At 69.9% G+C, this 57671-nt stretch carries 46 protein-coding genes and 2 pseudogenes (2 of these 48 running past the window's edge); 38 read left to right on the plus strand and 10 right to left on the minus strand.

Annotated elements, in window-relative coordinates; all coding sequences use genetic code 11:
- From asd to BN940_RS09405, 15 genes are all read left to right on the plus strand, one after another.
- Window positions 1-655, plus strand: the 3' portion of a protein-coding gene (gene asd / locus BN940_RS09330; protein ID WP_043682418.1) for an aspartate-semialdehyde dehydrogenase. 476 nt of this gene lie to the left of the window's left edge; only the last 655 of its 1131 coding nucleotides appear in the window; the start codon falls outside the window, past its left edge; the stop codon is at window positions 653-655.
- 161 nt (window positions 656-816) lie between these two features.
- On the plus strand, window positions 817-2925 hold the full coding sequence (locus tag BN940_RS20090; RefSeq protein ID WP_052355755.1) for a FimV/HubP family polar landmark protein: 2109 nt from the start codon (window positions 817-819) through the stop codon (window positions 2923-2925).
- A 76-nt stretch (window positions 2926-3001) separates the two neighbouring features.
- Entirely contained in the window at window positions 3002-3835 is an 834-nt protein-coding gene (truA, locus tag BN940_RS09345) for a tRNA pseudouridine(38-40) synthase TruA (RefSeq protein WP_043682420.1), read from the plus strand.
- A 148-nt stretch (window positions 3836-3983) separates the two neighbouring features.
- Complete coding sequence (locus BN940_RS09350; RefSeq protein ID WP_043682423.1) at window positions 3984-4598, plus strand: TRAP transporter small permease subunit; 615 nt, start codon at window positions 3984-3986, stop codon at window positions 4596-4598.
- Window positions 4599-4600: 2 nt separating this feature from the next.
- Window positions 4601-6268 (plus strand): TRAP transporter large permease, encoded by a 1668-nt coding sequence (locus BN940_RS09355; RefSeq protein WP_043682426.1) that lies wholly within the window; start codon window positions 4601-4603, stop codon window positions 6266-6268.
- A complete protein-coding gene (locus BN940_RS09360) occupies window positions 6265-6999 on the plus strand; it encodes a phosphoribosylanthranilate isomerase (protein WP_084330611.1) in 735 nt (244 codons plus the stop codon). Before BN940_RS09355 ends, BN940_RS09360 begins: the two co-directional genes overlap by 4 nt.
- 392 nt (window positions 7000-7391) lie before the next feature.
- Window positions 7392-8360, plus strand: a complete 969-nt coding sequence (locus BN940_RS09365) for an ABC transporter substrate binding protein (RefSeq protein WP_043682429.1) — start codon at window positions 7392-7394, stop codon at window positions 8358-8360.
- Window positions 8361-8451: 91 nt separating this feature from the next.
- The gene (locus BN940_RS09370) at window positions 8452-9339 is read left to right on the plus strand and encodes an ABC transporter permease (protein WP_043682432.1); all 888 of its coding nucleotides are present in this window, start codon (window positions 8452-8454) and stop codon (window positions 9337-9339) included.
- Window positions 9340-9366: 27 nt separating this feature from the next.
- Window positions 9367-10161, plus strand: a complete 795-nt coding sequence (locus BN940_RS09375) for an ABC transporter ATP-binding protein (protein ID WP_043682435.1) — start codon at window positions 9367-9369, stop codon at window positions 10159-10161.
- 123 nt (window positions 10162-10284) lie between these two features.
- Complete coding sequence (locus BN940_RS20095; RefSeq protein WP_043682437.1) at window positions 10285-10833, plus strand: TetR/AcrR family transcriptional regulator; 549 nt, start codon at window positions 10285-10287, stop codon at window positions 10831-10833.
- A 176-nt stretch (window positions 10834-11009) separates the two neighbouring features.
- Window positions 11010-12326, plus strand: a complete 1317-nt coding sequence (locus BN940_RS09385) for an efflux RND transporter periplasmic adaptor subunit (protein ID WP_043682439.1) — start codon at window positions 11010-11012, stop codon at window positions 12324-12326.
- Between the two features lie 50 nt (window positions 12327-12376).
- On the plus strand, window positions 12377-15544 hold the full coding sequence (locus BN940_RS09390) for an efflux RND transporter permease subunit (RefSeq protein ID WP_052355756.1): 3168 nt from the start codon (window positions 12377-12379) through the stop codon (window positions 15542-15544).
- The gene (locus BN940_RS09395; RefSeq protein ID WP_084330612.1) at window positions 15541-17007 is read left to right on the plus strand and encodes an efflux transporter outer membrane subunit; all 1467 of its coding nucleotides are present in this window, start codon (window positions 15541-15543) and stop codon (window positions 17005-17007) included. The genes BN940_RS09390 and BN940_RS09395 overlap by 4 nt, the downstream gene beginning before the upstream one ends.
- On the plus strand, window positions 17004-17732 hold the full coding sequence (gene pdxJ, locus BN940_RS09400) for a pyridoxine 5'-phosphate synthase (protein WP_043682442.1): 729 nt from the start codon (window positions 17004-17006) through the stop codon (window positions 17730-17732). The genes BN940_RS09395 and pdxJ overlap by 4 nt, the downstream gene beginning before the upstream one ends.
- Window positions 17733-17743: 11 nt before the next feature.
- Window positions 17744-18322 carry a nitroreductase family protein gene (locus tag BN940_RS09405; RefSeq protein ID WP_043682443.1) on the plus strand — a complete coding sequence of 193 codons (579 nt, stop codon included), beginning with the start codon at window positions 17744-17746 and terminating at the stop codon, window positions 18320-18322.
- On the opposite strand, the gene cueR is transcribed toward BN940_RS09405, so the two are convergent.
- Complete coding sequence (gene cueR / locus BN940_RS09410) at window positions 18286-18786, minus strand: Cu(I)-responsive transcriptional regulator (RefSeq protein ID WP_084330613.1); 501 nt, start codon at window positions 18784-18786, stop codon at window positions 18286-18288. The genes BN940_RS09405 and cueR overlap by 37 nt on opposite strands.
- A complete protein-coding gene (locus BN940_RS09415; RefSeq protein WP_043682445.1) occupies window positions 18779-21055 on the minus strand; it encodes a heavy metal translocating P-type ATPase in 2277 nt (758 codons plus the stop codon). Before BN940_RS09415 ends, cueR begins: the two co-directional genes overlap by 8 nt.
- A gap of 108 nt (window positions 21056-21163) precedes the next feature.
- Between BN940_RS09415 and BN940_RS09420 the strand changes: the two genes are divergently transcribed.
- Genes BN940_RS09420 through BN940_RS09430 form a run of 3 tightly spaced genes read left to right on the plus strand, consistent with a single transcriptional unit; the run spans window position 21164 to window position 23217 of the window.
- The gene (locus BN940_RS09420) at window positions 21164-21556 is read left to right on the plus strand and encodes a VOC family protein (protein ID WP_043682447.1); all 393 of its coding nucleotides are present in this window, start codon (window positions 21164-21166) and stop codon (window positions 21554-21556) included.
- Window positions 21557-21613: 57 nt separating this feature from the next.
- Window positions 21614-21814: a heavy-metal-associated domain-containing protein gene (locus BN940_RS09425; protein WP_043682449.1), complete on the plus strand. Its 201-nt coding sequence runs from the start codon at window positions 21614-21616 to the stop codon at window positions 21812-21814.
- Between the two features lie 14 nt (window positions 21815-21828).
- The gene (locus BN940_RS09430; RefSeq protein ID WP_043682452.1) at window positions 21829-23217 is read left to right on the plus strand and encodes a dihydrolipoyl dehydrogenase; all 1389 of its coding nucleotides are present in this window, start codon (window positions 21829-21831) and stop codon (window positions 23215-23217) included.
- Window positions 23218-23328: 111 nt separating this feature from the next.
- Here the strand turns inward: BN940_RS09430 and BN940_RS09435 are convergent, their stop codons facing one another.
- From BN940_RS09435 to BN940_RS09455, 5 genes are all read right to left on the minus strand, one after another.
- Window positions 23329-23901 carry an SCO family protein gene (locus tag BN940_RS09435; RefSeq protein WP_043682455.1) on the minus strand — a complete coding sequence of 191 codons (573 nt, stop codon included), beginning with the start codon at window positions 23899-23901 and terminating at the stop codon, window positions 23329-23331.
- 115 nt (window positions 23902-24016) lie between these two features.
- Window positions 24017-26098 (minus strand): M3 family metallopeptidase, encoded by a 2082-nt coding sequence (locus BN940_RS09440; protein ID WP_043682457.1) that lies wholly within the window; start codon window positions 26096-26098, stop codon window positions 24017-24019.
- Between the two features lie 138 nt (window positions 26099-26236).
- The gene (folD, locus tag BN940_RS09445) at window positions 26237-27091 is read right to left on the minus strand and encodes a bifunctional methylenetetrahydrofolate dehydrogenase/methenyltetrahydrofolate cyclohydrolase FolD (RefSeq protein WP_043682459.1); all 855 of its coding nucleotides are present in this window, start codon (window positions 27089-27091) and stop codon (window positions 26237-26239) included.
- Between the two features lies 1 nt (window position 27092).
- The gene (locus BN940_RS09450; protein WP_043682461.1) at window positions 27093-27716 is read right to left on the minus strand and encodes a response regulator transcription factor; all 624 of its coding nucleotides are present in this window, start codon (window positions 27714-27716) and stop codon (window positions 27093-27095) included.
- On the minus strand, window positions 27713-29464 hold the full coding sequence (locus BN940_RS09455) for a PAS domain-containing sensor histidine kinase (protein ID WP_043682464.1): 1752 nt from the start codon (window positions 29462-29464) through the stop codon (window positions 27713-27715). The genes BN940_RS09450 and BN940_RS09455 overlap by 4 nt, the downstream gene beginning before the upstream one ends.
- A gap of 276 nt (window positions 29465-29740) precedes the next feature.
- Between BN940_RS09455 and aceE the strand changes: the two genes are divergently transcribed.
- The 7 genes and pseudogenes from aceE to purF all read left to right on the plus strand — a co-directional run bounded on the left by aceE (window position 29741) and on the right by purF (window position 40523).
- Window positions 29741-32449 carry a pyruvate dehydrogenase (acetyl-transferring), homodimeric type gene (aceE, locus tag BN940_RS09460; protein WP_043682466.1) on the plus strand — a complete coding sequence of 903 codons (2709 nt, stop codon included), beginning with the start codon at window positions 29741-29743 and terminating at the stop codon, window positions 32447-32449.
- 14 nt (window positions 32450-32463) lie between these two features.
- Window positions 32464-34166 (plus strand): annotated as a pseudogene (gene aceF / locus BN940_RS09465) (dihydrolipoyllysine-residue acetyltransferase).
- A 10-nt stretch (window positions 34167-34176) separates the two neighbouring features.
- Complete coding sequence (lpdA, locus tag BN940_RS09470; protein WP_043682468.1) at window positions 34177-35994, plus strand: dihydrolipoyl dehydrogenase; 1818 nt, start codon at window positions 34177-34179, stop codon at window positions 35992-35994.
- Window positions 35995-36175: 181 nt separating this feature from the next.
- The gene (folC, locus tag BN940_RS09475) at window positions 36176-37588 is read left to right on the plus strand and encodes a bifunctional tetrahydrofolate synthase/dihydrofolate synthase (protein WP_043682471.1); all 1413 of its coding nucleotides are present in this window, start codon (window positions 36176-36178) and stop codon (window positions 37586-37588) included.
- 590 nt (window positions 37589-38178) lie between these two features.
- The gene (locus BN940_RS19760; protein ID WP_242404313.1) at window positions 38179-38466 is read left to right on the plus strand and encodes an SPOR domain-containing protein; all 288 of its coding nucleotides are present in this window, start codon (window positions 38179-38181) and stop codon (window positions 38464-38466) included.
- Complete coding sequence (locus tag BN940_RS09485) at window positions 38463-38951, plus strand: CvpA family protein (protein WP_043682474.1); 489 nt, start codon at window positions 38463-38465, stop codon at window positions 38949-38951. Before BN940_RS19760 ends, BN940_RS09485 begins: the two co-directional genes overlap by 4 nt.
- 69 nt (window positions 38952-39020) lie before the next feature.
- Complete coding sequence (gene purF / locus BN940_RS09490; RefSeq protein WP_043682476.1) at window positions 39021-40523, plus strand: amidophosphoribosyltransferase; 1503 nt, start codon at window positions 39021-39023, stop codon at window positions 40521-40523.
- Between the two features lie 90 nt (window positions 40524-40613).
- Here purF and BN940_RS09495 read toward each other — a convergent pair whose 3' ends face one another.
- The 3 genes and pseudogenes from BN940_RS09495 to map form a co-directional block, all read right to left on the minus strand.
- On the minus strand, window positions 40614-41096 hold the full coding sequence (locus BN940_RS09495) for a disulfide bond formation protein B (RefSeq protein WP_043686674.1): 483 nt from the start codon (window positions 41094-41096) through the stop codon (window positions 40614-40616).
- Window positions 41097-41164: 68 nt separating this feature from the next.
- Window positions 41165-43771 (minus strand): annotated as a pseudogene (locus tag BN940_RS09500) ([protein-PII] uridylyltransferase); the annotation flags it as partial.
- A 15-nt stretch (window positions 43772-43786) separates the two neighbouring features.
- Window positions 43787-44674, minus strand: a complete 888-nt coding sequence (gene map, locus BN940_RS09505; RefSeq protein WP_052355757.1) for a type I methionyl aminopeptidase — start codon at window positions 44672-44674, stop codon at window positions 43787-43789.
- A gap of 270 nt (window positions 44675-44944) precedes the next feature.
- On the opposite strand from map, the gene rpsB reads away from it, so the two are divergent.
- The 13 genes from rpsB to lpxA form a co-directional block, all read left to right on the plus strand.
- Window positions 44945-45697 (plus strand): 30S ribosomal protein S2, encoded by a 753-nt coding sequence (rpsB, locus tag BN940_RS09510; RefSeq protein WP_043682479.1) that lies wholly within the window; start codon window positions 44945-44947, stop codon window positions 45695-45697.
- A gap of 98 nt (window positions 45698-45795) precedes the next feature.
- Complete coding sequence (gene tsf, locus BN940_RS09515; RefSeq protein WP_043682481.1) at window positions 45796-46671, plus strand: translation elongation factor Ts; 876 nt, start codon at window positions 45796-45798, stop codon at window positions 46669-46671.
- A 154-nt stretch (window positions 46672-46825) separates the two neighbouring features.
- Complete coding sequence (gene pyrH / locus BN940_RS09520) at window positions 46826-47542, plus strand: UMP kinase (RefSeq protein WP_043682483.1); 717 nt, start codon at window positions 46826-46828, stop codon at window positions 47540-47542.
- Between the two features lie 8 nt (window positions 47543-47550).
- On the plus strand, window positions 47551-48114 hold the full coding sequence (frr, locus tag BN940_RS09525; protein ID WP_043682486.1) for a ribosome recycling factor: 564 nt from the start codon (window positions 47551-47553) through the stop codon (window positions 48112-48114).
- A 51-nt stretch (window positions 48115-48165) separates the two neighbouring features.
- Window positions 48166-48930, plus strand: a complete 765-nt coding sequence (gene uppS, locus BN940_RS09530) for a polyprenyl diphosphate synthase (RefSeq protein ID WP_043682489.1) — start codon at window positions 48166-48168, stop codon at window positions 48928-48930.
- Window positions 48931-48942: 12 nt separating this feature from the next.
- Window positions 48943-49785, plus strand: a complete 843-nt coding sequence (locus BN940_RS09535) for a phosphatidate cytidylyltransferase (protein ID WP_043682491.1) — start codon at window positions 48943-48945, stop codon at window positions 49783-49785.
- A 103-nt stretch (window positions 49786-49888) separates the two neighbouring features.
- Window positions 49889-51094 (plus strand): 1-deoxy-D-xylulose-5-phosphate reductoisomerase, encoded by a 1206-nt coding sequence (locus BN940_RS09540; RefSeq protein WP_043682494.1) that lies wholly within the window; start codon window positions 49889-49891, stop codon window positions 51092-51094.
- Window positions 51095-51121: 27 nt separating this feature from the next.
- On the plus strand, window positions 51122-52459 hold the full coding sequence (gene rseP, locus BN940_RS09545) for an RIP metalloprotease RseP (protein ID WP_043682497.1): 1338 nt from the start codon (window positions 51122-51124) through the stop codon (window positions 52457-52459).
- Between the two features lie 67 nt (window positions 52460-52526).
- On the plus strand, window positions 52527-54890 hold the full coding sequence (gene bamA / locus BN940_RS09550) for an outer membrane protein assembly factor BamA (RefSeq protein ID WP_043682499.1): 2364 nt from the start codon (window positions 52527-52529) through the stop codon (window positions 54888-54890).
- A gap of 66 nt (window positions 54891-54956) precedes the next feature.
- Window positions 54957-55508 carry an OmpH/Skp family outer membrane protein gene (locus BN940_RS09555; RefSeq protein WP_043682501.1) on the plus strand — a complete coding sequence of 184 codons (552 nt, stop codon included), beginning with the start codon at window positions 54957-54959 and terminating at the stop codon, window positions 55506-55508.
- A gap of 6 nt (window positions 55509-55514) precedes the next feature.
- Window positions 55515-56657 (plus strand): UDP-3-O-(3-hydroxymyristoyl)glucosamine N-acyltransferase, encoded by a 1143-nt coding sequence (gene lpxD / locus BN940_RS09560; protein WP_043682503.1) that lies wholly within the window; start codon window positions 55515-55517, stop codon window positions 56655-56657.
- Between the two features lie 4 nt (window positions 56658-56661).
- A complete protein-coding gene (gene fabZ, locus BN940_RS09565; protein WP_043682505.1) occupies window positions 56662-57114 on the plus strand; it encodes a 3-hydroxyacyl-ACP dehydratase FabZ in 453 nt (150 codons plus the stop codon).
- A protein-coding gene (lpxA, locus tag BN940_RS09570) for an acyl-ACP--UDP-N-acetylglucosamine O-acyltransferase (protein ID WP_242404163.1) crosses the window boundary here: on the plus strand, window positions 57111-57671 show its 5' portion. Its footprint extends 240 nt past the window's final position; only the first 561 of its 801 coding nucleotides appear in the window; its start codon is at window positions 57111-57113; its stop codon lies beyond the right edge, outside the window. The genes fabZ and lpxA overlap by 4 nt, the downstream gene beginning before the upstream one ends.

A 57671-nucleotide genomic window follows, 5' to 3' on the forward strand; every position in this document is an offset into this window, starting at 1 on the left:
CATGACCTACCAGGCCGCCTCGGGCGGCGGCGCGCGCCACATGCGCGAGCTGCTGGTCCAGTTCGGCATCCTCAACCGCGCCGTGGCCGACCAGCTCGCCGACCCGGCCTCGGCCATCCTGGACATCGACCGGGGCGTGCTGCAGGCCCAGCAGGATCCCGGCCTGCCGCGCGAGAACTTCGGCGTGCCGCTGGGCGGCAGCCTGATCCCCTGGATCGACAAGGACCTGGGCAACGGCGTCTCGCGCGAGGAATGGAAGGGCGGCGCGGAAACCAACAAGATCCTCGGGCGCGGCCCGGGCTTCGGCACCGATCCGGTGCCGGTCGACGGCCTGTGCGTGCGGATCGGCGCCATGCGCTGCCACAGCCAGGCGCTCACCATCAAGCTGCGGCGCGACATCCCGCTGGACGAGATCAACGACGCCGTGCGCACCGGCACCGACTGGGCCCGCCTGGTGCCCAACGACCGCGAATCCTCCATGCGGGACCTGACCCCCGTGGCGGTGACCGGCACGCTGGACATTCCCGTCGGGCGCCTGCGCAAGATGTCCATGGGCCCCGAATACCTCAGCGCCTTCACGGTCGGCGACCAGCTGCTCTGGGGCGCCGCCGAACCTCTGCGCCGCATGCTGCGCATTGCCTTGGGTGAACTCTGAACATGAGTGAAAAAGGCCCCCACGCTGCGCCTTCGGCTTGCTGGTCCACCTCGCGGCCTGCATGCCGCTCGGATTCGCCAGGCGCAGATCAGTCCTCAGGGACTGCTCCGCGTCCCGGCTCATCCCCAGGGGGGCGCTTTTCATCTTGGGACGGCCCTGCGATGAAAAAGGGCCCCCACGCTGCACCTTCGGCCGGCCGCGTCCACGCTGCGCTTCCGGCGCGCATCCGCTTCGCGGCCGGCGCGCTGGCGCTGGCTTTCCTGACGGGCGGGGCGGCCCAGGCGGCGACTTTCGGGCATGCGCGCCTGGCCTCGGGCGCCGGCGAGCCGCTGCTGATCCTGGTGCCGGTGTCGGGCCTGACGGACGCCGATGTGCAGGCGCTGTCGGCCCGGCCCGCGCCGGCGGCCGACTGGGCGCAGGCCGGCCTGACGCCGCCGGTGCCCCTGGACAGCCTGTCCGTTTCCGTCGGTGCCGACGTCCGGCCCGACGGGCGCCGCGTCCTGCGCATCGGCTCCGGGCAGGCCTTCGACGGCACGCTGGCCGACCTGCTGCTGGACGTGCGCACCGCCACCGGCGCGCAGCGCTACCAGGTCTCGCTGGTGGCGCCGGGGCCGGCCCGCGCCGCCGCACCTGCCGCCGCCGCAGCACCGGCGGGGCAGGGCGGCGCTTCGGCGACTGCCGTGGGGGCGGCGCCGCACACCAGCACCCGGCGGGTGCCGGCCGGTGCCATCGCGGTGCGCCGCGGCGACACGATGTTCGCCATCAGTCGCCGCCATGCGGTCGATGGCGTAACCATCTACCAATTGATGATGGCGCTGCAGCGCGCCAATCCGCAGGCCTTCATCCACGGCAACGTCAACCTGGTGCGCGCCGGCGCGTCGCTGGCGGTGCCGGACATCAACGACATGCTGTCGATTTCCGACGCCGAGGCGCGGCGCCAGTTCCAGGTCCAGGCCGCCGCCTTCGCGCGGATGCGCGCGCGCCAGGCCGGCACGGCGGCCGCGGCGGGCGCGGGCCAGGCCTCGGCCGGCGCCGTCTCGCAGGATGAATCGCGCGCGCAGGCCGAGCCCGCCGCATCGGCGGGCGACCGCCTGCGCCTGAGCGAAGCCGGGCGCGGCGGCGCCGATGCGGCGGCCGACGCCCGCGCGGCGCGCGGCCATGCCCTGAAGGATGCCGAATCGCGGGTCGGCCAGCTCGAAAGCAACGTCCAGAACCTGAACCAGGCGCTCCAGGCCCAGGGCGAGGCTGCGCGCAGCGCCGTCGCCCAGGGGGCCGCGGCCATCGGCCAGTCGATCCAGGAGGTCGCCAGCGCGATCAGCGAAGCCAGCCAGGAAGCCGCCGCCCAGGCCGACGAAGCGGTCTCGGCGGGCGGCGAAGCCGGGGCTTCCGGCGCGCCCGGCGCCTCGGGGACTCCGGGCGCCGCCGGTACGAAAGGGGCTCCCGGTGCGAAGGGAGCTTCCGGTGCCGCGGCCGCTGCGGGGGCTTCAGGCGCATCGGGTGCCCCGGCTGCGTCCAAGGCCTCGGGTGGATCCAATGCTTCGGGTGCGTCCAATGCTTCGGGCGCCTCCAATGCCTCCGGGACGCCCGGTTCGGCAGGCGCAGCGGGCTCGACGGCTGGCTCTTCGGGCTCGGCGGGAACTGCCGGGTCTCCGGGTGCGTCAGGCGCTCAAGGCGCTACGCAGGTTCCAGGCGCTGCAGGAGCTCCGGGCGCCGGGACTGGCGCGGCCGCGGCCGGGACCCAGGCCGGCTCCATGGCTGGCGGCGGAGCCGCTTCCGCCGGCGGTGCGGCTGCTTCGGGCGCCGGTGCGAATTCGGGCGCCGGTGTGAATTCGGGCGCCGGTGCGAACGGCACAGCCGGTGCGGCCGGTGCGCCTGGATCCCAGGCCGCCGGATCGTCCGCGAACACGGCGGGCGCCCCGGCCACCGGCTCCGCCGTGGCGGGCTCCGGCTCCACAGCCGCAGCAGGCACCGGCACGGCCGCCGCGGGATCCGCCGGATCGGCGCCCAACCCGGCCGCCCTGGCGGCCGAGCTGCAGCCCTCCGAGCGTGCCCAGCACCGGGCCTCGTGGCTGCAGGACCACCTGCTGGGCGTGATGACGGGCCTGCTCGCCCTGATCGTGCTCATCATCGCCTGGCTGCTGCGCCGGGCCAACGCCGCCCGGGACGAGGCCGACGCCACCCCCCGGGTGACCGAATCCATGGTGCGCGAGCGGATCCAGGACATCGACCTGGATCTCGAACCAGGCGAATCGCGCCCGCCGCGGTCCTAGCCGGACGCGGACGGGCGGCCCTGCCGGCCTTCCGTCCGCTCCGGCGCCCCGTGCGCACACCGGAAACCGAACCTCGATGGGACGCATCGCGCTCGGCTTGAGCTACGACGGCCGGGGCTGGCAGGGCTGGCAGACCCAGCCCGGCGGCCGGACCCTGCAGGACGCCCTGGAGTCGGCGCTGCGCCGCTTCCTGGCGGCGCCCGCCGTGGCCACCGTGTGCGCCGGCCGCACCGACGCCGGCGTGCACGCGCTGCAGCAGGTCGTGCACCTGGACACCGGGGCGGTGCGGCGCGACGAATCCTGGGTGCGCGGGCTGAACGCCCTGCTGCCGGATGCCGTGGCCGTGCAGTGGGCCTGCGCCGTCCCCGGGAGCTTCCACGCCCGCTTCGACGCCCGCGCGCGGACCTACTTCTACGTGCTGCGCAGCGCCCCGGTGCGCTCTCCCATCCTGCACGGCCGGGTCGGCTGGGTGCACGACCGGCTCGACGACGGCGCCATGCGCGCCGCCGCGGCGCTGCTCGTGGGCGAACACGATTTCAGCGCCTTCCGCTCGTCCGAATGCCAGGCGGCCAGCCCGGTGCGCACCCTGCAGGCGCTGGAGATCGTGCGCAACGGGGATTTCCTGGTGTTCGAGTTCCGCGCCAACGCCTTCCTGCACCACATGGTGCGCAACCTGATGGGCGTGCTGGTGATGGTGGGGCGGGGCCGGCGCCCGCCCGAGTGGGCGGCGGAATTGTTGCGCGCGCGCGACCGGCGGCGCGCCGCGCCCACCTTCATGCCCGACGGCCTGTACCTGGCTCACGCCGATTATCCGGATGCGGACCTGCCGCAGCGCACGGCCCGCGAGGCCCTGCGCCATCACCTGGGGGGGCTGGATGCCTCTTCGGGTACGGCTGGCCCTCAGCCGTAGCCGTCTGGCATAGGGCAGTCCGTAGGGGACTGCCCTATGTCCCGCCTCATCCCGAGGCGGCATGTTTGATGCTTCGTATAGAATTGAGCGATTTGATTGCGGACGACGCAAGCCCGCGCCGTTCCGTTTCCCGTTTCATGGAAGCACGATGAAACTTCTCCTGACGATCTCCCGGTGGATCGACGCTTTGAACACGGTCGTCGGCCGGGCCGTGACCTGGCTCGTGCTGGTGGTGGCCGTGGTCAGCGCCGGCAACGCCGTGATGCGCAAGCTGTTCAGCCTCAGTTCCAACGCCTGGCTGGAATTGCAGTGGTACCTGTTCGGGGCCATCTTCCTGCTGGCGGCGGGCTACACCTTCCTGCGCAACGAACACGTGCGGGTGGACGTCCTGTCGCAGAAGCTGCCCGAGCGCGCCCAGGTCGGCATCGAGATCTTCGGCGTGCTGTTCTTTCTGCTGCCGGCGGCCTGCCTGGTGTTCTGGCTGTCGATCCCGTTCTTCTGGGAATCCTGGATCACCCATGAGCTGTCCTCGAACACCGAGGGCCTGATCCGCTGGCCGGCCAAGCTCCTGATCCCGGTCGGCTTCGCCCTGCTGATCCTGGCGGGGCTGTCGCACCTGGTCAAGTGCATCGGCTTTTTGCGCGGCCAGTGTCCCAATCCGATGCAGGTCTCCAGCGGCAAGAGCGACGAGGAAGCGCTGGTGGAAGACATCCTGGCGGCCCAGCGGCAGGCCGGCCTCGAACAACAAGAGCAGGGACGCTGAGCATGGAATTCCTCGTCGACAATCTCGCGCCGATCATGTTCTTCAACCTGATCGTGTTCCTGCTGCTGGGTTTTCCGGTCGCCTTCTCGCTGGCCGCCACGGGCGTGCTCTACGGCCTGGTGGCCATCGACCTGAACCTGATGAGCCCGCTGCTGTTCCAGGCGCTGCCCCAGCGGGTGTTCGGCATCGTCGGCAACGACACGCTGCTGGCCGTGCCCTTCTTCACCTTCATGGGGCTGATCCTGGAGCGCTCCGGCATGGCCGAGGACCTGCTCGACACGGTCGGCCAGCTCTTCGGCCCGCTGCGCGGCGGCCTGGCGATCGCGGTGGTGTTCGTCGGCGCGCTGCTGGCGGCGACCACCGGCGTGGTGTCCGCCTCGGTCATTTCCATGGGCCTGATCTCGCTGCCCATCATGCTGCGCTACGGCTACGACCGGCGCCTGGCCTCCGGCGTCATCGCGGCCTCCGGCACGCTGTCGCAGATCATCCCCCCCTCGCTGGTGCTGATCATCCTGGCCGACCAGCTCGGGCGCTCCATCGGCGACATGTACCGCGGCGCCATGCTGCCGGGCCTGCTGCTGGCCGGAGCCTACATGGTCTACGTCTTCCTGGTGGCCATCGTGCGGCCCGGCCACGTGCCGGCCCTGCCGCCGGAAGCGCGCGGCTTCGTCGATGCGCGCGGCCGGCGCGGCCTGCGGTCCCTGGCCATCCTGACCCTGATCGCAGCCGCGGCCGCCCACTGGGGCTCGGACCACTATTTCCGCGCCCACACCGACGTGCCGGTCGACGAGCGCGTCGTCATCGTGCTGCTGATCTGGGGGCTCGCCGCGCTGGCGATGGCCCTGGTCAACAGGTTCCTGCGCCTGAAGCTGCTGTCGTCCCTGGCCGAGCGGGTCGTGTTCGTGATGATCCCGCCCCTGGCCCTGATCTTCCTGGTGCTGGGCACCATCTTCATCGGCGTGGCCACGCCCACCGAGGGCGGCGCAATGGGCGCCATCGGCGCGCTCATCATGGCGGTGTCGCGCGGCCGCTTCTCCATGAAGCAGCTGCGCCAGGCCATGGAAAGCACCGCCCGGCTGTCCTGCTTCGTGGTGTTCATCCTGGTGGGCTCGACCATCTTCAGCCTCAGCTTCCGCGGCATCAACGGCGACCTCTGGGTGGAACAGCTGCTGCTGCACGTGCCGGGCGGCGAGCTCGGCTTCCTGGTCGTGGTCAGCCTCCTGACCTTCTTCCTGGCCTTCTTCCTCGACTTCTTCGAGCTGGCCTTCATCATCGTGCCGCTGCTGGGGCCGGTGGCCGAGAAGATGGGCATCGACCTGATCTGGTTCGGCGTGCTGCTGGCGGTGAACATGCAGACCTCCTTCGTGCACCCGCCGTTCGGCTTCGCGCTGTTCTACCTGCGTTCGGTCGCCCCCAAGGAGGACTACCACGACCGCGTCACCGGCAAGCTGATCGCGAAGGTGACCACGGCCCAGATCTACTGGGGCTCGATCCCCTTCATCGTCATCCAGATCCTGATGGTGGCGACGGTGCTGGCCTTCCCGGGCCTGGTGACCCACTACAAGAGCGATGCGCCCACCGTCGATCCGGCCAGCGTCACCTTCGGCCAGGACAGCGCCTACGGCCTGGACGGCTACGGTTCGGGCGACGCGGGGGACGCGTTCCAATGAGCGCGCCGGCCGCCTTGCCGGATGGCGCGGAGCCCGTCTCCACGCTCGCGCCCCTGTCCGTGTCCGGACCTCGCCGCACGCGCGTCAAGATCTGCGGGCTGACCCGGGCGCAGGACCTGGACGCGGCCGTGGCCGCGGGCGCCGACGCCATCGGCCTGGTCTTCTATCCGCCCAGCCGCCGCTGCCTGACGCCGGACCAGGCCGCCGCGCTGCGCGTCCGGGTGCCGGCATTCGTCGGCGTCACGGCCCTGTTCGTCAATCCCGAAGCCGAGGCGGTGCGCCGGGTGATCGAGGCCGTGCGCCCCGACCTGCTGCAATTCCACGGCGAGGAGTCGCCCGGCTTTTGCGCCGGCTTCGGCGTGCGCCACGTCAAGGCCTTCCGCGCCGGGGCGCCCGGGCTGGACACGCCGGCCGCGCTGGCGCGTGCCTGCGCGGCCCACGGCGAGGCGGCCGGCTGGCTGTTCGACAGCTACAGCGCCGGCTACGGCGGCAGCGGCGGCGGCTTCGACACCGCGCTGCTGGCCGATGTCCCGCGCGGCCCCGGCATGCCGGCCCTGATCCTGTCGGGCGGCCTGAAGGCGGATACGGTCGGCGCGCAGATCGCCGCCCTGGCGCCCTATGCCGTGGACGTCAGCAGCGGCGTGGAATCGGCGCCCGGGATCAAGGACGCGGCGCGCATCCAGGCCTTCATGCGGGCGGTGCGCGCCGCCGACGCCCTGCGTGACGCCTGAGCCGCACGCCGCCTGAGCCGTGCGACCCCCGAGCCGTGCGACACCCGAGCCGCGCGCCGCACGAGAGCCGTGCGACACCTGAGCCGCACATCGCTCGAACGGCATTCCGCGCGATGCGCGGCTGCGCCTCGTGGCATCAATCGCCGGACGGGGCGGGGCTTTGATGGCGCGGCGAGAGGGCGTCCGATGTTTATTGATCTTTGATTCCGTTTTTCCCCATCTCATTGGCATTTGATGCTTCGATCGCCGCGCCATTTCGCATCCAAGCTACAATAATTGCCGCCGCAGGGATATCCCCTGCAGAAAATATTGGTGCCGGCGGGTAGACTGGACGCCGCATTGCCCGATCCGGACACGACCCGGCATCGTTCCCCATTCAAAGGAGTTCCTTCATGAAGCTGCATTCCGTCCTTCGCTCGCTCGCCGGCGCCGCCGCCGTGGCGGGCGCGCTGGCCGCCGCGCCGGCCCAGGCGCAATCCGTGGCGGTCACCTCCATCGTCGAGCATCCCGCCCTCGATGCCGTGAAGGACGGCGTGCACGAAGCCCTGGCCGCCGCCGGCTACACCGAGGCCAAGGGCCTGAAATGGCAATTCCAGACGGCCCAGGGCAATACCGCCATCGCCGCCCAGATCGCCCGCAAGTTCGTGGGCGACAAGCCCGACGTGATCGTCGCCATCGCCACGCCCTCGGCCCAGGCCGTGGTCGCCGCCACCAAGACCATTCCGGTGGTCTATTCCGCCGTCACCGATCCGGTGGCCGCACAGCTGGTGCCGGGCTGGGAAGCCTCGGGCACCAACGTCACCGGCGTGTCCGACGCCCTGTCGCTGGAAAAGCAGGTCGATCTGATCAAGAAGGTCGTGCCCGGCGCCAAGAAGGTCGGCATGGTCTACAACCCCGGCGAGGCCAATTCTGTGGTCGTGGTGAAACGCCTGCGCGAACTGCTGCCGCAGTCGGGCATGAGCCTGGTGGAAGCCACCGCCGCCCGCACCGTGGACGTGGGCGCCGCCGCCCGCAGCCTGGTGGGCAAGGTCGACGTGATCTACACCAACACCGACAACAACGTGGTCTCGGCCTACGAATCGCTGGTCAAGGTCGGCAATTCCGCCAAGATCCCCCTGGTGGCCTCCGACACCGACAGCGTCAAGCGCGGCGCCATCGCCGCCCTGGGCGTGAACTACCACGACCTGGGCGTGCAGACCGGCAAGCTCGTGGTGCGCATCCTGAAGGGCGAGAAGCCCGGCGCCATCGCTTCCGAGACCAGCTCCAAGCTCGAACTCTACGTCAACCCCGGCGCCGCGGCCCAGCAGGGCGCGACTCTGTCCGACGCCCTGATCAAGTCGGCCGCCCAGGTCGTCAAGTAACTTCCCGCGCGTTTCGCATCCCCGGGCCGCCTCCAGGCGGCCCGGCTGTCATGGCGGCTTCCCCGCGGCCGCATCCAGAGATTTTCATTCCATGTCCATCTATTCCATGTGGGGTGCCTTCGAGATCGGGCTGATATTCGGCCTGGTCGCGTTGGGCGTCCTCATTTCCTTCCGCGTGCTGAACTTCCCCGACCTGACGGTGGACGGCAGCTTTCCGCTGGGCGGCGCGACGGCCGCCATCCTGATCCATCACGGCACGGATCCCTTCCTGGCGACCGGCGCCGCCACCCTGGCCGCCGGCTTCGCCGGCATGGTGACGGGCTGGCTCAACGTCCGGCTGAAGATCATGGACCTGCTCGCCAGCATCCTGATGATGATCGCCTTGTATTCGATCAACCTGCGCGTCATGGACGCGCCCAACGTGCCGCTGATCACCGACCCCACCGTGTTCACCGTGCTGCAGCCGGAGGGCATCGAGGACTACGTCGCGCGCCCGCTCATCCTGCTGGCGCTGGTGGTGATCGTCAAGCTGCTGCTGGACTGGTTCTTCGCCACCCAGGTGGGCCTGGCGATGCGCTCGACCGGCTCGAACCCGCGCATGGCGCGGGCCCAGGGCATCCGCACCGGCAACATGGTCCTGCTGGGCATGGCGATCTCCAACGCCCTGTGCGGCCTGGGCGGCGCGCTGTTCGCCCAGTCGCAGGGCGGGGCGGACATCTCCATGGGCATCGGCACCATCGTCATCGGCCTGGCCGCCGTCATCATCGGCGAATCCATCCTGCCCAGCCGCCGCCTGATGGTGGCGACGCTGGCGGTGGTGGTCGGCGCCGTGCTCTATCGCTTCTTCATCGCGCTGGCGCTGAACGCGGATTTCGTGGGCCTGAAGGCCCAGGACCTGAACCTGGTCACGGCCGTGCTGGTCACGATCGCGCTGGTGATCCCGCTCGCCAAGCAGCGTTTCCGCAAAAAGAAGGCCTAGGGCCTGTCCACACAAAGAGGCCCCGCCATGCTGAGCGCCCAGAACCTGCATCTCACCTTCAACCCTGGCACGCCCATCGAAACACAGGCCCTGCGCGGCATGTCGCTGGACATCCCGGCGGGCCAGTTCGTCACCGTGATCGGCTCCAACGGCGCGGGCAAGTCCACCTTCCTGAACGCCATCTCCGGCGAGCAGGGCGTGGACAGCGGCGCCATCCTGATCGATGGCGAGGACGTCACGCGCCAGCCGGTCTGGGACCGCGCGCGCAAGGTCGCGCGCGTCTTCCAGGACCCCATGGCCGGCACCTGTGAAAACCTCACCATCGAGGAAAACATGTCCCTGGCCCTGGGCCGGGGCCAGTTCCGCAGCCTGCGCCAGGCGGTGCGCGAGGAAATGCGCGTGCTGTTCCGCGAGCGCCTGGCCATGCTGGGGCTGGGGCTGGAAAACCGCCTGACCGACCGGATCGGCCTGCTCTCGGGCGGCCAGCGCCAGGCCGTGAGCCTGCTGATGGCGGCCCTGCGCCCCTCGCGCATCCTGCTGCTGGACGAGCACACGGCGGCGCTGGATCCGCGCACCGCCCAGTTCGTGCTGGAGCTGACCGTCCGCATCGTGGCCGAACATGGCCTGACCACGATGATGGTCACCCACAGCATGCGCCAGGCCCTGGACGTGGGCGACCGCACCGTCATGCTGCACCAGGGCCGGGTGGTGCTCGACGTCGCGGGCGACACCCGCCGCGGCCTGGAAGTCCCCGACCTGCTCGCCATGTTCGAGAAAGTACGCGGCGAGGAACTCGCCGACGACGCGTTGCTATTGGGATGAGGCTGGACACGAAAGAGTCCCTGCGGACTCTTTCGTGCCTGCCGAATCCGAGCGGCTTGCAAGCCGCGAGGTGGGCGCAAAATTCTTTTTGACAAAAAACGCATTTGTTGTCAGAATGCGCCGATGTCACCCAAGCTCAGTTCGGAAGCCATGATCGCGCGGCGCGCCAGGATACTGGACGCGGCGCGCTGGTGCTTCCTCAATTTCGGCTTCGCCCGCACGTCCCTGGGCGACATCGCCCAGCGCGCGGGGATCTCCCGCACCTTGCTCTACCGCAGCTTCAAGGACAAGGAAGACCTCTTCATGCAGGTCTTCGACGACTGGATGCTGTCGCGCCTGCCGCTCGCCATGGAAGTGGTGCAGGCGCCCGGCTCGCCGCGTGAACGCCTGTTCGCCGTCTGCCGGCGCGTGCTGCTGGAGCCCTGGTCCGAAATGGAAGCCGCGCCCATGTCCAGCGAATTCCTGGAAGTCTGCCAGGGCCTGAGTCCCGAAGTCGCCGGGCGGCACCGCGCGTCCCTGCTGGAATGCCTGGACCGCGTGTTCGACGATCCCGCGGTCGCCCTGGTGTTCCTGCTGGCCATGGAAGGCCAGATCGAGGACAGGCCCCGCCTGGAAGTCCTGGAGCGCCGGATCCGCATCCTCGTGGATCACTTCGCGGCGGACGGGGCATGATGCATGGATTCATGGGGCACGAGTCCAGGCCGCCGCATCGGTTTTCAGGGTTTTCCCCTTATACTTTTGGCTTGCCTGCAGGGCCGGCGATCCTGGCCTTCGCATGACCGGGTGGCCATTTTTTCGCTTCATCAACCGAAAGAAATCGAAAAATCAACATTTCTGGAGCTTTTCCTATGGTCTTTGATCGACTGACCGCCGTCCGGACCCTGCGGCCTCTCGCGCTGGTGTCGCTGCTGGCCCTGGCCGCCTGCTCGGGCGAGCCGCAGCAGGGGATGCAGGACATGAAGGTCCCGGTCAGCGTGGTGCAGGTCCAGCCCCAGGCCGCAGTCATCCGCACCGAACTGCCCGGCCGCGTGCAGGCGATCGAGGACGCGGAAATCCGCGCCCGGGTCAACGGCATCGTTCAATCCATCGACTTCGAGCAGGGCAGCCAGGTCAAGGCCGGCCAGCTGCTCTTCACCATCGACCCGGCGCCGTACCGCGCGGCCCGCGACCAAGCCGCCGCGCAGCTGAAAAACGCCCAGGCGTCGGCGCAGACGGCACGCCTGCTGGCGCAGCGCTACGCCACCCTCATCAAGCAGCACGCGGTCAGCCAGCAGGAATACGACAACGCCGTCGCCCAGGCGCGCCAGGCCGAGGCGGCCATCGCCGCGGCGCAGGCCGCGCTGGACGCGGCGCAGATCAACCTGGACTACACCCGGGTCACCTCGCCCATCGACGGCACCATCGGCAAGGCCCAGGTCACCGTGGGGGCGCTGGTGAGCGCCACCTCCGCCACCTCGCTGGCCACCGTGCACCGCCTGGACCAGGTCTATGTGGACATCACCCAGCCGGTGGCGCAGATCGCCGCCCTGCGCCGCCAGATCGCCGACGGCATCGTCAAGCCCGACGCCAACGGCGACGCCCAGGCCGAAGTCCTGCTGGACGGCGGCGGCACCTACCGCCATCCCGGCAAGCTGCTGTTCTCGGGCGTGGCCGTCGATCCCGGCACGGGCCAGGTGAACCTGCGCGCGCTGTTCCCCAATCCGGAACAGATCCTGCTGCCCGGCCTGTACGTGCGCGTGCGCCTGGTGCAGGGCGTGGACCAGCAGGCCCTGGTGGTGCCCGAGCAGGCCATCCAGCGTGCTTCCGACGGCAACAGCACGGTCGTCCTGATCAAGGACGGCAAGGCGACCTTCACGCCGATCCAGGTGGGGCCGCACACCGACAAGGGCTACATCGTCTATCAGGGCATCCAGGCGGGCGACCAGCTGATGGTCGAGGGCTTCCAGAAGGTCCGTCCGGGCGCTCCGGTCCAGCCCATCCCCTGGAAGGGCCAGGCGCCGGGCGGCCAGGCGGGGCAGGGCGGCGCGGCCCAGCCGCCCGCCGCGGGCGGCCAGGGCGGCGCTGAACAGGCCGGCGGCCAGGCCGCGGGCGACAAGGCCGCCGGCGGGCAGCCCGCGGGCGCCAAGCCCGCCGAAGGCCAGGCCGCACAGGGCCAGGCTCACTGATCCGGCCCCGGCCGCCCGACACCCCTCCTCCGGATTCCACGCGAGCTCTCATGCCACAGTTTTTCATCGAACGACCGATCTTCGCCTGGGTGGTGGCGCTGGCCATCGCCCTGGCCGGCATCCTGGCCATCCCCAACATGGCCGTATCGCAGTATCCCGACGTCGCTCCGCCCACGGTGAACATCAACGCCACCTATCCGGGCGCCTCGGCCTCCGAGGTCTCCACCAGCGTGGCGAGCGTCATCGAGAACGAGCTGAACGGGGCCAAGGGCCTGCTGTACTACGAATCGGTCAGCGATTCCAACGGGCAGGCCGAGATCACCGTCACCTTCGCGCCGGGCACGGACCCCGACCTGGCCCAGGTGGACGTGCAGAACCGCCTGTCCAACGTGACGGCCAAGCTGCCCGCCGCCGTCGTGCAGCAGGGCCTGAAGGTCAGCCAGACGAATTCCGGCTTCCTGATGGTGGTCACGCTCTCGTCCAAGGACGGCTCCATCGACCAGTACGCCCTGGCCGACTACATCACGCGCAACATCCAGAACCCGATGTCGCGGATCAAGGGCGTGGGCAAGTTCCAGCTCTTCGCCGCGAGCCGCGCCATGCGCGTCTGGGTCGATCCGCAGAAGCTGGTCGGCTACGGCCTGAGCATGTCCCAGGTCAACAGCGCCCTGGCGGCGCAGAACCTGGTGATTTCCGGCGGCCTGCTGGGCTCGCCGCCGAACCCCGACACGCAGCGCACGGTGGTGCCGCTGACCGTCAACGGCCAGCTCGCCACGCCGGAGGAATTCGGCGACATCGTGCTGCGGGCCAATCCGGACGGCTCCTCGGTGCGCATCCGCGACGTCGCCCGCGTCGAGCTCGGCTCGGACAACTACCAGTTCGGCGCCCGCCTGAACGGCAAGCCCACGGCCGCCTTCGCCCTGTCGCTGACGCCGTCGGCCAACGCCCTGGAAACGGCCAAGCTGGCCAAGGCCAAGATGGCCGAGCTGGCCAGGTTCTTCCCCGACAACATCACCTACGCGATCCCCTACGACACCTCGCCCTACATCGACCTGTCGATCGAGCAGGTGGTCCACACCCTGTTCGAGGCCATGGTGCTGGTGTTCGTGGTGATGTTCGTGTTCCTGCAGAACGTGCGCTACACGCTGATTCCGGCGCTGGTGGTGCCGGTGGCGATGATGGGGGCCTTCGCGGTGATGCTGGCGCTGGGATTCTCGATCAACGTGCTGACCATGTTCGCCATGGTGCTGGCCATCGGGATCCTGGTGGACGACGCCATCGTGGTGGTGGAGAACGTCGAGCGCATCATGGCCGAGGAAGGCCTCTCGCCCAAGGAAGCCACGAAGAAGGCCATGCCGCAGATCAGCGGCGCCATCGTCGGGATCACCCTGGTGCTGACCACGGTGTTCCTGCCGCTGGCCTTCATGTCCGGCTCCGTGGGCGTGATCTACCGCCAGTTCTCCGTGGCCATGGCGGTGTCCATCCTGTTCTCGGCGCTGCTGGCGCTCAGCTTCACCCCGGCGCTGTGCGCCACCCTGCTCAAGCCCATCCCCAAGGGCCACCATGAGTCCAAGGGCGGCTTCTTCGGCTGGTTCAACCGCGGCTTCGATCGCACCACGCGGGGCTATACCCGCTGGGTCTCGCGCAGCCTGAAGCGCACGCTGCGCATGATGATCGTCTTCGCCGTGCTGGTGGGCGTGATGGGCTGGATGTACCTGCGCCTGCCCACCTCCTTCCTGCCCGAGGAAGACCAGGGCTACGTGATCGCCAACATCGAGCTGCCTTCGGGCGCCTCGTCCAGCCGCACGGTGGAGATCATCGAGCAGGTCGAAAAATACTTCATGGCGCTGCCGCAGGTCGCCAACATCATCGCGGTCCAGGGCTTCAGCTTCAACGGCAACGGCCTGAACGCCGCCATCGCCTTCGTGCCCCTGAAGGACTTCTCCGAACGCAAGGGTCCGGCCGACTCGGCGCAGGCGATTTCCGGCACCGCGATGGGCAAGCTGCTGTTCGGCCTGCCGGACTCCATGGTGATTTCCATCACCCCGCCGGCGATCTCCTCGCTGGGCAACGCCTCGGGCTTCGACCTGCGCCTGGAGGACCGCAGCGGCGTGGGCAGCGAGGCCCTGCAGGCCGCCACCCAGCAGCTGCTGCAGCTCGCTTCGCAAAGCGCCATCCTCACCGGCACGCGCGTCACCGGCCTGGGCGCCGGGCCGCAGCTCAAGGTGCAGATCGACCGCGCCAAGGCCGCCGCCCTGGGGGTGGACTTCTCCGAAGCCGCCAACCTGATCTCCACGGCCATCGGCTCGTCCTACGTCGGCAAGTTCACCAACCAGGGCTGGGTGCAGAACATCTGGGTCCAGGCCGAGCAGGACGCCCGCATGGATCCGGACGACATCCTGCGGCTCAACGCCCGCAACGCCGACGGCGACATGGTGCCGTTGTCCTCCTTCGTGTCCCTGGAATGGACCCGCGGCCCGGTCCAGATCGTGCGCTACAACGGCTACGAATCCATCCGCATCGGCGGCTCGGCGGCGCCGGGCTATTCCACCGGCCAGGCCATGGCCGAGATGGAACGCCTGATCACCCAGCTGCCGCCCGGCCTGAGCTACGAATGGACCGGCCTGTCCTACCAGGAAATCCAGGCGGGCAGCCAGTCCGCGATCCTGATGGGGCTGTCGATCCTGGTGGTCTTCATGGTGCTGGCCGCCCTGTACGAAAGCTGGGCCATCCCGCTGTCGGTGATGCTGGCCGTGCCGCTGGGCATGCTGGGCGCCGTGCTGCTCAGCAGCCTGATGGGCAAGGACAACGACGTGTACTTCATGGTCGGGATGGTGACCGTGATCGGCCTGGCGGCGAAAAACGCCATCCTGATCGTCGAGTTCGCCAAGGACCTGTACGCCAGCGGCGCGGGCCTGGCCGAATCGGCCATCGAGGCCGCGCGGCTGCGCTTCCGCCCCATCCTGATGACCTCCTTCGCCTTCATCCTGGGGGTGGTGCCCCTGGTGACGGCCAGCGGCGCGGGCGCCGCCAGCCAGAACGCCGTGGGCCTGGGCGTGCTGGGCGGCATGCTGGCGGCCACGCCGCTGGCCGTGATCTTCGTGCCGACTTTCTTCGTGGTGATTCTGAAATTGTTCAAGACCAAACCGAAACTGCTGGGCCACCAGGCGCCGCACATCCCATCCGCCGGCGAGTCCGGTGCGGGAGAACGGACATGATGAACCGACGACTCCCCGCGCGCGTCCTGGCCGTCTCCGCGCTGGCGCTGGCGCTGGGCGCCTGCTCCCTGGCGCCCACCTACCACCGGCCGGCCGCGCCGGTGCCCGACCGCTTTCCGCTCACGGCCGCCGGCAACGGCCAGGCGGACCAGGCCGCTCAAGCCGTCCAGGACACCCAGGCCGCCCTGCCGGCCTGGCGGGACTTCTTCCAGGATCCCCGCCTGCAGGCCCTGATCGAGCTCGCGCTGAAGAACAACCGCGACCTGCGTATCGCCGTGGACCGGGTTGAAGAGGCCCGCGCCCAGTTCGGCATCGCCCAGAGCGACCGCCTGCCGACTATCGGCGTGCAGGGCACGGGGCAGGTCACCCGCTCGCCGGCCGACATGCGCAACGGCGGCGCCGACGCCAAATCCGTCAACCGCAGCTACGTCGCGGGCGTGGGCATGACGGCCTTCGAGCTGGACTTCTTCGGCCGCGTGCGCAACCTCAGCGAAGCCGCCTACCAGTCCTACCTGTCCACCGACCAGGCGCGCCGCACCGTCCAGCTGGGGCTGATCGCCCAGACGGCCGAGGCCTACTTCCGCCTGCGTTCGGCCCAGGCCCTGCACGAACTGATGGACAAGACCCTGGAGGCCCGCAAGGGCACGCTGGACCTGGTCCAGTCCCGCTTCGACGTCGGGGTCGCCTCCGACCTGGACCTGGCGCAGGCACAGTCGCAGTACGACACGGTGCGCGCCGACCGCATCGCGACCGAGCGCGCCATGGCGCAGGCGGTCAACGCCCTGCAGCTGATCCTGGGCACGCCGGTGCCCCAGGACCTGCCCGCGCCGCAGCCGTTCGGCCGCGCGCAACTGCTGTCCTCGCTGCCCGCGGGCCTGCCGTCGCAGCTGCTGGAACGCCGGCCCGACATCATCGGCGCCGAGCACGACCTGATGGCGGCCAACGCCCAGATCGGCGCCGCGCGCGCCGCCTTCTTCCCGCGCATCTCCCTGACCGGGCTGCTGGGCTTCGCCAGCCCCGAACTGGACGGCCTGTTCGGCGGCAGCCAGCGCTACTGGCAGTATTCGCCGCAGATCCAGATGCCGCTGTTCTCGGGCGGGATCAAGGGCAACCTGGACCTGGCCAAGGCGCGCAGCAACATCGCCGTGTCGTCCTACGAAAAGGCCATCCAGACCGCGTTCCGCGAAGTCGCCGACGGCCTGGCGGGCGAAGCCACCTACAGCAGCCAGCTCGACGCCCTGCGCGCCACCGAGGAATCCGCGCTCAAGGCCCTCAAGCTGGCCCAGATCCGCTACGAGACCGGCGTGGACAGCTTCCTGCAGGTGCAGTCCGCGCAGGTCGCCCTGTACGGCGTGCAGCAGCAGTTCATCCAGCTGGGCACCGACGCGCTGTTCAACCGCGTCGAGCTGTACAAGGCGCTGGGCGGGGGCTGGTCCGCCGACGACCTGCCGGAGGCCTCCTGATGGAACTGGGCGTCAACATCGATCACGTCGCCACCCTGCGCCAGGTGCGCCTGACGGCCTATCCCGATCCCCTGCAGGCGGCGCTGCGCGCCGAGGATGCCGGCGCCGACCTGATCACCCTGCATCTGCGCGAGGACCGGCGCCACATCCAGGACGCCGACGTGCGCGCCATCCGTCCCGCCCTGCGCACGCGCATGAACCTGGAATGCGCCATCACGCCGGAAATGCTGGCGATCGCCTGCGACATCGGTCCGCAGGACGTCTGCCTGGTGCCGGAAAACCGGCGCGAGCTGACCACCGAAGGCGGGCTGGACGTGCTCGGCCGCTACGACGAGGTCGCCTCCGCCGTGGCGCGGCTGCACGACGCCGGCATCCGCGTGTCCCTGTTCATCGATCCCGAGGCCGGGCAGATCGCCGCCGCCGCGCGCACCGGCGCCCGCGTGATCGAGCTGCACACCGGCGCCTACGCCGATGCGCCCGACGCGGGCGCGCGCGCCGCCCAGCTCGAACGCGTGCGCGCCGCCGTCGCCGTGGGGGTGGGCGAGGGCCTGCGGGTCAACGCCGGCCACGGCCTGCATTACGACAACGTCGAGCCCGTCGCCGCCCTGCCGGGGATCGCCGAACTGAACATCGGCCACGCGATCGTCGCCCAGGCCGTGTTCGACGGCTGGGAGCCCTCGATCCGGCGCATGAAAGCCCTGATGGTCAGGGCGTCCCATTCCTAGGAGCCCCTTCCATGTCCACGCCCCTCGATGTCCTGCTCGGCCGCCAGTCGGTCAAGTTCGTCCAGGCGCCCGGTCCGACCGACGCGCAGCTGGACCTGATCCTGCAGGCCGCCCTGCGCGCGCCCGACCACGGCGGCGTGAAGCCCTGGCGCTTCGTCCTGGTGCGCGGCGCCGACGTGCCCGCCCTGGTGGATGTGGGCGTGCGGGCCGGCATCGCCGCGGGCACGCCCCTGCCGCAGCCCAAGGTGGACAATGCGCGCAAGTGGCTCTCCAGGGTGCCGCTGGTGATCGCCCTGGGCTGCCGCCCCGATCCTTCCGGCCGCATCCCCGAACACGAGAGCCTGCTGGCCGTGGGCGCGGCGGCCATGAACATGCTCAATGCCGCGCACGCCCTGGGTTTCGGCGCCTTCTGGAGCACCGGCATCGGCACCTACCTGGACGGCGTGGGCGAGGCCCTGGGCTTCGATCCCCTGGACGAGCGCTTCATGGGCTACCTGGCCATCGGCACGCCCATCGAACCGCCGGCGCCGGTCCGGCGGCCCGACTGGCGGGATCACGTGTCGGAGTGGCACGCGCCGGCGCCGGCCTGAGCCCGCGCGCCGTCCTCGATGCCTTCGAGGATCGGGCATTCCGGCCGGTCGTCGCCATGGCAGCGCTGCGCCAGCTCGCGCAGCGTCGCCGCCATGCCGCGCAGCAGGGCGGCCTTGGCCTCCAGCGCCTCGATGTGCGCCAGGGCCAGGCGTTTGACCTCCGCGCTGGCGCGGCCGCGGTCGCGCCACAGGCCGGTCAGCTCCGCGATCTGCTTCAATGAAAACCCCAGGTCGCGCGCGCTGCGGATGAAGCGCAGCGCGTGCAGGTCGGCCTCGCCGTACTGGCGGTAGCCGGCGGCGCTGCGCGCCTGCGGGACGAACAGGCCTTCCTGCTCGTAGTAGCGGATCATCTTGGGGCTCAGGCCGGTACGGGCGGCCGCCTCGCCGATCGTGAACGGCGCGCGGACGGGGGCGGCGGCGCGCGGCCTGGAACCGGCATCGCGCCGGGTGCGGGATTCAGCCATGACGGACCTCCAGGGGCAGCCATTTCAGGCGCAGGGCGTTGACCACGACGAAGACGCTGGACAGCGCCATGGCGCCGGCCCCCAGCATGGGTGAGAGCTGCAGCCCGGTGTAGGGATACAGGGCGCCGGCCGCCACTGGGATCAGGGCGGCGTTGTAGGCGAAGGCCCAGAACAGGTTCTGGGCGATGTTGCGCAGCGTCAGCCGCGACAGCGCGATGGCGCGCGCCACCGAGTTCAGGTCCTCGTTCATCAGCACCACGTCGGCCGATTCGATGGCCACGTCGGTGCCCTGGCCGATGGCGATGCCCACGTCGGCCGTCGCCAGGGCGGGCGCGTCGTTGATGCCGTCGCCGACGAAGGCCAGGGAGCCGGCCTCGCGCCGCAGGGCCCGCAGCAGTTCCGCCTTGTGCGCGGGCAGGGTCCGGGCGTGGACGATGTCGATGCCCAGTTCGCCGGCCACGGCGCGGGCGGCGGCCTCGTGGTCGCCGGTGATGAGCGCGGTCTTCAGCCCCAGGGCGTGCAGGCGGGCGATGGCCTCGCGCGCGCCGGGCCGCAGCGGGTCGGCCACGGCGAGCACCCCCGCCAGCCGGCCGTCGCGCGCCGCCAGGAAGACGGTCTTCCCCTGGCCGGCCAGGGCCCGGACCTGTGCCTCGACCTCGGCCTCGACCGGTACGCCGTGGTCGCGCATCAGGGCCTCGCTGCCCAGCAGCCAGCCGTGCCCCCCGACCCGCCCCTGCACGCCCGCGCCGGTGAGCGCCGCGAAGCCCTCCACCGGCGCCAGGGGCAGCCGCTCGGCCCGGGCGGCCTCCAGCAGGGCATGCGCGATGGGGTGTTCCGAGGCGCTCTGCACCGCGGCCACCGCCGCCAGCAGGGCGGGGCGGTCCAGGCCGTCCAGGGGCAGGGCGTCGCTGAGCGCCGGCCGGCCCAGGGTCAGCGTGCCGGTCTTGTCGAAGGCCGCCACGCGGACGCTGCGCAGGCGCTGCAGGGCGTCGCCCTGGCGGAACACGATGCCCAGGCCCGCCGCGCGGCCCGTGGCCACCATGATCGAGATCGGCGTGGCCAGCCCCATGGCGCAGGGGCAGGCGATGATCAGCACCGCCACGCCGGCGATCAGCGCGTGCGTCAGCCGCGGCTCGGGGCCCCAGAACAGCCAGCCCAGGAAGGCCAGCACGGCCAGGCCCATGACGGCCGGCACGAACCAGCCGGTGACCCGGTCCACCAGGCGCTGGATCGGCAGCTTGGCCCCCTGCGCCTGTTCGACCAGGCGGATGATGTGGGCCAGCACCGTGTCGGCGCCGACCTGCGTGGCGCGCATCACCAGGCCGCCGCGCGTGTTCAGCGTGCCGCCGATGAGGCGGTCGCCCGGGCGGCGCGTGGCCGGGATGGGTTCGCCCGTGATCATGGATTCATCCACCCAGGACTCGCCCTCGACGACTATGCCGTCGACCGGAATCTTCTCGCCGGGCCGCACCCGCACCTCGTCGCCGGCCGCGAGCGCGTCGATGGGCAGCTCGGCCCAGTCGCCGCCGCGCCGCGCCCAGGCGGTGCGCGGCCGCAGGCCGATCAGGTGGCGGATGGCGGAGCCGGCCCGGCCCCGGGCGCGGGCTTCCAGCCAGCGGCCCAGCAGGATCAGGGTGGCGACGACCGCGGCGGCCTCGAAATACAGGTGGCGGACCTCGTCCGGGAAGAGGGCGGGCGCCACCGTGACCAGCGCGGAATACAGCCAGGCGCTGCCCGCGCCCAGGGCGACCAGCGTGTTCATGTCCGGCCCCAGGTGCCGCAGCGCCTTGAAGCCGCGGGTGAAGAAGGCCCGGCCCGGCCCGGCCAGCACGGCGGTGGCGAGCGCGAATTCGGCCCAGGCCAGTGCTTGCGGATCGACCAGGGACTGGATCGCATGGTGCAGGGCGGGGACCAGGTGCCCGCCCATCTCGACCAGGAACACCGGCAGCGTCAGGACCAGGGCCAGGAAGAAGCGCCGCCCGGCGGCCGCGTCTTCGTTCGCGTCCGCGTCGCCGGCCGCCTGCGCGGGATCCTCGCGGCGGAGCAGCCGCGCCTGGTAGCCGCGTTTTTCGACGGCGGCGACCAGCGCTCCTGGATCGGCGCCCTCGGCCGCGAGGGTGACGTGGGCGCGGCGCGTGGCGAGGTTGACGCTCGCCTGGGCCACGCCGGGGACTTTCGTCAGGGCTGTTTCGACCCGGCGCACGCAGGAGGCGCAGGTCATGCCCTCGACTTCGAGGTCGAGCGCGGAAGGGGCGGGCGGGGTGGACATGGACGGGCTCCGGTTCATCACGATGATTGTAGGATGAGGCTTGACCATGTGGTAAGGTCAAGGGGCGCCGCTGGGCCGCCGGTCACGCACAACAACCATGGGAATGCCATGACGATACGCATCGACAGACTCGACCACCTCGTCCTCACGGTCGGGGACGTCGCCGCCACCTGCGACTTCTACTCGCGCGTGCTCGGCATGGAGGTCGTGACCTTCGGCGAGGGCCGCAAGGCCCTGGCCTTCGGCCGCCAGAAGATCAATCTGCACCAGCGGGGCCGGGAAATCGAGCCCAAGGCGGCCGTGGCGCTGCCCGGCACCGCCGACCTGTGCCTCATCGCCTTCGAGGCGCCGCAGGCGGTGCTGGCCCACCTGCGCGCCTGCGGCGTGCCGGTGCTCGACGGCCCGGTGCCGCGCACGGGCGCGACGGGGAAGATCACCTCGGTGTATTTCAGGGATCCGGACGGAAACCTGATCGAGGTGGCGAGCTACGACGAGGCTTGAGCTTCCCGCCGTGTCAAGGTTTAAGATGCCGGCTGACCCTTTCCAGGAGCCTTCCCCATGAAGACCGAATTCATCGTTTCCGACATGACCTGCAACCACTGCGTGCAGACCATCACCCGGGCCGTGCAGGACGTGGCGCCCGACGCCGCCGTCCAGACGGACCTGGGCGCGCACCGCGTCACGATCGAGTCGTCGGCGGACGCGGCGACGCTCCAGGCCGCCATCGCCGAGGAAGGCTACGACGCCCAACCCGCTTGAAACGGGGCGCGACAATGAGCGATCGGATCATCGACTGCGACGTCGCCATCGTCGGCGCCGGTTCGGCCGGCCTGCCGGCCTACCGCGAGGTCCTCAAGGCGGGCCTGAAACCCCTGCTGATCGAAGGCGGGCCGCACGGCACCATGTGCGCCCGGGTGGGCTGCATGCCGTCCAAGCTGCTGATCGCGGCGGCCCAGGCGGCGGCCGATGCGCGCCACGCCGACGGCTTCGGCATCCGCCTGGGCGGTCCGCCCCGGGTGGACGGCCCGGCCGTGATGGAGCGGGTGCGGCGCGAGCGCGACCGCTTCGTGAGCTTCGTGGTGGACGACGTGGAAGCCATGCCGCCGGAACACCGGCTGGACGTCCCCGTGGAATTCCTGCGCGACGGCGTGCTGCGGGCCGCCGACGGCCGCGAGGTGCATGCGGAACGCATCATTCTCGCCACCGGCACGCGGCCGAACGTGCCCGAGCAATACCGGCCGCTGGGCGAGCTGGCGATCGTCAACGACGACGTGTTCGACTGGCGCGACCTGCCGCGCAGCGTGCTGGTGATCGGCTCGGGCGTGATCGGCGTCGAGCTGGGCCTGGCGCTGGCGCGCCTGGGCGTGCGGGTGCGGGTGCTGAACCGCTCCGACAGCTTCGTCCATCTGGCGGATCCCCGGGTGCGGGCCGCCGCGCTGGAGCTGCTGGGACCCGAGCTGGCCCTGGTGCAATGCGCCCGGGTCGCCACGGTGCGCCGCGAGGGCGATCAGGCCGTGGTGGGCTGGTCGGTGGACGGCGGCCCCGAAACCGAGGAACGCTTCGATCGCGTGCTGCTGACGGCGGGCCGCAGCCCGGCCCTGGACGCGCTGCACCTGGAGCGCACCACGATGCCGCTGGACGAGCGCGGCCGGCCGCGCTTCGATCCGGCCACGCTGCAGGTCCACGGCCAGCCGGTGTTCCTGGCGGGCGACGTGACCGGCCACCACGCCATCCAGCACGAGGCCTCCGACGACGGCCGGCTGGCCGGGCGCAACGCGGCCGCCTGGCCCGACGTGCGGGCGCTGCCGCGCCGTGCGGCCATGGCGGTGGTGTTCAGCGATCCGCAGATCATGCAGGTGGGCGGCGGCTACGCGGCGCTGGGCGATCCGGAGGCGGTCGCCATCGGCGAGGTCGATTGGACGCGCCAGGGCCGCTCGCGGGTCATGCTGCGCAACCGCGGCCTGCTGCGCGTCTACATGCGCAAATCCGACCGGCGCTTCCTGGGCGCGGAAATGATCGGGCCGGACGCGGAGCACGTCGCCCACCTGCTGGCCTGGGCTTTGCAGATGGAATTGACCGTGCCGGACATGCTCAAGCTGCCGTTCTACCATCCAACGATCGAGGAAGGCATCCGCACGGCGCTGCGCGACGCCGCGCGGTAGAGCGGGCCCGGACGGAGGTTCCCGCGGACCGTTTCGCGCCGGGCGGATCCGGGCGGCATGCGGGCCGTGCGCGGGGCGCGCACCGCAGGGCGGCATGTTCGCCGCCCGGTTTCAGCGCAGCATCGGCTTCAGCGCAGCCAGCAATTCTTCCTGGGATTCGCCGTCCGAAGCCAGCCAGGCGGCCTTGCCCTGCGTGTCGAAGGCGTAGATGCCGCGGCTGTGGGCGACCTCGTAGGGGGCATCCGGGTGCTGCGGATCGGGGCGCTCGATCTGGTAGGCGACCCGGTAGCGCCGGGCGAGCGCGGCGATGGCTTTTTCATCGCCCGTCAGGCCGATGGCGTGGGGATCGAACTGGTCCACGTAGGCCTGCAGGATGTCGGGCGTGTCGCGGTGCGGATCGACGCTGACGAACAGGATGCGCACCTGGTCGGCCTTGGGGCCCAGGGATTCGGTCACCTGGGCCAGTTGCGCCATGGTCGTCGGGCAGATGTCCGGGCAGCTGGCGTAGCCGAAGAACATCAGCACCACCTTGCCGGCGAAGGCCTGCTGGGTGACGGTCGCGCCGCCCGCGCCCTGCAGCGAGAACTTCAGGTCCGGCAGGAAGCCGCGCACCGGATGGACCGCCGCCAGCGCCAGGCTCGTGCCGGCCAGCCACAATATGAGTCCTGACAATAGGTGTTGCACGAAAGCGCCCTTTTTGCCGCTGGATGAGCCAGGACATGGGTCAGTCCCTGCGGACTGACCCACGCCTGACGAATCCGAGCGGCCTGCAAGCCGCGAGGTGGACGGGAGCTTCATCTCACGCTTCCAGCAACCCGCTATGCCGCAGCAGGGCCTCGATGCTGGGATCGCGGCCGCGGAAGGCGCGGAAGGATTCCGCGGCCGGGCGCGAGCCGCCGACGGCGATGATCTCGTCCAGGTAGCGGCGGCTGGTGTCCGGGTCGAACACGTCGCGCGTGCCGTCCGGACCGGGCCGGGCGGCTTCCTCGAAGGCGGCGTAGGCGTCGGCCGACAGGACCTCGGCCCATTTGTAGCTGTAGTAGCCGGCGCCGTAGCCGCCCGCGAACAGGTGCGAGAAGGCGTGCGGGAAGCGGTGCCAGGCGGGCGGGATCAGCAGCGCGACTTCCTGGCGCACCTGGTCCAGCGTGTCCAGGACTTCGCTGATCGACAGGCCGCTGGAGCGGGTGTGGATCAGCATGTCGAACAGGGCGAATTCGACCTGGCGCAGGGTCTGCAGGCCGCTCTGGAAGTTGCGCGCGGCGATCATGCGGTCGTACAGGGCGCGGGGCAGGGGCTCGCCGGTGTCCACGTGGCGCGTCAGGGACTGCAGCACGTCCCATTCCCAGCAGAAGTTCTCCATGAACTGCGAGGGCAGCTCGATGGCGTCCCATTCCACGGCGGCGAAGGCGGCGGCGCCGGGATCGTCCACGCGCGAGAGCAGCGTGTGCATGGCGTGGCCGCTTTCGTGGAACAGGGTGATCACGTCGTCATGGGACAGCAGGGCCTCGCGGCCGTCCTGCGGCGAGGGGAAATTGCAGGTCAGCCAGGCGAGCGGCGTGTGCAGGCGCCCGGCATGCACGCGGCGGCTGCGCTCGCTGTCCACCCAGGCGCCGCCCTGCTTGCCGGGGCGGGCGTACAGGTCCATGCCCAGGCGGCCGAGTTCCCGGCCCTCGGCGTCCAGCACCCGGTAGATGCGCGCATCGGCGTGCCAGGCGGGCGCGTCGGTGACTTCCAGGCGCACGCCGAACAGGGTGCGGATCACCTGGAACAGGCCGTCCAGCACGCGGAACTCGGTGAAGTAGGGGCGCAGTTCCTCGTCGGAATAGGCGTAGCGGCTTTCGCGCAGGCGTTCGGACGCGTAGGCGATGTCCCAGGGTTCCAGGGGATCGAGCCCGAGCTCGCGCGCGGCGAAGGCGCGCAGTTCGTCCAGGTCGCGCTGGGCGCTGGGGCGGGCGCGGGCGGCCAGCTCGCGCAGGAAGTCCAGCACCTGGCCGGCGCTGTCGGCCATGCGGGTTTCCAGGCGCAGGCTGGCGAAGTCGGGGTGGCCCAGCAGGGCGGCTTCCTCGGCCCGCAGGGCCAGCAGCGTCTCGATGGATTCGGAATTGTCGAAGGCCGGATCGCCCTGGTCCGAGGCCCGCGTGGCGTGCGCCCGGTACAGGGTCTGGCGCAGGGCACGGTCCCGGGCGTGCAGCATGACCGGCAGGTAGCAGGGCATGTGCAGCGTCAGTTTCCAGCCCTGCTCGCCCGCCGACCGGGCGGTCTGGGCGGCCGCGGCGACCACGTCCGCGGGCAGGCCCTCCAGGCGGGCCTCGTCGGTGATCAGCAGGGACCAGCCGTCGGTCGCGTCGAGCACGTTCTCGGAGAATTTCTGCGCGACCTGGGCCTGCAGTTCGGCGTTGCGGGCGTAGGTCTCGCGCGCGGCGCCTTCCAGTTCGACCCCGCTCAGGCGGAAGTCGCGCAACGCCAGCTCGACGATGCGGCGGCGGGTCGGCGACAGTCCGGCGAAGGCCGGGCTCGCCGCGAGCGCGCGGTAGCGTTCGTACAGGCCGCGATGCAGTCCCACCCAGGTGGAGAATTCGCTCATCAGCGGCAGGCAGGCGTTGTAGGCGGCGCGCAGTTCCGGCGTGTTGACCACGCCGTTCAGGTGCCCGGCGATGGACCAGGCGCGGTGCAGGCGTTCGGACGGGTCCTCGATGGCCTCGACCAGATTGTCCCAGTCGGGCGGGTCGGTGCGCGCGGCGGCGGCCTCGATCGCGGCGCGCGAGGCCTCGATCAGCTCGCGCACGGCGGGCTCGATGTGTTCGGGCCGGACGGCGCCGTAGTCCACGAATGCCTCGGCCGGAACGAGGAGGGGATTGCCGGCGGTGCGGGTACTGTTCATGCGAGCCCAGGTGGGGGCGGCGCCCCCGTTTTTCAAGTCTGCCGCGTCACGCTTTCGAGTCTGCCGCGGCATGTCCGCGGTTTCACGTCCACGGCCTGATCTCCGCGGCCTCATCTCCGCGGCGCCATGCCCGCGGCCTCAGGTCTGCAGCGTGCGCTCGGCCGCCTCGACGGTGTTGACCAGCAGCATGGCGATGGTCATGGGGCCCACGCCGCCGGGCACCGGCGTGATCGCGGAGGCGACCGCGGCGGCCGAGTCGAAGTCCACGTCGCCCACCAGCCGGCCGGACTCCAGCCGGTTGATGCCCACGTCGATCACGACCGCGCCGGGCTTGACCATGTCGCCGGTGACGATGCCCGGCCGGCCCGTGGCCACCACCAGCACGTCGGCCCGGCGCGTCTGGGCGCCCAGGTCGCGGGTCTTGGAATTGCACAGCGTCACGGTGGCGCCGGCCGCCAGCAGCAGCATGGCCATGGGCTTGCCGACGATGTTGCTGGCGCCCACGATCACGGCCTCGGCGCCGCGCAGCGGGACGTTCTCGGATTCCAGCATCTTCATCACGCCGTAGGGCGTGCAGGGGCGGAACAGCGGCCGGCCGGTCATCAGCAGGCCGGCGTTGCTGACGTGGAAGCCGTCCACGTCCTTGGCCGCGCTGATGGTCTCGATCACCAGCCCGGTGTCGATGTGGCCGGGCAGGGGCAGCTGCACCAGGATGCCGTGGATGGCCGGATCGGCGTTGAGCGTCTCGATCACGTCCAGCAGCTCGCCCTCGGGCGTGTCGGCGCCCAGCGGGATGACGCGCGAATGCATGCCGGCCGCGGTGCAGGCGGCGGCCTTGTTGCGCACGTAGACCTGGGAGGCCGGGTCCTCGCCGACCAGCACCACCGCCAGGCCGGGCGTGACGCCCTGGGCCTTGAGCGCGCGCACGCGTTCGGCCACCTCGCCGCGCACCCGGGCGGACAGGGCCTTGCCGTCGATCAGTCGGGCGCTCATGTCAGGTCTCCTCGGCGCGGGCCAGGGCGATCTTCATCAGGTCGGCCACGGTGGTGACCTCGAGCTTTTCCATGATGTTGGCGCGGTGGGCTTCGACGGTCTTGATGCTGATGTTCAGGTCGCCGGCGATCTGCTTGTTCAGCCGCCCGGCCACGATGCGCTCCAGCACCTGCTGCTCGCGCGCCGTCAGCCGGCTGAGCACGGCCTGCTGGTCGCGCTGGGCGTGGGCCTCGCGCACGCGCTCGCGGGCCTGCTCCAGCATGCCCGCCACCAGGGCGCGCAGGTCGGCCTCGTTGAAGGGCTTTTCCAGGAAATCGACGGCGCCCTTCTTCATCGTGGAGACCGCCATCGGCACGTCGCCGTGGCCGGTGATGAAGACGATGGGCAGCGGCGCCTTGCGGGCGATGAGGGTTTCCTGCAGTTCGAGGCCGCTCATGCCGGGCATGCGGATGTCGGCGATCAGGACGCCGACCTGCTCGGGATCGTAGGCGGCGAGGAATTCCTCGGCGCCGGCGAAGCTGCGCACGGCGTAGCCGTTGGCCTCGAGCAGCCAGCGCAGGGAATCGCGGACCGCCTCGTCGTCGTCGACGATGTAGATGGTGCTGGGGATTTGGGTATCGCTCATGCGTGCTGTTCCTCCGTGATTTCCGTGGACTGGGAGCGCGGCGGGGCCTTGGGCAGGGTGAAGCGGAAGATCGTCCCGCCCTCCGGATTGGGGCTCGCCCACAGGCGCCCGTGGTGCGACTCGATGATGGTGCGGCAGATGTTCAGGCCCATGCCCAGGCCTTCGGACTTGGTGCTGTAGAAGGGCTCGAACAGCCGGTCGGGATTGCGCAGGCCGTGGCCGCGGTCGATCACGGCGATCTCGATCTGGGGATGCTGGTCGGTGATCCGCACGTGCAGGCTGCGGCACTCGCTGTGTTCCATGGCCTCGACGCCGTTCTTGAGCAGGTTCAGCAGCACCTGCTCGATGAGGATGGGATCGGCCATCACTTCCGGCATGGGCTCGGGCAGGTTCTGGACGATCTCGATGCGGCGCTTGCGGGCGTCGATGTCGGCGAAGCCGACGGCGTTTTCCACGATCCGCGCGAGGCCCACGGCTTGGCGGCGCGGTTCGCTGCGTTTCACGAATTCGCGGATGCGGCTGATGATCTTGCCGGCGCGCTCGGCCTGCTGGGAGGCCTTTTCGAGCGCCTGCAGCAGGGATTCGGTCGAGGCCTTGCCCGACTTGATCATCGCCACGGCCGCCATATTGTAGTTGCTGATGGCCGTCAGCGGCTGGTTGAGCTCGTGCGCCAGGGACGAGGCCATTTCTCCCATCGTGGTCAGGCGGCTGGTGAGCTGGGCCTTTTCCTGCTGCACGCGGGATTCCTCCTCGTGCTTGCGGCGTTCGGTGATGTCGCGCGCCACCTGCAGGCGCACGCGGCGGGAGTCGGTCCAGGCCAGCATCCGGTGGTGGACCTCGAACCAGCGCTGGGCCGTGGGCGAGAACAGCTCCATGGTCTCGTCGGTGAAGCGGCCCAGGCGCCCGCCCAGCAGTTCCGCGTGGCCGCCGGTCTGGGCGCCGAACAGGCGCCGGTAGGTGCGGTTGGCGAACAGCAGCTCCAGGCCCTCGGGCGTGTCGGCCACCACCGAGATCGCGTCGTCCAGCCCTTCGAGCACGGTCATGAAGCGCTCGTGCGCGGCGGTCAGGGCCTCGCGGATGCGCTTGGGCTCGGTGATGTCGGTCATGGAGGTCATCCAGCCGATCTGCTCGCCCTTGGGGTCGCGCAGGGGCGAGACGTACATGCGCGCGGTGAAGCGCGAGCCGTCGCGCCGCTGCGCCTCGATCTCCAGGCCGCTGCTGGGGGTGCGTCCCGACAGCAGCTGGGCCAGGGTTTCGCGGTGATGGTCGTGGCGCCCCGGCAGCCAGTAGGGGAAGGGCGCGGTGCGGCCGATCAGGTCGGCTTCGTTCCAGCCGATCATGCGGCAGAAGGCCGGGTTCACGTAGGCGATGCGGCCCTGCATGTCGAACACGCGCATGCCCGTGGACATGGAGTTTTCCATGGCGCGGCGAAAGCCGGTCTCGGCGATCAGGGCGGCCTCGGCCTGGGTGCGGAAGCGTGTGTAGCGCCACAGCGCCAGCAGGCTGAAGACGATCACCAGCGACAGGGCGAACACCACCATCATCAGGCGCTGCTGGCGGGTTTCCTGGTCGATGGTGACGAACATCACGCTGTCGCTCTGCAGGCGCTGCAGCCAGATGAAGGCGCCCATGACGCACAAATAGAGCACGAGCACGATCGCCGGCGTCAGCCAGTACAGGCGGCGACTGTGGCGAGCATGCTCGTAGAACGTCGTCGGAATCAGGGACTTGCGATTCGAGGAAGCCATGGACGTGAGGGTATCGCGGTTGCGTCATTTTAGACGTGAAAACCTCCATTCAACTTTTCACATAATAAAAATACATATCATCTAATGAAATTTTGCTTGTGCTGGCGCGGGGTCTTTCCTAGAATGGCTGCAAGTGCCGGCTCCCGGGGCGCGTCCGCGTCCGGGACATCCGTTGCAGGGCCGCTGGCACACCTCCTCACTCTCTCTCGATCAATTTAGTCAGGCTGGCGCGATGTGTGGTCGCGTCATCGAACCACACCACAGGAGACACACACCATGTCCTCTCTTGACCAAGTCCACGCGGCAGCGGCGGATGTCGATCAGCAGGAAACCCAGGAATGGATCGATGCGCTGGAAGCGGTGCTCGATCGTGAGGGCGCGGAACGCGCCCACTACCTGATCGAGCGGCTCATCGATCTGGCCCGCCGCAGCGGCGCGCACATTCCCTATTCGCTGAACACGGCCTACGTGAACACCATCCCCCCGGGGCTGGAGCCGCCGCATCCGGGCAACATGGTGCTCGAGGAACGCATCCGTTCCTACATCCGCTGGAACGCCATGGCCATGGTGGTCAAGGCCAACAAGGTCGAGCCGCCCGACGGCGGCAGCCTGGGCGGCCACATCGCCTCCTTCGCCTCGCTGGCGACCATGATCGAATGCGGCCAGAACCACTTCTGGCACGCCGAGTCGCCCGATCACGGCGGCGACCTGATCTACTTCCAGGGCCACTCGTCCCCGGGCATGTACGCGCGCGCCTACCTCGAAGGCCGCCTGACCGAGGAAAACATGAACTACTTCCGTCAGGAAGTCGGCGGCAAGGGCAAGGGGCTGTCGTCCTACCCGCACCCCAAGCTCATGCCCGATTTCTGGCAGTTCTCGACGGTGTCCATGGGCCTGGGGCCGATGATGGCCATCTACCAGGCCCGCTTCCTGAAATACCTGCACGCCCGCGGCCTGGCCAACACGGCCGAGCGCAAGGTCTGGGTCTTCGTGGGCGACGGCGAGGTCGACGAGCCCGAAACCCTGGCCGCCATCGGCCTGGCCGCGCGTGAAAAGCTCGACAACCTGATCTTCGTCGTCAACTGCAACCTGCAGCGCCTGGACGGGCCGGTGCGCGGCAACGGCAAGATCATCCAGGAACTCGAAGGCGCCTTCCGCGGCAACGGCTGGAACGTGCTCAAGCTGATCTGGGGCGGCTACTGGGATCCGCTGTTCGCCCGCGACAAGGAAGGCATCCTGCGCCGCATCATGGAAGAGACCGTGGACGGCGAATACCAGGCCTACAAGGCCAACGACGGCAAGTTCGTGCGCGAAAAATTCTTCGGCAAGCATCCCAAGCTGCTGGAGATGGTCAGCCGCATGAGTGACGAGGACGTCTGGCGCCTGAACCGCGGCGGCCACGACCCGCACAAGGTCTACGCGGCCTTCGCCGCCGCCGCCGGCCACAAGGGCCAGCCTTCGGTCATCCTGGCCAAGACCATCAAGGGCTACGGTATGGGCCACATCGGCCAGGCCAAGAACCCCACCCACCAGCAGAAGAAGCTGGACATCGATTCGGTGCGCGAATTCCGCGACCGCTTCAACATCCCCATCCCCGACGACAAGCTCGAGGAAATCCCCTTCTTCAAGCCGGCGGCGGACTCGCCGGAAATGAAATACCTGCACGAGCACCGCAAGGCGCTGGGCGGCTACCTGCCGCACCGCCGCCGCAAGGCCGACCAGTCCCTGCCGGTGCCGCCCCTGGACGCCTTCAAGGCCGTGCTGGAGCCCACCGCCGAGGGCCGCGAGATCTCCACCACCCAGGCCTTCGTGCGGGTGCTCAACCAGATCCTGCGCGACAAGGACCTCGCCCCGCGCGTGGTGCCCATCCTGGTGGACGAGTCGCGCACCTTCGGCATGGAAGGCCTGTTCCGCCAGATCGGCATCTACGCCCCGGAAGGGCAGAAGTACGTGCCGGTGGACAAGGGCCAGGTGATGTACTACCGCGAAGCGGAAAACGGCCAGCTGCTGCAGGAAGGCATCAACGAGGCCGGCGGCTTCAGCTCGTGGATCGCGGCGGCGACGTCGTATTCCGTGAGCAACTGCATCATGATCCCGTTCTTCATCTATTACTCGATGTTCGGCTTCCAGCGCTTCGGCGACCACGCCTGGGCGGCGGGCGACATGCTGGCGCGCGGCTTCGTGCTGGGCGGCACGGCCGGGCGCACCACGCTGAACGGCGAGGGCCTGCAGCACGAGGACGGCCACAGCCACATCCAGGCCTCCCTGATCCCCAACTGCGTGGCCTACGATCCGGCCTTCGCGCACGAAGTCGCCGTCATCATCCGCAGCGGCCTGCAGCGCATGATGCATGACCAGGAGGACGTGTTCTTCTACATCACGGTCATGAACGAGAACTACGCCCAGCCGGGCCTGAAGGCCGGCGACGAGGAAGGCATCCTCAAGGGCATGTACAAGCTCCAGCCCAGCGCCAAGCCCGCCAAGCATCACGTCCAGCTGATGGGCTCGGGCACCATCCTGCGCGAAGTCCTGGCGGCCCAGGAACTGCTGGAAAAGGACTGGGGCGTGACCTCGGACGTCTGGAGCGTGACCAGCTTCACGGAACTGCGCCGCGACGGCCTGGACGTCGAGCGCCACAACCTGCTGCACCCCACCGAGCCGGCCCAGGAGGCCTACGTCACCCGCCAGCTCAAGGGCACGCAGGGTCCGATCATCGTCTCCACCGACTACATCAAGGCCTACGGCGACATGATCCGCCCGTTCGTGCCGCACGGGCGCCCCCTCAAGGTGCTGGGGACCGACGGCTTCGGCCGCTCGGACTTCCGCTCCGAACTGCGCAAGCACTTCGAGATCGACCGCCATTTCGTGGTCCTGGCCGCCCTGCGCAGCCTGGCCGACGAAGGCGCCATCGACATCAAGAAATGCGCTGAGGCGATCGCCAAGTACGGCATCGATCCCGCGAAGGCCAATCCGCACCACGCCTGAGGAGGACGAACAACATGAGCAATATCGTGGAAATCAAGGTCCCCGACATCGGCGACTTCGACACGGTCGAAGTGATCGAAGTCCTGGTGGCGGAAGGCGACAAGATCGAGGCCGAACAGAGCCTCATCACGGTCGAGTCCGACAAGGCCTCCATGGAAATCCCCGCCTCGCAGGGCGGAGTGGTCAAGTCGGTGAAGGTCAAGCTGGGCGACAAGGTCAGCGAAGGCTCGGTCATCCTGGAGGTCGAGGCCGCCGATGCCGGCGCCGCCTCCGCTTCCGGCGCCTCGGCGCCGGCCGCCGCGCCCGCGGCGGCACCCGCGGCGGCGTCCGCCCCGCCCCCGCCGCCGCGGCTCCCGCCGCGCCGGCCGGCCCGGGCGGCACGCAGTCCGTGGTCGTGCCCGACATCGGCGACTTCGATTCGGTCGAGGTCATCGAGATCCTGGTCAAAGCAGGCGACACCATCCAGCCCGAGCAGAGCCTGATCACCGTGGAATCCGACAAGGCCTCCATGGAAATCCCCGCCTCGGTGGGCGGGGTGGTCAAGGAACTGAAGGTCAAGCTGGGCGACAAGGTCTCCCAGGGCGCCGAAATCCTGGTGGTGGAAACGGCCGGCGGCGCGCCCCAGGCGGCGGCGCCTGCCGCCGCTCCGGCGCCCGAACTCGCCGAGCCCTCGGGGCCCGCGGCGGCGGCTCCGTCCACCGCGCCCGCGCCGGCGCCGGCCGGGTTCTCCATGGCGTCCAGCGCGCCGGAGCGCACCTCGCCCACGGCGGCCTTCGCCGAGGCCGACGTGCCCCTGCGCAACCTGCCGCACGCCTCGCCCTCGGTGCGCAAGTTTGCCCGCGAGCTGGGCGTGAACCTGGCCCAGGTCACCGGCAGCGGTCCCAAGAACCGCATCACCGCCGAGGACGTGCGCGCCTACGTCAAGCAGGCCCTGGCCACCGGCGGCGCCAGCCCCGTGGGCTCGACCCTGCCGGCGGGCGGCGGCTTCAGCGTGCTGGGCTGGCCCAAGATCGATTTCGCCAAGTTCGGCGAAATCCAGACCAAGCCGCTGTCGCGCATCAAGAAGATCTCCGGCGCCAACCTGCACCGCAACTGGGTCATGATCCCGCACGTCACCAACAACGACGTGGCCGACATCACCGACCTGGAAGCCCTGCGCCAGCAGCTGAACGCGGAAAACAAGAAGTCCGGCGTCAAGGTCACCATGCTGGCCTTCCTGATCAAGGCCGTGGTCGCGGCCCTGAAGAAATATCCGGAATTCAATGCCTCGCTGGACGGCGACAACCTGGTGCTCAAGCGCTACTTCCACATCGGCTTCGCGGCCGACACCCCCAACGGCCTGGTGGTCCCGGTGATCCGGGACGCCGACAAGAAGGGCGTGCTGGAACTGGCGACGGAAACCTCCGAGCTCGCCGCGCTGGCCCGGGACGGCAAGCTCTCGCCCTCGCAGATGCAGGGCGGCTGCTTCTCGATCTCGTCGCTGGGCGGGATCGGCGGCACGGACTTCACGCCCATCATCAACGCGCCCGAGGTCGCCATCCTCGGCGTCTCGCGCTCGGCCATGCAGCCGGTCTGGGACGGCAAGGCCTTCCAGCCGCGCCTGATGCTGCCGCTGTCGCTGTCCTACGACCACCGGGTGATCGACGGGGCCGCCGCCGCGCGCTTCAACGCCTATCTGGCTGGCCTGCTGGCGGACTTCCGCCGCATCATCCTGTAAGGGGGACGGCATGAGCCTCATCGATCTGAACGTCCCCGACATCGGCGATTTCGACGCGGTCGAAATCATCGAGATCCTGGTCAAGGCGGGCGACACCGTCCAGCCCGAACAGAGCCTGATCACCGTGGAATCCGACAAGGCCTCCATGGAGATTCCGGCCGAGCAGGGCGGGGTGGTGAAGGAAATCCTCGTCAAGCTGGGCGACAAGGTTTCCCAGGGCACGCCCATCGTCCGCATCGAGGCCGCCGGCGGCGGCGCCGCCCCGGCCGCGCCGGCGCAGGCCTCGACGCCGGCGCAGGCTCCGGCGCCCGCCGCCGCGCCTGCGCCCGCACAGGCCGCCGCGCCTGCATCCTCCGCCCCGGCCGCCGCGCCGGCGGCTGCGGCTCCCGCGCCCGCGCAGTTCTCGGGCACGGCCGAGGGCGAATACGACGTCCTGGTGCTGGGCGCGGGCCCCGGCGGCTATTCGGCCGCCTTCCGCGCCGCCGACCTGGGCCTGAAGGTCGTTCTGGTGGAGCGCTACGCCACCCTGGGCGGGGTCTGCCTGAACGTCGGCTGCATTCCGTCCAAGGCCCTGCTGCACACCGTCGGCGTGCTGGAAGAAGCCAAGTCCCTGGCCGCCCACGGCATCGCCTTCGGCGAGCCGGCGATCGACCTGGACAAGCTGCGCGGCTACAAGGATTCCGTGGTGGGCAAGCTCACCGGCGGCCTGGCCGGCATGGCCAAGGCCCGCAAGGTCACGGTCATCCAGGGCGTGGGCAGCTTCGCCGATCCGCACCACCTGACGGTGGCCAGGGCCGACGGCGGGCAGACCACGGTCAAGTTCGCCTCGGCCATCATCGCCGCCGGCAGCCAGTCGGTGAAGCTGCCGTTCCTGCCGGACGATCCGCGCATCGTCGATTCCACCGGCGCGCTGGCCCTGAAATCGGTGCCCAAGCGCATGCTGATCGTGGGCGGCGGCATCATCGGCCTGGAAATGGGCACGGTCTACTCCGCGCTGGGCGCGCGCCTGGACGTGGTGGAAATGCTGCCCACCCTGATGACGGGCGCCGACCGCGACCTGGTCAAGGTCTGGGACAAGATGAACGCCAGGCGCTTCGACCACGTCATGCTCAACACCAGGACGGTGGCCGCCGAGGCGAAGGACGACGGCATCTGGGTCACCTTCGAGGGCGCGGCCGCGCCCAAGGAGCCCCAGCGCTACGACCTGGTGCTGCAGGCCGTCGGCCGGTCGCCCAACGGCCGGAAGATCGGCGCGGAAAACGCCGGCGTGGCGGTGTCCGACCGAGGCTTCATCGCCGTGGACAAGCAGATGCGCACCAACGTGCCGCACATCTACGCCATCGGCGACGTCGTGGGCCAGCCCATGCTGGCGCACAAGGCCGTCCACGAGGCCCACGTGGCCGCCGAAGTCATCGCCGGCCACAAGGCCTACTTCGACGCGCGCGTGATCCCCTCGGTGGCCTACACGGATCCCGAGGTCGCCTGGGTCGGCCTGACCGAGGACGCCGCCAAGCAGGACGGCATCGCCGTCAAGAAGGGCCTGTTCCCCTGGCAGGCCTCGGGCCGCGCCATCGCCAACGGCCGCGACGAGGGCTTCACCAAGCTGCTGTTCGACGCGGAAACCGGCCGCATCCTGGGTGGCGGGATCGTGGGCACCCACGCGGGCGACCTGATCGGCGAAGTCGCCCTGGCCATCGAGATGGGGGCGGATTCCGTGGACATCGGCAAGACCATCCACCCGCACCCGACGCTGGGCGAGTCGATCGGCATGGCCGCCGAAGTCGCCGACGGCCATTGCACGGACGTGCCGCCCGCGCGGAAGAAGTAAGGGCCCCACGCTGCGCAGTCTTCGGCCGCTTGCTGCCCCCCAAGGGGGCCCTCCGGCCACCTCGCCGCCTGCAGGCGGCGAGGGACCTCCTTGCGGACAGCAGGGATGCCCGGCCTGTCCCCGAACGGCAGGTGCTAATATCGGCACCTGCCGTTTTTCTTTCATCCCCATCCTTCATTCCATGTCCATTTCCGCTCCCGCCCAGGGCGCCGCGCTCGCCGACTGGCTGGCCTATCTCGAAACCCTGCACCCGAAACCCATCGACCTGGGCCTGGAACGCATCCGCGCCGTGGCCGCCCGCTTGAACCTGTCCCTGGACTGCGTCAAGATCACCGTGGCCGGCACCAACGGCAAGGGTTCCACCTGCGCGATGCTGGAATCCATCCTGCTCACCGCCGGCTACAAGGTCGGCAAATACACCTCGCCCCACCTGCTGCGCTTCAACGAGCGCATCCGCGTGAACGGCGAGGAGGCCTCCGACGCGGACATCGTGGCGCGGCTCGAACGCATCGAGGCGGCGCGCGAGGGCGTCACCCTGACGTACTTCGAGATGACCACGCTGGCGGCCCTGCTGCTGTTCCAGGCCGCCCGGCTGGACGTCGCGGTGCTGGAGGTCGGCCTGGGCGGCCGGCTGGACGCGGTCAACCTGATCGACGCCGACTGCGCCATCCTGACCAGCGTGGACCTGGACCACATGCAGTACCTGGGCGACACCCGCGAGGCGATCGGCCGGGAAAAGGCCCACGTCTTCCGTCCCGGCCGGCCCGCCATCTGCGCCGATCCGGTGCCGCCCCAGACCGTGATCGACCACGCCCAGGCGATCGGCGCCGACCTCTGGCGCGTCGGGGTCGATTTCAACTATTCCGGCGACCGCCAGCAATGGGCCTACGGCGGCCGCTCGCAGCGCCGCAACGCGCTGGGCTATCCCGCCCTGCGCGGCGCCAACCAGCTGCTGAACGCCTCGGCGGCCCTGGCGGCCCTGGAGGCCCTGCGCGAGCGCCTGGTGGTCACCCAGCAGGACGTGCGCCAGGGCCTGCTGCACGTCAGCCTGCCGGGCCGCATGCAGATCCTGCCCGGCCTGCCCGCCACCATCCTGGACGTGGGGCACAATCCCCACGCGGCCTCGGCGCTGGGCCAGAACCTGGACAGCATGGGCCATTATCCGCACACCTACGCGGTGGTCGGCATGCTGCACGACAAGGACATCGAGGCCACGCTGTCGCGCCTGTCGCGGCGCGTGGACCGCTGGCTGTGCGCCACGCTGGGCGGGCCGCGCGGCACCTCCGCGCAGGAACTGGCCGCCATCGTGCGCCGCATCGGCGGCGAACAGGCGCCGGTCGATCCCTTCATCGCCCAGACCAGCGAAATCGTCCGGCCCACGGGCGAGCACAAGCCGGGCGTGCGGGCCGCTCCCCGGCCCGCCGTGGCCGCCCGGGACGTGCAGGTATCCACATTTGACAGTCCGGAACAAGCCTTTGCCGAGGCCAGGAGGCTGGCGACCGACAATGATAGAATCCTCGTGTTCGGATCGTTTGCCACGGTCGGCCCCGTGCTCGACCTCCTGCGCCGCGAAGGCCGGGATGTCCTAGCCTGATCGGGCCGGGGGCCGATCCGCCACTTTTGATGGGTTGGCTGCACGATGTTTTTTCGCAAGGGAACCGAAACGGGACAACGCGCTCCGGCACGATCCGCCGGCACCGAGGCCCAGCTCCGTGAACTGCGCGTGAAAGCCCGCCGCCGCCTGATCGGCGCCCTCGCGCTGGTGCTGGCGGCCGTCATCGTCGTGCCCTGGCTGTTCGACGAACCCGTGCCCGACGACACGCGCGCCCCGATCGTGGTGCCGGCGCCCGTCGCCAGCCTGCCGCCGGCCGCCGAGCCCGCTCCCGCCCAGACCGACGCGGCCTCGGGCGCCGTCCAGGCCGATGCCGCGCCGGCCGATCATCCGGCCGGCGCGGCCTCCGCCCCCGGCGTCGGAGAGCCCGCCGACGCGCCGCAGGCCGCCGGCCAGGCGCAGCCGCCGGCGGCCTCCGCCGCGCCCGAGCCGGCTCCCGCGGCGCAGCCGGCCCGGCCCAGCCCGCGCCGCCGCGCGAAAAACCCGCCGAGCCCGTCCGGCCCGCCGACAAGCCCGCCGCGGAACGCGCGCCGGCCGGCCGCACCGACGACGGCTCGGTCGCCCTGGCCCTGCTGGCCGGCAAGGCGCCGCCCGCGGCCCGGTCCGAGGCCAAGCCCGCCGCGGGGGGGCGCTACTACCTCCAGGTCGCCGCCTACACCACCGAGCAGGACGCCCAGGCGCGGCGCGACAGCCTGCGCCAGGCCGGCGTCACCGACGCCTACGTCGAACGCGGCCAGTCCAACGGCCGCACCGTCTACCGGCTGCGGGTGGGGCCCTTCGGCTCCCACGAGGCCGCCCAGGCGGCCCAGGCCCGGCTGCGGGCGCTGGGCTACCAGAACGGCCTGATCTCCGGCAAGTGACCAGCTTCGACTACTTCGTCCTGGCCGTCGTGGCCGTCTCGGCCCTGATCGGCCTGCTGCGCGGCTTCCTGCGCGAAGTCCTGTCCCTGGTCGCCTACCTCGCCGCCTTCGTGGCCGCCATCTGGTGGGGGCCGGCCGCGTCGGACTGGCTGCTGGGCCTGATCGACAACGGCCTGCTGCGCACGCTGGCCGCCTACGGGGCGGTCTTCATCCTGGCGCTCCTGCTGGTCGGCCTGCTCAACATGGCGCTGGGCGCGCTGGTGGACCGCACCGGCCTGACGCCGGCCGACCACGGCCTGGGCGCGGTGTTCGGCGCGGTGCGCGGCGTCGTGCTGGTCCTCGCCCTGGTGGGCCTGGCGGGCTACACTCAGCTCCCCCAGGAACCCTGGTGGCGGGACGCGCGCACCTCGGCCGCGGCCGTCCGGGGTTTCCAACACGTCAAATCGCTGCTGCCCGCCGAGGTGGCGGAACTGCTTCCCTATTAGCTTCCCTATTAGCCAGCCAGCCAGGATCCATTCCCGGCCGGGATCCCTACTCAGGAATTCATTCTCATCATGTGCGGAATCGTGGGTGTCATGGGGCGCAGCCCCGTCAATCAACTGATCTACGACAGCCTGCTGCTGCTGCAGCACCGGGGCCAGGACGCGGCCGGCATCGCCACCGCGCACGATCAGTTCTTCAGCATGCACAAGGCCCACGGCCTGGTGCGCGACGTGTTCCGCACGCGCAACATGCGGGCGCTGCCCGGCAACAGCGGGGTGGGGCAGGTGCGCTACCCGACGGCCGGCTCCAGCGCCAGCGTGGACGAGGCCCAGCCCTTCTACGTGAACGCGCCCTTCGGCATCACCTTCGTGCACAACGGCAACCTGACCAACTGGCGCGAACTGCGCGAGTCCCTGTTCAAGCACGACCGGCGCCACATCAACACCAACTCCGATTCCGAGGTCCTGCTCAACGTCTTCGCCCACGAACTGCAGCAGGCGTCCAATGGCGTCACCCTGGACGCGCACGCGGTGTTCCAGGCCGTGCGCGCCGTGCACCGGCGCGCCAAGGGCGCCTACGCCGTCATCGCCAGCATCAGCAGTTTCGGCCTGGTGGCCTTCCGCGATCCGCATGGCATCCGCCCGCTGTGCCTGGGCCGCCACGACACGGAATCCGGTCCCGAATGGATGCTGGCCTCCGAATCCGTTGCCCTGACCGGCAGCGGCTTCTCCTTGGTGCGCGACATCGCGCCCGGCGAGGCGGTCGTGATCACCGAGGACGGCGCGCTCTGCGCCGAGCTCTGCGCCGATCCCGGCCTGGAGCAGACGCCCTGCGTCTTTGAATACGTCTATTTCGCCCGGCCCGATTCCGTGATGGACGGGATCTCGATCTACGACGCGCGCCTGCACATGGGCGAATACCTGGCGGACAAGGTCGCCAAGTCGCTGCGCCTGGGCGACGTGGACGTGGTCATGCCGATCCCGGATTCCTCGCGGCCCTCGGCCATGCAGTTGGCCGCGCGCCTGGGCCTGAACTACCGCGAAGGCTTCATCAAGAACCGCTACGTCGGCCGCACCTTCATCATGCCCGGCCAGGCCGTGCGCAAGAAGTCCGTGCGCCAGAAGCTCAGCGCCATCGACATGGAATTCCGCGGCAAGAACGTCCTGCTGGTGGACGACTCCATCGTGCGCGGCACCACCAGCCGCGAAATCGTCGACATGGCCCGGGCGGCGGGTGCGAACAAGGTCTTCTTCGCCTCGGCGGCGCCGGCGGTCCGCTATCCGAACGTCTACGGCATCGACATGCCGACCCAGGCCGAGCTGATCGCCACCGGGCGCGACGAGGCCCAGATCGCCCGCGAGATCGGCGCCGACGGCCTGGTCTACCAGGACCTGGACGATCTGGAACAATCCCTGCGCGACCTGAATCCGGCCATGCGGTCCTTCGAGTCGTCCTGCTTCAACGGCCGCTACGTCACCGGCGACATCGACGAGGCGTACCTGGAGCGCCTGAGCCGCACCCGCGGCCTGCCGCAGCGCTCCGGCGCCATGGCGGCGGCCGAGGATGAGGTCTGACACAGGACAGTCCCTGCGGACTGTCCTGTGCGGAACGAATCCGAGCGGCTTGCAAGCCGCGAGGTGGAGCGCCGCAGTACCGCCCGGGGTTCAGTTCCGGGCGCTGCGCGTCAGCGCGGCCAGCGCCAGCGCGGCGCAGACGGCGAACAGCAGCAGCCCCCACAGCGCATATTCCACCCCCAGCAGGCTCACGCGGGCGTCCATGCACGTCGCGTAGATGCCGAACAGCCAGGGCAGCGAGGCGTCCAGCCCCGAGGCGGTGATGAAGCGGTCGGCGAAGGTCTGGGCGCAGGAGAACATCTGCCCGGCCACGCTGTACTGGTACCAGGCGGCGGCGATGCCGCCCACCGCCAGGAGGGCCGCCGCGGCCGCGCCGATGCGGCGCACGATCGCCGGGCCCCAGCCCATGCCGGCCAGCCCGCAGACGGCGGCGATGGCCAGCAGGATCAGCCGCTGCAGCACGCACCAGGCGCAGGGCTTCATGCCGAAGGCGTATTGCGAGATCAGGGCGAAGCCCACGGCGGCCAGGCACAGCAGGGCGACGAGGCGCAGGAGACGGTCGGAGCGGGTCAGGGTCATGGCGAAGGCGGGTGCGGGTTCAGGGTCGGGTGGGTCGTCGGGTTCGTGGAATCTGCGGAGTCCGCGGGGGCCGTGGCGTCCGCCGCCGCGCCCAGCGCTTCCAGCACCTGGCGCTCGAACTGCCGCTGGCCGCGGGGGTGCTCCAGGCCGGGGCCGTCGAGCACGAAGATATCCTCCACCCGGTCGCCCAGGGTCATGATCTTGGCCATCCGCAGATTGACGTCGTGGCGGGCGAACACCCGGGCCAGGTCGTGCAGCAGGCCGACGCGGTCGGCCGCCGTGACCGACAGCCGCCAGTTGCCGCCCAGTTCGTCGGGCTGCAGGGTGACGCTGGGCATGATCGGAAAGGCGCGCGAGCGGCGCGATCCCGCGCGCGGCGCGGGGGCGTCCCGGCGCGCGGCCGGCCCGCCGCCCAGCGCGGCGCGCAGCTCGTGCTCGATCAGGGCGGCGTAGGAGCGGTAGTCGCGGTCGTGCTCGGGCAGCAGCACGATGAAGCTGTCCAGCGCCCAGCCCTGGCGCGTGGTGTGGATGCGGGCGTCCTGGATGCTCAGGCCGTGGCGGTCGAAATAGGTGCAGATGTCCATGAACAGGTCCGGCCGGTCGGGCGCGTAGGCGAGGATCTGCAGGGCCTCGCTCTGGCCCAGGACGCGGGCGCGCACGACCGGATCCGGCCCCTGGAAGCAATGGTACAGGTGGCGCGTGTGCCAGGCGATCTCGTTGGCGTCGTGGCGCAGGAAATAGGCCACGTCCAGCTGCGACCAGAAGGCCTCGCGGCTGTCGTCGCGCAGCCCCATCCGGCGGACCTCGGCGGCGGCGGCGTCCTTGCGCAGGGCCAGGATGGTCCGGGTGTCGGGCCGCTCGCCCCCCAGCGCGGCCAGCGTCCGATGGTACAGGTCTTCCAGCAGCTTGCCCTTCCAGGTGTTCCAGACCTTGGGGCTGGTGCCGCGGATGTCGGCCACCGTCAGCAGGTACAGGGCCGCCAGCCGGCGCCCCGATCCGACCTTGGCGGCGAATTCGTGGATCACCCGGGGATCGCTCAGGTCGCGCTTCTGCGCCACCTGGGACAGGGTCAGGTGCTCGCGCACCAGGAAATCCAGCAGCTCGACGGACTCGCGCGGCAGCCCGTGGCGGCGGGCGAAGCGCCGCACTTCGGCGGCGCCCAGCTGGGAATGGTCGCCGCCGCGCCCCTTGGCGATGTCGTGGAACAGCGCCGCCACGTACAGCAGCCAGTGGTCGTCGAGACCGGCGATCAGCTGGCTGGCCAGGGGATATTCCTGGGCATGTTCGGGCATGGTGAAGCGCCGCAGGTTGCGGATCACCATCAGGATGTGCTGGTCCACGGTGTAGGCGTGGAACAGGTCGTGCTGCATCTGGCCGACGATGCGCCGGAACACGGGCAGGTAGCGCGGCAGGATGTTCCACATCGTCATGTCGCGCAGGGCGTGGACGATGCCGCGCGGCTGGCGCAGGATCTCCAGGAACAGGCGGCGGTTGGCCGGATCGTCGCGGAACGCCCGGTCGATGCGGTGGCGGGCGTGCCACATGGCGCGCAGGGTGCCGGCCGCCATGCCCTGCAGCTCCGGGTGGCGCTGCGTGACCAGGAACACCTTCAGCAGCAGGCTGGGCGTGCGCTCGAAGGCGTCCTCGCGGACCAGGGCCAGCCGTTCGCGGCGCACGCAGAAGTCCTCGTCGAGCGCGACCGTCTCATCCTGCGGGCGGGGAAACAGGCGTTCCTCCAGCGCCAGCATCAGCAGCCGGTTGACCTGGCAGACCACGCGGGCGGCCCAGTAGTAGCGCTGCATCAGCAGTTCGCCGGCGCGCCGGTGCGGCTGGTCGATGAAGCCGTAGACGCGGGCCAGGCGCGGCTGCAGGTCGAACAGCACGCGGTCCTCGCGGCGTCCGGCCAGCAGGTGCAGCTCGATGCGCAGGCGCTTGAAGGCCAGCTCCGCCCGCCGCAGGGCACGGAATTCGGCCGAGGTCAGCAGGTCGGTGCGGGCGACGGCGCGCCAGGTGTCGCCCAGCCCGGCCGCGCGCGCCAGCCACAGCAGCACCTGCAGGTCGCGCAGGCCGCCGGGGGCCTCCTTGCAGTTGGGCTCCAGCGCGTAGGGCGTATCCTGGTGGCGCGCGTGGCGCTGCTGCATTTCGGTGCGCTTGGCCAGGTAGAAATCGCGCGGATCCAGGTCCTGCTGCATGCGCTCACGGAAGCGCCGGAACAGCGAACGGCCGCCGGCCAGCCAGCGGGCTTCCAGCAGGGAGGTCTGGATGGTGATGTCGGCGGCGGCCTCGTGCCGGCACTGCTCCAGGGTGCGCACGCTCAGGCCCGGCTCCAGCCCGATGTCCCACAGGGCCGCGACCAGGGCCTCGATGCGCTCGCGGTCGGCCGCGTCGGGGGCGCGTTCGAGCAGGATCAGGATGTCGAGGTCCGAGCCCGGATAGAGCTCGCCGCGGCCGTAGCCGCCGACCGCCGCCGCGCAGGCGCCCACCGGCAGGGGATGGATCTTCAGCAGGCCGCGCAGCGTGTCGTCGGCGATGCGCCGCAGGGCCGACAGCAGCGTGTCGGGCCGCAGGTGAATGCGCCAGGCACGGACGGCCTCGTCCCGGCGCGCCTGCATGCGGGCGCGCAGTTCGGCCAGGACGGGGCGGTGCGTGTCGGCGCTCTCCTGGTTCATGGCGCCTCCTGGCGCCTACGCGCTCCCCACCTCGCGGCCTGCATGCCGCCCGGATTCGGCAGGCGCGAGACAGTCCGCAGGGACTGCCCCGCGTCCCGCCTCATCCTTGACGAAGGCGGGCGGCGCCGGCATGCCGGGCGACACCGTCAGCACTTCGTAGCCGTCGTCGGTGACCAGGATGCTGTGCTCCCATTGGGCCGACAGGCTGTGGTCGCGCGTGACGACCGTCCACTGGTCGGCCAGCGTGCGGATCTCGCGCCGGCCGGCGTTGATCATGGGCTCGATGGTGAAGATCATGCCGGGTTCCAGGCGCAGGCCCGTGCCGGGCTTGCCGTAGTGCAGCACCTGGGGATCCTGGTGGAAGCGCCGGCCGACGCCGTGGCCGCAGTATTCGCGCACCACGGAAAAGCCCGCGGCCTCGGCGTGCTTCTGGATGGCGTGGCCGATGTCGCCCAGGGTGGCGCCCGGGCGCACCTGCTCGATGCCCAGCCACATGCATTCGTAGGTGGTGTCGATCAGCCGGCGGGCCAGGATGGAAGGTTCGCCCACGCAGTACATGCGGCTGGTGTCGCCGAACCAGCCGTCCTTGATGATGGTGATGTCCATGTTGAGGATGTCGCCGTTCTTCAGGACCTTGTCGCCGGGAATGCCGTGGCAGATGACGTGGTTGACCGAGGTGCAGATGGAGGCGGGGAAGGGCGGATAGCCGGGCGGCGCGTAGCCCACGGTGGCCGATTTCACCTGGAGCGTGTTGGTGAGGTAGTCCATGCACAGGCGGTCGAGCTCCCCCGTCGTGACCCCGGGGCGCACGTGCGGTTCGAGGTAGTCCAGGATGCTGGCGGCGGCCTGGCAGGCGGCGCGCATCTGGTCAAGTTCGTGGGGGTCGGTGACGAGTTGGCTCATGGGGTGCTTGCTGTGAAGATGAGATGAATAGTAGAATTATAGGCTTAGCTGTAAATAGCGTACCTCGCCGCCCCAAGGGTGTGCGCGGATGGCATGGAAGAGATTGCCGGATGATTGCCGGGCGTGATTGCCAGGCATCGTTGCTAGGGCATGAAGGCATTGCAGTGCCCGAAGCCTGCCCGACGTCGATGCTTGAAGATTCGGCCTTCTTTTCCATGTTAGTCCCGGATACTGGCCTGGTACAAGACCAAACCCTCACGGAGAATTTTCATGTCGCTCATGCGCGAAATGCTGGAAGCCGGTGTCCATTTTGGCCACCAGACCCGTTACTGGAACCCGAAGATGGCCGAATACATCTTCGGCCAGCGCAACAAGATCCACATCGTCAACCTCGAACGCACGGTCGAGAAATACCTGGAAGCCAGCCAGTTCGTGCGCCAGATCGCCGCGCGCGGCGGCAACGTGCTGTTCGTCGGCACCAAGCGCTCGGCCCGCGAGATCATCGCCGCCGAGGCCCAGCGCTGCGGCATGCCCTACGTCGACAGCCGCTGGCTGGGCGGCATGATGACCAACTTCAAGACGGTCAAGACCTCGATCAAGCGCCTGAAGGACATGGAAGCCCAGCAGGCCGAAGGCGCCACCGAGCACATGACCAAGAAGGAAGCGCTGATGTTCGCGCGCGAAATGGACAAGCTCAACAAGTCCATCGGCGGCATCAAGGACATGAACACGCTGCCCGACGCGCTGTTCGTGATCGACGTGGGCTACCACAAGATCGCCGTGGCCGAAGCCCGCACCCTGGGCATCCCGGTGGTCGGCGTGGTCGACACCAACCACTCGCCCGAAGGCATCGATCACGTCATTCCGGGCAACGACGACTCGTCCAAGGCCATCGCCCTGTACGCCCGCGGCATGGCCGATGCCGTGCTGGCCGGCCGCGAACAGAGCCTCAACGGCCTGGTCGAGGAACTGGCCGAAGGCGAGGAATTCATCGAGGTCGAGCAGGACCAGGACCAGGAATAAATTCCTGCCTTCCGCCGTCCCGGCCCGCCGCCTCCCGGCGGCGGGCTCGTCGCGCGCCGCCCCTCGGCGCGCGCACTGATTGAACAGGAGAGAACACAATGGCTCAAATCACCGCCGCCATGGTCAAGGAACTGCGCGAAAAGACCGACGCGCCCATGATGGAATGCAAGAAGGCCCTGACCGAGGCCGAGGGCGATCTGGCCCGCGCCGAGGAACTGCTGCGCGTCAAGCTGGGCAGCAAGGCCTCCAAGGCCGCCGGCCGCATCACCGCCGAAGGCCTGGTCGGCCTGCACATCGCCGCCGACGGCAAGAGCGGCGCGCTGGTCGAAGTCAACTGCGAAACCGACTTCGTCGCCAAGAACGACGATTTCATCGCCTTCGTCAACGACCTGGCCCGCATCGCCGCCGAACGCAACCCGGCCGACCTGGCCGCCCTGAACGCCTGCGCCATGGGCGACGGCACCGTCGAATCCGTGCGCGCCGCCCTGGTGGGCAAGATCGGCGAGAACATGTCGGTGCGCCGCTTCCAGCGCTTCGACACCGTGGACGCCCTGAACAGCTACGTGCACGGCGGGCGCATCGGCGTGCTGGTGGACTACGCCGGCGCCGATGAAGTCGGCAAGGACCTGGCCATGCACATCGCCGCGACCAAGCCCCGCGCCCTGAACGCCGACGGCGTGGATCCCGCGCTGATCGCCGCCGAACGCTCCGTGGCCGAACAGAAGGCCGCCGAGTCCGGCAAGCCGGCCGAGATCGTCGCCAAGATGGTCGAAGGCTCGGTGCAGAAGTTCCTGAAGGAAGTCACGCTGCTGTCGCAGCCCTTCGTCAAGAACGACAAGCAGACCGTCGAGCAGATGCTCAAGGAAAAGGGCGCCCGCATCAACCGCTACGCGCTGTTCGTGGTGGGCGAGGGCATCGAGAAGAAGTCCGAGGACTTCGCCGCCGAGGTCGCCGCCGCCGCCAGCGGCTCCTGATTCCGGCCGATTTCGATTTCAGGTACGATGGCATCGCGCCGGACGCGCGATGCCTGTTCGCATCCGCAGCCGGGGGGCTCGGCCTCCCGGCAGCCGTGCCGCTCGTCCGTATTGCTTCATACCTCGAATATTTCTCCTTCCAGGAACCTTTTGCATGTCCACCCCTGCCTACAAGCGCGTTCTCCTGAAACTTTCGGGTGAGGCTCTGATGGGCGGCGATGCCTTCGGCATCAACCGCGCGACCATACTCCGCATGACCGAGGAGATCCACGGCGTCGTGTCCCTCGGCGTGCAGCTGGCCGTGGTGATCGGCGGGGGCAACATCTTCCGCGGCGTGGCGCCGGGCGCCCAGGGCATGGACCGGGCCACGGCCGACTACATGGGCATGCTGGCCACCGTCATGAACGGCCTGGCGCTGCAGGACGCCCTGAAGAACCACGGCGTGGACACCCGGGTGCAGTCGGCCCTGAACATCGACCAGGTGGTCGAGCGCTACATCCGGCCCAAGGCCCTGCGCTACCTCGAAGAGGGCAAGGTCGTCGTCTTCGCGGCCGGCACCGGCAATCCCTTCTTCACCACCGACACGGCCGCCGCGCTGCGCGGCGCCGAGATCGGCGCCGAGATGGTCCTGAAAGCCACCAAGGTCGACGGCATCTACAGCGCCGACCCCAACAAGGACCCGAACGCCACGCGCTATTCGCGCATCAGCTTCGACGAGGCCATCGTGCGCCGCCTCGAAGTCATGGACGCCACGGCCTTCGCGCTGTGCCGCGACCAGAAACTGCCGATCAAGGTCTTTTCGATCAACAAGCCGGGAGCCCTCCGGCGCGTCGTCTGCGGCGAGGACGAGGGCACCCTGGTCCAGGTATAGGAAACCTCATGAGCCTTTCCTCCGACATTCGCCGCTCGGCCGACGAGCGCATGGGCAAATCCATCGACTCCCTGAAGGCCAACCTGGCCAAGATCCGCACGGGCCGCGCCCACGCGGGGATCCTGGACCACGTGCAGGTCGAATACTACGGCTCGCCCGTGCCGGTGAGCCAGGTCGCCAACGTGAGCGTGATCGACGCCCGCACCCTCAGCGTGCAGGTCTGGGAAAAGTCGATGGCGGGTCCGGTCGAAAAGGCCATCCGCGAATCCGACCTGGGGCTCAACCCCATCGCCATGGGCGACAACATCCGCGTGCCGATGCCCGCCCTCACCGAGGAACGCCGCCGCGACCTGACCAAGGTCGTGCGCAGCGAGGGCGAGGACGCCAAGGTCGCGGTGCGCAACCTGCGCCGCGAGGCCAACGAGGCCCTGAAAAAGCTGGTCAAGGACAAGGAAATCTCCGAGGACGAGGACCGCCGCGGCCAGGACGAGGTGCAGAAGCTCACCGACCGCTACGTGAGCGAAATCGACAAGCTCGTCGCCCAGAAGGAAGCCGAGATCATGACGGTCTAGGGCGATGGGCTTCCTCAGGCCCCATCGGCCCTCCGCGCGACGCCCCGGCGTATGACCGAGACCCTTTCTTCCACGCTTGCCATTCCCGAGACCGGGGACGTGCCCCGGCATGTCGCCATCATCATGGATGGCAACGGCCGCTGGGCGACCCGGCGCATGCTGCCCCGCACGGCGGGGCACGTGCGCGGCGTGCAGGCCGTGCGCCGCATCGTCGAGGCCTGTGGCCTGCGCGGCGTGCGCTACCTGACGCTGTTCGCCTTCAGCTCCGAGAACTGGCGCCGCCCGGCCCAGGAAGTCTCCCTGCTGATGCGCCTGTTCGTGCGCACCCTGGAAAAGGAAGTCGATCGCCTGGAGGCCCAGGGCGTGCGCCTGCGCGTGGCCGGGGACCTGTCGGCCTTCGACCCGCACCTGCGCGGCCTGATCGAGGACGCCGAGCGGCGCACCGCCGGGCAGTCGGCCCTGACGCTGACCATCGCCGCCAACTACGGCGGCCGCTGGGACATCCTGCAGGCCGTCCAGGCCCTGCTGGCGCGGCGGCCCGAGCTCGCCGCCCATCCCGAGCTGCTGGACGAGGCCGCGCTCTCGCCCTGGCTGGCCATGGCCTATGCGCCCGAGCCCGACCTGTTCATCCGCACCGGCGGCGAGCAGCGCATTTCCAATTTCATGATCTGGCAGCTGGCCTATACTGAACTGTATTTCACCGACTGCTGGTGGCCCGATTTCGACGCCGAGCAGCTCGACCAGGCCTTCGCGTGGTACCGGGGGCGCGAACGGCGGTTCGGCCGCACCAGCGCCCAGCTGCGCGACACCGTCTGAAAGGAACCCGCCATGCTGCGCCAGCGCATCCTCACCGCCATCGTCCTGCTGTCGATCGTGGCGGCCGCCGTGGCCGCTCCCACGCCCTGGCCGATGCTCGCGCTGCTGGGCCTGATGACCGGCTGCGCGTTGTGGGAATGGCTGCGGCTGGTGACGCCGGGCGCCGCCGTGCACTGGGGCGGGGCGGTGCTGGCGGTCCTCGCGCTGGTGCCGCTGTCGCGCCTGCTGGCCGACGGCCAGCCGGGCCTGGAAGCCGCCTTCGGATCGGTCCTGCTGCCGCTGGCGGTGCTGTTCTGGCTCGCCTTCGCTCCCGCCGCGGTGGTGCGCGCCCGGCTGCCGGACGCCTGCCGGCCCGGCGTGCTGGCCCTGGCCGGCTTCCTCGTCCTGGCCGCCACCTGGTACGCGCTCGCCTGGGTGTTCCTGCGCCATGGCGCGGCGGCGCTCGTCAGCCTGTGGGCGCTGATCTGGGCCGCCGACATCGCCGCCTATTTCACCGGCCGCGGCCTGGGGCGGCGCAAGCTCGCGCCGCGCGTCAGCCCCGGCAAGACGATCGAGGGCGCGGCCGGCGGCATCCTGGCGGCCACCGTGTGGCTGGTCGCCACGGCGCTGTGGTGGCAGGGCAGCTTCGGGGCGCTGCTGCTGGCGCACGTCGGCTGGGCGGGCCTGGTCGTGGCCGGCGTGGCGCTGGCGGCCTGGTCCATCGTCGGCGACCTGTTTGAATCCCTGCTCAAGCGCCGCGCGGGGGTCAAGGATTCCAGCCAGCTGCTGCCGGGCCACGGCGGCGTGTACGACCGCATCGACGCGGTGCTGCCGGTGGCGCCGGCCGCCGCACTGCTGCTGATGGCCGGTTCCTAGGCCCGTCCGTCCTTGCATGTGAACATGAACGCGGTCTTCTCCACTCCCGCGGACAGGCCCTGACCCGGCGCCCGTCCGTTTCGCATCCACAGGTTCCAACGCCATGTCCGTCCAGCAACGCCTCTGCATCCTCGGCTCGACCGGTTCCATCGGGGTGAGCACGCTGGACGTGGTCGCGCGCCATCCGGACCGGTTCTCCGTCCATGCGCTGAGCGCGCACAGCCGGATCGAGGCGCTGGCGCAGCAGGCGGCGCAGCACGCGGCGCGGGTGGTGATCGTGCCCGACGACGCCGCCCGGGCGCGCTTCCTGGCCGCCTGGCCGGCCGGCCGGCCGCTGCCGGAAATCCGCCAGGGCGCCCAGGCGCTGGCCGACACGGCGGCCGATCCCGAGGTCACCGCCGTCATGGCCGCCATCGTGGGCGCCGCCGGGCTGCCCGGGGCGCTGGCGGCGGCGCGGGCCGGCAAGCGGGTGCTGCTGGCCAACAAGGAAGCGCTGGTGGCGGCGGGCAGCCTGTTCATGCGCGCCGTGCGCGAGTCCGGCGCCGAGCTGCTGCCCATCGACAGCGAGCACAACGCCATCTTCCAGTGCCTGCCCCAGTCGGCCGATCGCGCGCGCGCGCCGGCAAGCCCGGCCAAGGGCGTGCGCCGGCTGCTGCTCACCGCCTCGGGCGGGCCGTTTCGCCGCACCGCGCTGGACCAGCTCGACGCGGTGACCCCCGACCAGGCCTGCGCCCACCCCAACTGGCGCATGGGCCGCAAGATCTCCGTGGACTCGGCCACCATGCTGAACAAGGGGCTGGAAGTCATCGAGGCCCACTGGCTGTTCTCCATGCCGATGGCGCACATCCAGGTGGTGGTCCATCCCCAGAGCGTGGTCCATTCCATGGTCGAATACCTGGACGGCTCCATCCTGGCCCAGCTGGGCCAGCCCGACATGCGCACGCCCATCGCCTACGGCCTGGGCTATCCGGAGCGCATCGACGGCGGCGTCGGCCTGCTGGAGCTCGCCCGCCTGGGACGCCTGGATTTCGAGCCCCCGGACCTGGCGCGCTTTCCCTGCCTGCGGCTGTCCTTCGACGCGCTGGGCCAGGGACAGGGCGCCTGCATCGCGCTGAACGCGGCCAACGAGGTCGCGGTCGACGGCTTCCTGCGCGGGCGCATCCGCTACACCCAGATTCCGTCCATCATCGAGCGCTGCCTGGACGACTCCGTGGCGCACGGGACGCAGACGCCGTCCTCCCTGGCGGAAATCCTCGACCTGGACGCGCGCACGCGCCGCGTCGCGGCCGGCTTCTGCCAGGCCCGCTGATTCCCTCGTTCTCCGGCCTTCGTTCCCATGCTGCTCACCCTGTCCGCCTTCGTCCTCGCCCTGGGCCTGCTCGTGACCTTCCACGAACTGGGCCATTACTGGGTGGCGCGGCGCGCGGGCGTGCCGATCGTGCGCTTCTCGGTCGGATTCGGCCCGGTGCTGCTGCGCCGCCGCGACCGGCATGGCACCGAATGGGCGCTGTCGGCCATCCCGCTGGGCGGCTACGTGAAGATGCTCGACGAAGCCCCGCCGGAGGCCGACGAGGCCACGCGCCGCGCCGTGTTCAATGCCCAGCCGCTGGCGCGGCGCGCGGCGGTGGTGGCGGCCGGCCCCGCCGCCAACCTGGTGCTGGCCGTCGTGATCTACGCCTTCCTTGGCCTGTGGGGCACGCAGGAGCCGGCCGCCGTGCTGGCGGCGCCGCCCGCCGGCACGCCGGCCGCCCTGGCCGGGGTGCAGGACGGCGACGTGCTGCGCGCCGTGGCCGGCGAGCCGGTGGCGTCCTGGACCCAGGCCCGCTGGCGCCTGGCCGAGCCCCTGTCCCTGGGCGGCGACGTGCCCGTGACGCTAAAATCGGCCGACGGCGCGGTGCGCGATGCAACCCTGAAGCTCGCGCCCCAGGCCGTGGCGCCGGACGATCCCGATCCGCTGCTGGCCGCCGGGCTGGCGCTGCGGGCGCCGGTCCCGGTGGCCGGCGAGCTGGTGCCGGGCGGGGCCGCCGAGCAGGCCGGCCTGCGCGCCGGCGACCGGATCCTGGCGGCGGGCGGGCTGCAGCGGCCTTCCGTCGAGGCCTTCGTGCGCACCGTCCAGGCGCACGCCGGCCAGCCGCTGCCCCTGGTCGTGCTGCGCCAGGGCGACCGCGTCTCCCTCAGCGTGACGCCGCGGCCCGAAACCGCGGAGGACGGCCGCGCGGTCGGCCGCATCGGCGCCCTGATCCAGGCGGAGCGGCCCGAGGTGCTGGTGCGCCTGGGTCCCCTGGACAGCCTGTGGCAGGGCGTGCGGCGCACCGCCGACATGAGCCTGTTCACGCTGCGCATGATGGGCCGCATGGTGGTGGGCGACGTGTCCTGGAAGAACGTCACCGGTCCGGTCACGATCGCCGAATACGCCGGCCGCACCGCGCGCATCGGCCTGGAGTCCTACCTGGGCTTCCTCGCGCTCATCAGCATCAGCATCGGCGTGCTCAATCTGCTGCCCATTCCGATGCTCGACGGCGGCCACCTGCTGTTCTACCTGATCGAGGCGCTGCGCGGCGGCCGGCCGCTGCCCGAGCGGGCCCGCGACCTGGGCCAGCGGCTGGGCCTGGGCGTCGTGCTGGGCCTCATGGTTCTGGCCCTGTTCAACGATTTTGCGCGGCTTTTCAGTTGACGAGGTTGTGACTTACAATCCCGCATCGCTCAAGCGTGTTCCTCCACGGCCAAATAGGATTGCCAGGATGTCGTCTCCCCGGAATTTTCGTCTGATCAAGCGCGCCATTCCCCTGGTGCTGGCGGCCCTGCTGGCGCCCGCCGTCGCGGCGGCCTTCACGCCCTTCGTGGTTCAGGACATCCAGGTCAAGGGGATCGAACGCGTCGATCCGGGCACGATCTTCACCTATCTGCCCGTCAAGATCGGCCAGAAATTCACCCAGGAAGAAGCCTCGGCCGCCATCCAGAAGCTCTACGGCACGGGCTTCTTCAACGACGTCAAGATCGACGCGCAGGGCAACGTGCTGGTGGTCACCGTCGAAGAACGGCCCACCATCGCCTCGATCAATTTCAACGGCATGCGCGAATTCGACGTCAAGGCGCTGACGAAATCCCTGGCGCAGGTCGGCTTCGGCCAGGGCCGGATCTTCGACCAGGCCATGCTCGACCGCGCGGTCTTCGAGCTCAAGCAGCAGTACCTGTCCAAGGGCAAGTACGGCGTCCAGATCAACCCCGTCATCACGCCGCTGGAGCGCAACCGCGTCGGGGTCAGCTTCGACATCTTCGAGGGCGAAGTCGCCACCATCGACAAGATCGAATTCATCGGCAACAACACCTTCTCCTCCAGCACGCTGGAAGACCAGATGGAGCTGACCACCGGCGGCTTCATGACCTGGTACACGGGCACCAACAAGTACTCGCGCGAAAAGCTGGAAGGCGACGTCGAGCGCATCCGCTCCTACTACCTGGACCGCGGCTACCTGGAATTCTCCATGGAGCCCCCGCAGGTGTCGATCTCGCCCGACCGCAAGGCCATCTACATCACCATGACGATGCACGAAGGCAAGCCCTACAAGCTGGGCCAGGTCGGCCTGGCCGGCGACCTGCTCGGCCTGGACGACAAGCTCCAGCCGCTGGTCACCGTCAAGGAAGGCGAGACCTTCTCGGCGGAAAAGACCAACGCCGTGGCCAAGTCCATCACCGACTACCTGGGCTCGCTGGGCTACGCCTTCGCCAACGTCAATCCCAGCCCGGTGCTGGACCGCGACAACCACATCGCCAAGCTCACCTTCTACGTCGATCCGGGCCGCCGCGTCTACGTGCGCCGCATCAACGTGGGCGGCAACACCCGCACCCGCGACGAGGTCGTGCGCCGCGAGATGCGCCAGCAGGAAGCCGCCTGGTACGACTCCTCCAGCATCAAGACCTCCAAGGAACGCGTCGACCGCCTGGGCTACTTCACCGAGGTGGACGTCAAGACCGATCCGGTGCCGGGCTCGCCCGACCAGGTGGACGTCAACGTCGACGTCAAGGAAAAGCCCACCGGCATGATCAGCCTGGGCGTGGGCTACGGCTCCACCGACAAGCTGATGCTGTCGGCCGGCATCAGCCAGGACAACGTCTTCGGCAGCGGCAATTCGCTGTCCCTGAACGTCAACACCAGCAAGACCAACCGCGCGGCGGTGATCTCGCACACCAATCCCTACTGGACCCAGGACGGCATCAGCAAGACCACGTCCGTGTACTACCGGCGCACCACGCCCTACGACGTGTCCGACAGCGGCTCCACCGGCTGGTACACGGTGGAATCCATGGGCCTGGGCCTGAACTTCGGCGTGCCGATCTCGGAAGTGGACCGCATCTTCGCCGGCGTGACCTTCGAGCGCAACGCCCTCAAGGACATCCGCCGCACCGGCACCAATCCGGCGCCGCTGGCCTACCAGAACTTCGTCGACGACTACGGCGACACCACCAACGCCGCCATCTTCAGCCTGGGCTGGGCCAAGGACACCCGCGACAGCGCCCTGGCGCCGCGCCGCGGCAGCTACACCCGCGTGTCCGCCGACATCTCCACCCTGGACCTGCGCTACTACAAGCTCAGCGGCCAGCAGCAGTTCTACTGGCCGCTGGGCCGCGCCTTCACCCTGGCCGTCAACGGCCAGGTGGACTGGGCCAAGACCTACGGCAGCAGCGGCAAGGCCTTCCCGGTCATCAAGAACATGTACGCCGGCGGCATCGGTTCGGTGCGCGGCTACGAGGGCGCCTCGCTGGGCCCGCGCGACACCCTCACCGACACCTATCTGGGCGGCTCGCGGCGCATCGTCGGCAACGTGCAGCTCTACCTGCCGTTCCCCGGCGCCTCGCGCGACCGCACCCTGCGCTGGTTCATGTTCACCGACGTCGGCCAGATCGACACGACCGACGGCTCGGCCTGCGCCAACGGCCAGTACGGCCAGGTGGCCGATCCCTGCGGCTGGAAGTACTCCGCGGGCCTGGGCCTGTCCTGGGAATCGCCGCTGGGGCCGTTGCAGCTGTCCTTCGGCCGCGCACTGAACGCCAAGGAAGGCGACCAGAAGCAGGTCTTCCAGTTCCAGATCGGCACGGGTTTCTGATTCTCCGCGTTTGATGGCACAATAAACCCTTTTGTAGCTGCTTTGATCCTAGGTGGGTTCCTCATCATGTTTGTTTCAGGTCTGAATTTTTCAACGTTGGCGCAACGCGCCGTGCGTAGCCACCGGGCGCTCGCCCTGGCGGCGGCCGTGGGCCTGGGGGCGCTGTTCGTCGCGCCGTCCTATGCCCAGGGCACGAAGATCGGTTTCGTCAGCACGGAACGCATCCTGCGCGATTCCAAGCCCGCCAAGGCGGCTCAGGCCAAGATCGAAGGCGAATTCAAGAAGCGCGACCAGGAACTGCAGCGCCTGGCCGACAGCCTGCGCTCCGAAGCGCAGAAGCTCGACAAGGACGCCCCGGTGCTGTCCGAGGCCGAGCGCGTCAAGCGCCAGCGCAAGCTCCAGGACATGGATTCCGACCTGCAGCGCAAGCGCCGCGAATTCCAGGAAGACTTCAACCGCCGCCGCAACGAGGAATTTTCCGCCATCGTGGAAAAGGCCGACGCCGCGATCAAGAAAATCGCCGAGCAGCAGAACTACGACCTGATCATCCAGGACGCCGTCACGGTCAGCCCGCGCGTGGACATCACCGATCAGGTCATCAGCGCCCTGGGCGGCTGATTTCCCATGCCTGTGCTGCTCGCGCCCGATCGGGCACCCGCATTGTCCGAACTTCTGCGGGCAGCCGATACGGTCGGGCTGGGATGCGGCATCACGGGCGCCCCGGACGCGGGCGCGCTGAAAATCGCGGGGATCGGCTCCCTGGGCTCGGCCGGCCGGTCCGAAATCAGCTTCCTGTCCAATCCCCGCCTGCAGTCCCAGCTGGATGACTGCGGCGCGGCCGCCGTCATCCTGCGCCCGCAGGACTGGGAAGCCTACCAGGCCCGCCATGCCGGCGCGCCGCCCTGGGCCGCGGTGCTGTGCCCGCAGCCCTACCTGATGTACGCGCTGCTGGCCCAGTGGTTCGACCGCCATCGCCAGGCCGGCCTGCCCAAGGGCATCCATCCCAGCGCCGTGATCGCCGACGACGCCGAGCTGGCCGACGGCGTGCACGTCGGGCCGCTGGCGGTGATCGAGTCGGGCGTGCGCATCGGCGCGGGCGTGCGCATCGGCGCGGGCTGCGTCATCGGCGCGGGCAGTTCCATCGGCGCGGACAGCCTGCTGCATGCCCGCGTGACGCTCTATCACGGCGTGCACGTCGGCGCGCGGGCGATCCTGCATTCGGGCGTGGTGCTGGGGGCCGACGGCTTCGGCTTCGCGCCCGATCCGCGCACGCCCGGCGCCTGGGCCAAGATCGCCCAGCTGGGCGGCGTGCGCATCGGCGACGACGTGGAAATCGGCGCCAACACCACGGTCGACCGCGGCGCGGTCGAGGACACGGTGCTGGGCGACGGCGTCAAGCTCGACAACCAGATCATGATCGGCCACAACTGCCGCATCGGGGACCACACCGCGATGGCCGCCTGCGTGGGCGTGGCCGGCTCCACCACCATGGGCCGGCGCTGCGTGATCGGCGGGGCGGCGATGTTCGGCGGGCACCTGACGCTGGGCGACGACGTGCACATCTCGGGCGGCACCGCGGTCACCTCGGACATCCTCAAGGCGGGGCGCTATACCGGGGTGTTCCCCGTGGCCGAGCACGCCGCCTGGCAACACAATGCGGCCGTGATCGGCCAGCTCGCGCAGTTGCGCAAGCGGCTGCGCGCCGCGGAACGACAAGGCGCCGCCGGTACGGCCGGCCAGCCGACGAACCACAAGCAGGACGCATAAAATAATGGAACTCGACATCAAAGACATCATGGAACGGCTGCCTCACCGGCAGCCGATGCTGCTCGTGGACCGTGTTCTGGAGATGGACCCGGGCAAGAGCATCGTGGCCATCAAGAATGTCACCTACAACGAGCCCTTCTTCCAGGGGCATTTCGCCCATCATCCGGTGATGCCCGGCGTCCTCATCATCGAGGCCCTGGCCCAGGCGGCCGCGCTGTTCTCCTTCGCCGACGCCGGCGCGCCGAACCTGGCCAGCACCAAGATCGCCTACTACCTGGTCGGCGTGGACGGCGCGCGCTTCCGCCGCCCCGTGGTGCCCGGCGACCAGCTGCGCATGGAAGTCTCGGCCGACAAGCTCAGCCGCTCCATCTGCAAGTACACCGCCGTGGCCAAGGTGGACGACCAGATCGCCGCCGAAGCCAAGATCATGTGCGCGGTGCGTATCCTGGAGGAATGATGGGCGCGGCACAGATCCATCCCACGGCCCTGGTCGCGCCGGGCGCGGTGCTGGGCGAGGACGTCGCCGTCGGCCCCTACAGCATCATCGGCGAGCACGTCCGCATCGGGGCGCGCACGCGCATCGGCCCGCATTGCGCCATCGACGGGCATACCGTCATCGGCCCGGACAACCATTTCTACCGCTACTGCTCGATCGGCGGCATCCCCCAGGACAAGAAATACGCGGGCGAGCCCACGGCGCTGGAAATCGGCGCGGGCAACACCTTCCGCGAATTCGTGACCGTGAACACCGGCACCGTCCAGGACGCGGGCACCACGCGGCTGGGCGACGACAACTGGATCATGGCCTACGTCCACATCGCCCACGATTGCCAGCTGGGCGACCACATCGTCATCTCCAACGGCGTCCAGCTGGGCGGCCACATCCACATCGGCGACTGGGCCATCCTGGGCGGCCTGTCGGCGGTGCACCAGTTCGTGCGCATCGGCGCGCACGCCATGATCGGCGGCACCAGTTCCGTGCGCCAGGACGTGCCCCCCTACATGATCGGCGCG

It is taken from the genome of Castellaniella defragrans 65Phen, from assembly GCF_000612685.1.
In the GTDB taxonomy this organism is placed as follows: Bacteria; Pseudomonadota; Gammaproteobacteria; order Burkholderiales; family Burkholderiaceae_B; genus Castellaniella; species Castellaniella defragrans.

What these genes read in the sequence shown, in the direction of transcription:
- BN940_RS20090 (WP_052355755.1), top strand. Translation starts at nt 817, where the DNA reads ATGAAAAAGGGCCCCCACGCTGCACCTTCGGCCGGCCGCGTCCACGCT.
- truA (WP_043682420.1), top strand. Translation starts at nt 3,002, where the DNA reads ATGGGACGCATCGCGCTCGGCTTGAGCTACGACGGCCGGGGCTGGCAG.
- BN940_RS09350 (WP_043682423.1), top strand. Translation starts at nt 3,984, where the DNA reads ATGAAACTTCTCCTGACGATCTCCCGGTGGATCGACGCTTTGAACACG.
- BN940_RS09355 (WP_043682426.1), top strand. Translation starts at nt 4,601, where the DNA reads ATGGAATTCCTCGTCGACAATCTCGCGCCGATCATGTTCTTCAACCTG.
- BN940_RS09360 (WP_084330611.1), top strand. Translation starts at nt 6,265, where the DNA reads ATGAGCGCGCCGGCCGCCTTGCCGGATGGCGCGGAGCCCGTCTCCACG.
- BN940_RS09365 (WP_043682429.1), top strand. Translation starts at nt 7,392, where the DNA reads ATGAAGCTGCATTCCGTCCTTCGCTCGCTCGCCGGCGCCGCCGCCGTG.
- BN940_RS09370 (WP_043682432.1), top strand. Translation starts at nt 8,452, where the DNA reads ATGTCCATCTATTCCATGTGGGGTGCCTTCGAGATCGGGCTGATATTC.
- BN940_RS09375 (WP_043682435.1), top strand. Translation starts at nt 9,367, where the DNA reads ATGCTGAGCGCCCAGAACCTGCATCTCACCTTCAACCCTGGCACGCCC.
- BN940_RS20095 (WP_043682437.1), top strand. Translation starts at nt 10,285, where the DNA reads ATGTCACCCAAGCTCAGTTCGGAAGCCATGATCGCGCGGCGCGCCAGG.
- BN940_RS09385 (WP_043682439.1), top strand. Translation starts at nt 11,010, where the DNA reads ATGGTCTTTGATCGACTGACCGCCGTCCGGACCCTGCGGCCTCTCGCG.
- BN940_RS09390 (WP_052355756.1), top strand. Translation starts at nt 12,377, where the DNA reads ATGCCACAGTTTTTCATCGAACGACCGATCTTCGCCTGGGTGGTGGCG.
- BN940_RS09395 (WP_084330612.1), top strand. Translation starts at nt 15,541, where the DNA reads ATGATGAACCGACGACTCCCCGCGCGCGTCCTGGCCGTCTCCGCGCTG.
- BN940_RS09405 (WP_043682443.1), top strand. Translation starts at nt 17,744, where the DNA reads ATGTCCACGCCCCTCGATGTCCTGCTCGGCCGCCAGTCGGTCAAGTTC.
- cueR (WP_084330613.1), bottom strand. Translation starts at nt 18,786, where the DNA reads ATGGCTGAATCCCGCACCCGGCGCGATGCCGGTTCCAGGCCGCGCGCC.
- BN940_RS09415 (WP_043682445.1), bottom strand. Translation starts at nt 21,055, where the DNA reads ATGTCCACCCCGCCCGCCCCTTCCGCGCTCGACCTCGAAGTCGAGGGC.
- BN940_RS09420 (WP_043682447.1), top strand. Translation starts at nt 21,164, where the DNA reads ATGACGATACGCATCGACAGACTCGACCACCTCGTCCTCACGGTCGGG.
- BN940_RS09425 (WP_043682449.1), top strand. Translation starts at nt 21,614, where the DNA reads ATGAAGACCGAATTCATCGTTTCCGACATGACCTGCAACCACTGCGTG.
- BN940_RS09430 (WP_043682452.1), top strand. Translation starts at nt 21,829, where the DNA reads ATGAGCGATCGGATCATCGACTGCGACGTCGCCATCGTCGGCGCCGGT.
- BN940_RS09440 (WP_043682457.1), bottom strand. Translation starts at nt 26,098, where the DNA reads ATGAACAGTACCCGCACCGCCGGCAATCCCCTCCTCGTTCCGGCCGAG.
- folD (WP_043682459.1), bottom strand. Translation starts at nt 27,091, where the DNA reads ATGAGCGCCCGACTGATCGACGGCAAGGCCCTGTCCGCCCGGGTGCGC.
- BN940_RS09450 (WP_043682461.1), bottom strand. Translation starts at nt 27,716, where the DNA reads ATGAGCGATACCCAAATCCCCAGCACCATCTACATCGTCGACGACGAC.
- BN940_RS09455 (WP_043682464.1), bottom strand. Translation starts at nt 29,464, where the DNA reads ATGGCTTCCTCGAATCGCAAGTCCCTGATTCCGACGACGTTCTACGAG.
- aceE (WP_043682466.1), top strand. Translation starts at nt 29,741, where the DNA reads ATGTCCTCTCTTGACCAAGTCCACGCGGCAGCGGCGGATGTCGATCAG.
- lpdA (WP_043682468.1), top strand. Translation starts at nt 34,177, where the DNA reads ATGAGCCTCATCGATCTGAACGTCCCCGACATCGGCGATTTCGACGCG.
- folC (WP_043682471.1), top strand. Translation starts at nt 36,176, where the DNA reads ATGTCCATTTCCGCTCCCGCCCAGGGCGCCGCGCTCGCCGACTGGCTG.
- purF (WP_043682476.1), top strand. Translation starts at nt 39,021, where the DNA reads ATGTGCGGAATCGTGGGTGTCATGGGGCGCAGCCCCGTCAATCAACTG.
- map (WP_052355757.1), bottom strand. Translation starts at nt 44,674, where the DNA reads ATGAGCCAACTCGTCACCGACCCCCACGAACTTGACCAGATGCGCGCC.
- rpsB (WP_043682479.1), top strand. Translation starts at nt 44,945, where the DNA reads ATGTCGCTCATGCGCGAAATGCTGGAAGCCGGTGTCCATTTTGGCCAC.
- tsf (WP_043682481.1), top strand. Translation starts at nt 45,796, where the DNA reads ATGGCTCAAATCACCGCCGCCATGGTCAAGGAACTGCGCGAAAAGACC.
- pyrH (WP_043682483.1), top strand. Translation starts at nt 46,826, where the DNA reads ATGTCCACCCCTGCCTACAAGCGCGTTCTCCTGAAACTTTCGGGTGAG.
- frr (WP_043682486.1), top strand. Translation starts at nt 47,551, where the DNA reads ATGAGCCTTTCCTCCGACATTCGCCGCTCGGCCGACGAGCGCATGGGC.
- uppS (WP_043682489.1), top strand. Translation starts at nt 48,166, where the DNA reads ATGACCGAGACCCTTTCTTCCACGCTTGCCATTCCCGAGACCGGGGAC.
- BN940_RS09535 (WP_043682491.1), top strand. Translation starts at nt 48,943, where the DNA reads ATGCTGCGCCAGCGCATCCTCACCGCCATCGTCCTGCTGTCGATCGTG.
- BN940_RS09540 (WP_043682494.1), top strand. Translation starts at nt 49,889, where the DNA reads ATGTCCGTCCAGCAACGCCTCTGCATCCTCGGCTCGACCGGTTCCATC.
- rseP (WP_043682497.1), top strand. Translation starts at nt 51,122, where the DNA reads ATGCTGCTCACCCTGTCCGCCTTCGTCCTCGCCCTGGGCCTGCTCGTG.
- bamA (WP_043682499.1), top strand. Translation starts at nt 52,527, where the DNA reads ATGTCGTCTCCCCGGAATTTTCGTCTGATCAAGCGCGCCATTCCCCTG.
- BN940_RS09555 (WP_043682501.1), top strand. Translation starts at nt 54,957, where the DNA reads ATGTTTGTTTCAGGTCTGAATTTTTCAACGTTGGCGCAACGCGCCGTG.
- lpxD (WP_043682503.1), top strand. Translation starts at nt 55,515, where the DNA reads ATGCCTGTGCTGCTCGCGCCCGATCGGGCACCCGCATTGTCCGAACTT.
- fabZ (WP_043682505.1), top strand. Translation starts at nt 56,662, where the DNA reads ATGGAACTCGACATCAAAGACATCATGGAACGGCTGCCTCACCGGCAG.